57 protein-coding genes (2 of these 57 cut by a window edge) are annotated in these 54,246 nt (G+C 68.1%); 18 read left to right on the top strand and 39 right to left on the bottom strand.

Features of this window, described 5'->3' with window-relative positions; all coding sequences use genetic code 11:
- Window positions 1-405, bottom strand: partial view of a crotonase/enoyl-CoA hydratase family protein gene (locus CY658_RS10920; protein ID WP_101490102.1) — the beginning only. 423 nt of this gene lie to the left of the window's left edge; 405 of the gene's 828 nt are visible here — the first part of the coding sequence; its start codon is at window positions 403-405; the stop codon falls past the left edge of the window.
- Window positions 406-520: 115 nt separating this feature from the next.
- Between CY658_RS10920 and CY658_RS10915 the strand changes: the two genes are divergently transcribed.
- Entirely contained in the window at window positions 521-2,398 is a 1,878-nt protein-coding gene (locus tag CY658_RS10915; protein ID WP_101490101.1) for a PhoX family protein, read from the top strand.
- 42 nt (window positions 2,399-2,440) lie between these two features.
- Complete coding sequence (locus CY658_RS10910) at window positions 2,441-2,839, top strand: DUF488 domain-containing protein (RefSeq protein WP_101490100.1); 399 nt, start codon at window positions 2,441-2,443, stop codon at window positions 2,837-2,839.
- Window positions 2,840-2,849: 10 nt separating this feature from the next.
- Here CY658_RS10910 and CY658_RS10905 read toward each other — a convergent pair whose 3' ends face one another.
- Window positions 2,850-3,461 (bottom strand): glutathione S-transferase, encoded by a 612-nt coding sequence (locus CY658_RS10905; RefSeq protein WP_101490099.1) that lies wholly within the window; start codon window positions 3,459-3,461, stop codon window positions 2,850-2,852.
- 125 nt (window positions 3,462-3,586) lie between these two features.
- On the opposite strand from CY658_RS10905, the gene CY658_RS10900 reads away from it, so the two are divergent.
- Window positions 3,587-4,045 (top strand): Lrp/AsnC family transcriptional regulator, encoded by a 459-nt coding sequence (locus CY658_RS10900; RefSeq protein ID WP_062481605.1) that lies wholly within the window; start codon window positions 3,587-3,589, stop codon window positions 4,043-4,045.
- Window positions 4,046-4,048: 3 nt separating this feature from the next.
- On the opposite strand, the gene CY658_RS10895 is transcribed toward CY658_RS10900, so the two are convergent.
- Window positions 4,049-4,951, bottom strand: a complete 903-nt coding sequence (locus tag CY658_RS10895; RefSeq protein ID WP_101490098.1) for an SDR family oxidoreductase — start codon at window positions 4,949-4,951, stop codon at window positions 4,049-4,051.
- Between the two features lie 156 nt (window positions 4,952-5,107).
- On the opposite strand from CY658_RS10895, the gene CY658_RS10890 reads away from it, so the two are divergent.
- Window positions 5,108-5,980 carry a CoA transferase gene (locus CY658_RS10890; protein ID WP_101490097.1) on the top strand — a complete coding sequence of 291 codons (873 nt, stop codon included), beginning with the start codon at window positions 5,108-5,110 and terminating at the stop codon, window positions 5,978-5,980.
- A 6-nt stretch (window positions 5,981-5,986) separates the two neighbouring features.
- On the opposite strand, the gene CY658_RS10885 is transcribed toward CY658_RS10890, so the two are convergent.
- The 3 genes from CY658_RS10885 to CY658_RS10875 all read right to left on the bottom strand — a co-directional run bounded on the left by CY658_RS10885 (window position 5,987) and on the right by CY658_RS10875 (window position 10,060).
- Complete coding sequence (locus tag CY658_RS10885) at window positions 5,987-8,074, bottom strand: esterase-like activity of phytase family protein (RefSeq protein WP_101490096.1); 2,088 nt, start codon at window positions 8,072-8,074, stop codon at window positions 5,987-5,989.
- Window positions 8,075-8,226: 152 nt separating this feature from the next.
- Entirely contained in the window at window positions 8,227-9,132 is a 906-nt protein-coding gene (locus tag CY658_RS10880; RefSeq protein ID WP_101490324.1) for a hypothetical protein, read from the bottom strand.
- A gap of 7 nt (window positions 9,133-9,139) precedes the next feature.
- Complete coding sequence (locus CY658_RS10875) at window positions 9,140-10,060, bottom strand: DMT family transporter (RefSeq protein ID WP_101490095.1); 921 nt, start codon at window positions 10,058-10,060, stop codon at window positions 9,140-9,142.
- A 290-nt stretch (window positions 10,061-10,350) separates the two neighbouring features.
- On the opposite strand from CY658_RS10875, the gene CY658_RS10870 reads away from it, so the two are divergent.
- Entirely contained in the window at window positions 10,351-10,989 is a 639-nt protein-coding gene (locus CY658_RS10870; RefSeq protein ID WP_101490094.1) for a DUF1294 domain-containing protein, read from the top strand.
- Window positions 10,990-11,008: 19 nt separating this feature from the next.
- Here the strand turns inward: CY658_RS10870 and CY658_RS10865 are convergent, their stop codons facing one another.
- Entirely contained in the window at window positions 11,009-13,387 is a 2,379-nt protein-coding gene (locus CY658_RS10865) for a YgiQ family radical SAM protein (protein WP_101490093.1), read from the bottom strand.
- Between the two features lie 141 nt (window positions 13,388-13,528).
- Between CY658_RS10865 and CY658_RS10860 the strand changes: the two genes are divergently transcribed.
- Window positions 13,529-14,485, top strand: a complete 957-nt coding sequence (locus CY658_RS10860) for a bifunctional helix-turn-helix transcriptional regulator/GNAT family N-acetyltransferase (protein WP_374221097.1) — start codon at window positions 13,529-13,531, stop codon at window positions 14,483-14,485.
- A gap of 3 nt (window positions 14,486-14,488) precedes the next feature.
- Here the strand turns inward: CY658_RS10860 and CY658_RS10855 are convergent, their stop codons facing one another.
- The 3 genes from CY658_RS10855 to CY658_RS10845 all read right to left on the bottom strand — a co-directional run bounded on the left by CY658_RS10855 (window position 14,489) and on the right by CY658_RS10845 (window position 17,117).
- The gene (locus tag CY658_RS10855; protein ID WP_101490091.1) at window positions 14,489-15,271 is read right to left on the bottom strand and encodes a 3-hydroxybutyrate dehydrogenase; all 783 of its coding nucleotides are present in this window, start codon (window positions 15,269-15,271) and stop codon (window positions 14,489-14,491) included.
- Window positions 15,272-15,343: 72 nt separating this feature from the next.
- Window positions 15,344-16,582, bottom strand: coding sequence for a patatin-like phospholipase family protein (locus tag CY658_RS10850; protein ID WP_101490090.1), 1,239 nt, complete (start codon window positions 16,580-16,582; stop codon window positions 15,344-15,346).
- A gap of 82 nt (window positions 16,583-16,664) precedes the next feature.
- Complete coding sequence (locus tag CY658_RS10845) at window positions 16,665-17,117, bottom strand: CHRD domain-containing protein (RefSeq protein ID WP_101490089.1); 453 nt, start codon at window positions 17,115-17,117, stop codon at window positions 16,665-16,667.
- A 105-nt stretch (window positions 17,118-17,222) separates the two neighbouring features.
- Between CY658_RS10845 and CY658_RS10840 the strand changes: the two genes are divergently transcribed.
- Entirely contained in the window at window positions 17,223-17,777 is a 555-nt protein-coding gene (locus CY658_RS10840; protein ID WP_101490088.1) for a DUF924 family protein, read from the top strand.
- Here CY658_RS10840 and CY658_RS10835 read toward each other — a convergent pair.
- On the bottom strand, window positions 17,774-18,703 hold the full coding sequence (locus tag CY658_RS10835) for a YihY/virulence factor BrkB family protein (RefSeq protein ID WP_101490087.1): 930 nt from the start codon (window positions 18,701-18,703) through the stop codon (window positions 17,774-17,776). The two genes, CY658_RS10840 and CY658_RS10835, sit on opposite strands and share 4 nt — an antisense overlap.
- A gap of 81 nt (window positions 18,704-18,784) precedes the next feature.
- Between CY658_RS10835 and CY658_RS10830 the strand changes: the two genes are divergently transcribed.
- From CY658_RS10830 to CY658_RS10820, 3 genes are read left to right on the top strand one after another with little or no spacing between them, the layout of a single operon-like run.
- Entirely contained in the window at window positions 18,785-19,381 is a 597-nt protein-coding gene (locus tag CY658_RS10830; RefSeq protein ID WP_101490086.1) for a chromate transporter, read from the top strand.
- The gene (locus tag CY658_RS10825) at window positions 19,378-19,977 is read left to right on the top strand and encodes a chromate transporter (RefSeq protein WP_101490085.1); all 600 of its coding nucleotides are present in this window, start codon (window positions 19,378-19,380) and stop codon (window positions 19,975-19,977) included. The genes CY658_RS10830 and CY658_RS10825 overlap by 4 nt, the downstream gene beginning before the upstream one ends.
- A 37-nt stretch (window positions 19,978-20,014) precedes the next feature.
- Window positions 20,015-20,980: an aldo/keto reductase gene (locus CY658_RS10820; protein WP_101490084.1), complete on the top strand. Its 966-nt coding sequence runs from the start codon at window positions 20,015-20,017 to the stop codon at window positions 20,978-20,980.
- 7 nt (window positions 20,981-20,987) lie between these two features.
- On the opposite strand, the gene CY658_RS10815 is transcribed toward CY658_RS10820, so the two are convergent.
- Window positions 20,988-21,509 carry a GNAT family N-acetyltransferase gene (locus tag CY658_RS10815; protein WP_101490083.1) on the bottom strand — a complete coding sequence of 174 codons (522 nt, stop codon included), beginning with the start codon at window positions 21,507-21,509 and terminating at the stop codon, window positions 20,988-20,990.
- Window positions 21,510-21,551: 42 nt separating this feature from the next.
- Between CY658_RS10815 and CY658_RS10810 the strand changes: the two genes are divergently transcribed.
- The 3 genes from CY658_RS10810 (at window position 21,552) to CY658_RS10805 (ending at window position 23,754) form a co-directional block, all read left to right on the top strand.
- Window positions 21,552-22,151 (top strand): helix-turn-helix domain-containing protein, encoded by a 600-nt coding sequence (locus CY658_RS10810; RefSeq protein WP_101490082.1) that lies wholly within the window; start codon window positions 21,552-21,554, stop codon window positions 22,149-22,151.
- A gap of 108 nt (window positions 22,152-22,259) precedes the next feature.
- Window positions 22,260-22,430: a hypothetical protein gene (locus CY658_RS32745; protein WP_167395039.1), complete on the top strand. Its 171-nt coding sequence runs from the start codon at window positions 22,260-22,262 to the stop codon at window positions 22,428-22,430.
- 196 nt (window positions 22,431-22,626) lie between these two features.
- Window positions 22,627-23,754, top strand: a complete 1,128-nt coding sequence (locus CY658_RS10805; RefSeq protein ID WP_308217205.1) for an NAD(P)/FAD-dependent oxidoreductase — start codon at window positions 22,627-22,629, stop codon at window positions 23,752-23,754.
- A 24-nt stretch (window positions 23,755-23,778) separates the two neighbouring features.
- Here the strand turns inward: CY658_RS10805 and rlmB are convergent, their stop codons facing one another.
- Genes rlmB through CY658_RS10785 form a run of 4 tightly spaced genes read right to left on the bottom strand, consistent with a single transcriptional unit; the run spans window position 23,779 to window position 26,857 of the window.
- Window positions 23,779-24,525: a 23S rRNA (guanosine(2251)-2'-O)-methyltransferase RlmB gene (rlmB, locus tag CY658_RS10800; protein WP_101490080.1), complete on the bottom strand. Its 747-nt coding sequence runs from the start codon at window positions 24,523-24,525 to the stop codon at window positions 23,779-23,781.
- A 33-nt stretch (window positions 24,526-24,558) separates the two neighbouring features.
- On the bottom strand, window positions 24,559-25,548 hold the full coding sequence (locus CY658_RS10795; RefSeq protein ID WP_101490079.1) for a hypothetical protein: 990 nt from the start codon (window positions 25,546-25,548) through the stop codon (window positions 24,559-24,561).
- A gap of 4 nt (window positions 25,549-25,552) precedes the next feature.
- Window positions 25,553-26,074: a ribosomal protein L7/L12 gene (locus CY658_RS10790; RefSeq protein ID WP_101490078.1), complete on the bottom strand. Its 522-nt coding sequence runs from the start codon at window positions 26,072-26,074 to the stop codon at window positions 25,553-25,555.
- 60 nt (window positions 26,075-26,134) lie between these two features.
- Window positions 26,135-26,857, bottom strand: a complete 723-nt coding sequence (locus tag CY658_RS10785; RefSeq protein WP_062480734.1) for an ABC transporter ATP-binding protein — start codon at window positions 26,855-26,857, stop codon at window positions 26,135-26,137.
- A gap of 36 nt (window positions 26,858-26,893) precedes the next feature.
- Here CY658_RS10785 and CY658_RS10780 point away from each other — a divergent pair, with 36 nt between their 5' ends.
- The gene (locus CY658_RS10780) at window positions 26,894-27,529 is read left to right on the top strand and encodes an arylesterase (RefSeq protein ID WP_225616705.1); all 636 of its coding nucleotides are present in this window, start codon (window positions 26,894-26,896) and stop codon (window positions 27,527-27,529) included.
- A gap of 90 nt (window positions 27,530-27,619) precedes the next feature.
- On the opposite strand, the gene CY658_RS10775 is transcribed toward CY658_RS10780, so the two are convergent.
- Together CY658_RS10775 and CY658_RS10770 are read right to left on the bottom strand one after the other, a co-directional pair.
- Complete coding sequence (locus tag CY658_RS10775; RefSeq protein ID WP_055796387.1) at window positions 27,620-27,823, bottom strand: hypothetical protein; 204 nt, start codon at window positions 27,821-27,823, stop codon at window positions 27,620-27,622.
- Between the two features lie 104 nt (window positions 27,824-27,927).
- Window positions 27,928-29,121: a PLP-dependent transferase gene (locus CY658_RS10770; protein ID WP_101490077.1), complete on the bottom strand. Its 1,194-nt coding sequence runs from the start codon at window positions 29,119-29,121 to the stop codon at window positions 27,928-27,930.
- 134 nt (window positions 29,122-29,255) lie between these two features.
- Between CY658_RS10770 and CY658_RS10765 the strand changes: the two genes are divergently transcribed.
- From CY658_RS10765 to CY658_RS10755, 3 genes are all read left to right on the top strand, one after another.
- Window positions 29,256-30,011: a M48 family metallopeptidase gene (locus CY658_RS10765; RefSeq protein ID WP_101490076.1), complete on the top strand. Its 756-nt coding sequence runs from the start codon at window positions 29,256-29,258 to the stop codon at window positions 30,009-30,011.
- 79 nt (window positions 30,012-30,090) lie between these two features.
- Entirely contained in the window at window positions 30,091-30,969 is an 879-nt protein-coding gene (locus CY658_RS10760) for a helix-turn-helix domain-containing protein (RefSeq protein WP_101490075.1), read from the top strand.
- Window positions 30,970-31,044: 75 nt separating this feature from the next.
- Complete coding sequence (locus tag CY658_RS10755) at window positions 31,045-31,512, top strand: VOC family protein (protein ID WP_101490074.1); 468 nt, start codon at window positions 31,045-31,047, stop codon at window positions 31,510-31,512.
- A 31-nt stretch (window positions 31,513-31,543) separates the two neighbouring features.
- Here the strand turns inward: CY658_RS10755 and CY658_RS10750 are convergent, their stop codons facing one another.
- The 20 genes from CY658_RS10750 to CY658_RS10655 form a co-directional block, all read right to left on the bottom strand.
- A complete protein-coding gene (locus CY658_RS10750; protein ID WP_101490322.1) occupies window positions 31,544-32,068 on the bottom strand; it encodes a phosphoribosyltransferase in 525 nt (174 codons plus the stop codon).
- 18 nt (window positions 32,069-32,086) lie between these two features.
- Window positions 32,087-33,418, bottom strand: coding sequence for an adenylosuccinate synthase (locus CY658_RS10745; protein ID WP_101490073.1), 1,332 nt, complete (start codon window positions 33,416-33,418; stop codon window positions 32,087-32,089).
- Between the two features lie 22 nt (window positions 33,419-33,440).
- Window positions 33,441-34,601, bottom strand: a complete 1,161-nt coding sequence (locus CY658_RS10740) for an ATP phosphoribosyltransferase regulatory subunit (RefSeq protein ID WP_101490072.1) — start codon at window positions 34,599-34,601, stop codon at window positions 33,441-33,443.
- A 44-nt stretch (window positions 34,602-34,645) separates the two neighbouring features.
- Complete coding sequence (locus CY658_RS10735) at window positions 34,646-34,834, bottom strand: DUF2065 domain-containing protein (protein ID WP_062480756.1); 189 nt, start codon at window positions 34,832-34,834, stop codon at window positions 34,646-34,648.
- 39 nt (window positions 34,835-34,873) lie between these two features.
- Entirely contained in the window at window positions 34,874-35,770 is an 897-nt protein-coding gene (gene hflC / locus CY658_RS10730) for a protease modulator HflC (RefSeq protein ID WP_101490071.1), read from the bottom strand.
- A gap of 17 nt (window positions 35,771-35,787) precedes the next feature.
- Complete coding sequence (hflK, locus tag CY658_RS10725; protein WP_101490070.1) at window positions 35,788-37,164, bottom strand: FtsH protease activity modulator HflK; 1,377 nt, start codon at window positions 37,162-37,164, stop codon at window positions 35,788-35,790.
- Window positions 37,165-37,238: 74 nt separating this feature from the next.
- Window positions 37,239-38,408, bottom strand: coding sequence for a GTPase HflX (gene hflX, locus CY658_RS10720; RefSeq protein WP_101490069.1), 1,170 nt, complete (start codon window positions 38,406-38,408; stop codon window positions 37,239-37,241).
- A 54-nt stretch (window positions 38,409-38,462) separates the two neighbouring features.
- Window positions 38,463-38,708 (bottom strand): RNA chaperone Hfq, encoded by a 246-nt coding sequence (hfq, locus tag CY658_RS10715; RefSeq protein ID WP_056582504.1) that lies wholly within the window; start codon window positions 38,706-38,708, stop codon window positions 38,463-38,465.
- 164 nt (window positions 38,709-38,872) lie between these two features.
- Window positions 38,873-40,216, bottom strand: coding sequence for a ribosome biogenesis GTPase Der (gene der, locus CY658_RS10710; RefSeq protein ID WP_101490068.1), 1,344 nt, complete (start codon window positions 40,214-40,216; stop codon window positions 38,873-38,875).
- A gap of 66 nt (window positions 40,217-40,282) precedes the next feature.
- Entirely contained in the window at window positions 40,283-41,425 is a 1,143-nt protein-coding gene (bamB, locus tag CY658_RS10705) for an outer membrane protein assembly factor BamB (RefSeq protein ID WP_101490067.1), read from the bottom strand.
- A gap of 12 nt (window positions 41,426-41,437) precedes the next feature.
- Window positions 41,438-42,130 carry a YfgM family protein gene (locus CY658_RS10700; RefSeq protein ID WP_101490066.1) on the bottom strand — a complete coding sequence of 231 codons (693 nt, stop codon included), beginning with the start codon at window positions 42,128-42,130 and terminating at the stop codon, window positions 41,438-41,440.
- Window positions 42,131-42,136: 6 nt separating this feature from the next.
- Window positions 42,137-43,447 (bottom strand): histidine--tRNA ligase, encoded by a 1,311-nt coding sequence (gene hisS, locus CY658_RS10695; protein ID WP_101490065.1) that lies wholly within the window; start codon window positions 43,445-43,447, stop codon window positions 42,137-42,139.
- 15 nt (window positions 43,448-43,462) lie between these two features.
- On the bottom strand, window positions 43,463-44,743 hold the full coding sequence (ispG, locus tag CY658_RS10690; protein ID WP_101490064.1) for a flavodoxin-dependent (E)-4-hydroxy-3-methylbut-2-enyl-diphosphate synthase: 1,281 nt from the start codon (window positions 44,741-44,743) through the stop codon (window positions 43,463-43,465).
- Window positions 44,740-45,666, bottom strand: coding sequence for a helix-turn-helix domain-containing protein (locus CY658_RS10685; RefSeq protein WP_101490063.1), 927 nt, complete (start codon window positions 45,664-45,666; stop codon window positions 44,740-44,742). The genes ispG and CY658_RS10685 overlap by 4 nt, the downstream gene beginning before the upstream one ends.
- Window positions 45,659-46,510: a type IV pilus biogenesis/stability protein PilW gene (gene pilW, locus CY658_RS10680; protein WP_101490062.1), complete on the bottom strand. Its 852-nt coding sequence runs from the start codon at window positions 46,508-46,510 to the stop codon at window positions 45,659-45,661. The genes CY658_RS10685 and pilW overlap by 8 nt, the downstream gene beginning before the upstream one ends.
- Before the next feature lie 4 nt (window positions 46,511-46,514).
- A complete protein-coding gene (rlmN, locus tag CY658_RS10675; protein ID WP_101490061.1) occupies window positions 46,515-47,684 on the bottom strand; it encodes a 23S rRNA (adenine(2503)-C(2))-methyltransferase RlmN in 1,170 nt (389 codons plus the stop codon).
- A gap of 21 nt (window positions 47,685-47,705) precedes the next feature.
- Window positions 47,706-48,131 (bottom strand): nucleoside-diphosphate kinase, encoded by a 426-nt coding sequence (gene ndk / locus CY658_RS10670; RefSeq protein ID WP_099790074.1) that lies wholly within the window; start codon window positions 48,129-48,131, stop codon window positions 47,706-47,708.
- A gap of 152 nt (window positions 48,132-48,283) precedes the next feature.
- Window positions 48,284-50,149, bottom strand: coding sequence for a pseudouridine synthase (locus CY658_RS10665; protein ID WP_101490060.1), 1,866 nt, complete (start codon window positions 50,147-50,149; stop codon window positions 48,284-48,286).
- Window positions 50,146-51,078: an SMC-Scp complex subunit ScpB gene (scpB, locus tag CY658_RS10660; protein WP_101490059.1), complete on the bottom strand. Its 933-nt coding sequence runs from the start codon at window positions 51,076-51,078 to the stop codon at window positions 50,146-50,148. Before scpB ends, CY658_RS10665 begins: the two co-directional genes overlap by 4 nt.
- 128 nt (window positions 51,079-51,206) lie before the next feature.
- Window positions 51,207-52,232 (bottom strand): RluA family pseudouridine synthase, encoded by a 1,026-nt coding sequence (locus CY658_RS10655; RefSeq protein WP_374221096.1) that lies wholly within the window; start codon window positions 52,230-52,232, stop codon window positions 51,207-51,209.
- A gap of 14 nt (window positions 52,233-52,246) precedes the next feature.
- Between CY658_RS10655 and CY658_RS10650 the strand changes: the two genes are divergently transcribed.
- Window positions 52,247-53,056, top strand: a complete 810-nt coding sequence (locus tag CY658_RS10650; RefSeq protein ID WP_101490058.1) for an outer membrane protein assembly factor BamD — start codon at window positions 52,247-52,249, stop codon at window positions 53,054-53,056.
- A 30-nt stretch (window positions 53,057-53,086) separates the two neighbouring features.
- On the opposite strand, the gene CY658_RS10645 is transcribed toward CY658_RS10650, so the two are convergent.
- Window positions 53,087-54,246, bottom strand: partial view of an ATP-dependent DNA helicase gene (locus CY658_RS10645; RefSeq protein ID WP_101490057.1) — the 3' portion only. Its footprint extends 931 nt past the window's final position; only the last 1,160 of its 2,091 coding nucleotides appear in the window; its start codon lies beyond the right edge, outside the window; its stop codon occupies window positions 53,087-53,089.

Here is a 54,246-nt window from a genome sequence, read left to right as displayed (position 1 = left end):
GGCGCCCAGCGCCACCTGAAGCCCGCCGCCGAAGGCCACGCCGTGCACGGCCGCGATGACCGGCACCGGCACTTCGCGCCACACCATCGCGACCTGCTGTGCGGCATTCGAGAGGCCATGGGTGCGCGCGACGAGGTCGGTGCCGCCGGCCGCCGCGCCCAGCACGTCGCTGGCGGCGCCCTGCCCCATGCGTTCGAACGAAGCCATGTCGAGCCCCGCGCAGAAGGCCTTGCCACGGCCCGCGATGACCACGGCGCGCACGCTCTTGTCATCGCGCAGCGCCTGCCCGGCTTCGACCAGCGCGTCGAACATCGCGGGGTCGAGCGCGTTCATCTTGTCGGCGCGCGCCAGCTGCAGTTCCACCACGCCGTCGGCGTGGCGGGTCCATTCGATACGGTCGCTCATTGCATGTCTCCTGTCTGTCTCTATGTCGCTAGGGGGTATCGGTCCAGTATCGCGCGGGTGGGCCGCTGGGCGATGATGCTCACTGTCGCCGACCCAACACCTCCGCCCCCTCGCCATGCCTCTGGACCGCCGTCACTTTCTTATTCAATCGGGCGCGACCGCCGCCGTGGTCGCGCTGTTCGGCCAGGGCTGTGCGCGGTCGCAGTTTCCGCCTTCCACAGGCGCGACGAACCCATCGGGCTTCTTCACCAGCGTGCCGATCTCACAACGCGATGCGGTGGTGGTGCCGCCAGAGTACGAGTGGCAGATGCTCTACCCCTGGGGCGCGCCGACGGGCCTTGCGGGCCGCATGCCGGCCTTCGCACCCGATGCCGCCAACAGCGCCGACGAGCAGGCCCTGCAAGCGGGCATGCACCACGACGGCATGCACTTCTTCACGCTCGATGCGCGCGGCGAACGCGGCCTGCTGGTGATGAACCACGAGTACACCGACGAGCAACTGCTGCACACCGACGGCGTGAAAGTCTGGAACGCCGACAAGGTCCGCAAGTCGCTGCATGCGATGGGCGTGTCGGTGATCGAGGTCCGTCGCACCGCCGAAGGCTGGCGGCAGGTGCTGCCCTCGCCCTACGCGCGCCGCGTGCACGGCCGCACGCCGATGCGCATCGCCGGTCCCGCCGCAGGCACGCCGCTGATGCGCACCGCTGCCGACCCGGCCGGCACCACCGTCTTCGGCACCTTTGCCAACTGCGCGATGGGTGTCACACCCTGGGGCACCTACCTGACGTGCGAGGAAAACTTCCACGGCTATTTCGGCGGCCCGAAAGAGGCGGCGAAGAACGCGACACCCGCACAACGCCGCTATGGCACGGTGCCGGGCGCGCAATGGGTCGAATACTGGCGCTTCGACGAACGCTTCGACCTGAGCCGCCATCCCAACGAGCCGCACCGCTTCGGCTGGGTGGTCGAGATCGATCCCTTCGACCCCGAATCAACGCCCGTCAAGCGCACCGCGCTCGGCCGCAAGCGCCAGGAAAGCGCGACCTGCACCGTGGCGAAGGACGGCCGCGTGGTGGTCTACATGGGCGACGACGCGCGCTTCGAATACATCTACAAGTTCGTGAGCCGCGACACCGTGCGCCCCGGCACCGACGCCGCCGCACGCGCGGCCAACCGGCACCTGCTCGACGAGGGCACGTTGCATGTCGCGCGCTTCGACGCCGACGGGCGCGGGCGCTGGCTCGAACTCGTGCATGGCCGCCACGGCATCGACGCCGCCAGCGGCTTCGCCAACCAAGCCGAAGTGCTGATCCACGCGCGGCTGGCAGGCGACATCGTTGGCGGCACGAAGATGGACCGCCCCGAATGGATCGCCGTGCACCCGCACAGCGGCGAGGTGTACGTCACGCTCACCAACAACTCGCAGCGCGGCGACCTCGGCAAGCCCGGCGCCGATGCCGCCAACCCGCGCGCACCCAACTTCTTCGGCGGCATCCTGCGCTGGCGTGAAGACGGCGGCGACGCGGCGAGCACCGCCATCGCGTGGGACCACTACGCGCTCGCGGGCGACCCCGCGCAGCCCGGCGCCGGCACGCGCTACCCCGGCGAGCACGCCGACGCGTTCGGCAGCCCCGACGGCCTGCACTTCGACAGCGGCGGCCTGCTCTGGATCCAGACCGACATGAGCGGACAGTCCATGGGCAAGCCGCCCTATGCCGCGCTCGGCAACAACCAGATGCTGTGCGCCGACCCGGCCACGGGCCGCATCCAGCGCTTTCTTACCGGGCCCAACGGCTGCGAGATCACGGGCTGCGTGGTCACGCCCGACCGCCGCACGCTGTTCGTCAACATCCAGCACCCGGGCGAATCGCGCGACGACGGCGACGCGAAGCACAACAGCGCCTGGCCCGACGGCACGGCACCCGGCAGCGCACGCCCGCGCTCGGCCACGCTGGCGATCCGCCGGCGCGACGGCGGTATCGTCGGCACCTGACAGTCACACACATCACAACAACAGCCCCAGGAGACCCCTGTCATGAGCATCCGCATCGTCCGTCTCGGCACCCCGCGCGCACCCGGCGAGGGCCTGCGCATCGGCACCGTGCGCCGTCCGCCGCGCGGCGTGCCGAAGACCGAGTTCGCCTCGCAGGACTGGTACGACGTGTGGTACCCCAACCTCGCGCCGTCCGCCGAGACGATGAAGCTGGGCCAGGAGGCCCAGGCCACGCAAGAGCCGGCGCAGTGGAACGCCTTCATGCGCAAGTACAAGGCCGAGATGGCCGAGGCCGACGCGAGCCGCAGCCTCGACCTGCTCGCGGCGCTCTCGCACACGGCCGCGCTGGCGGTCGGCTGCTACTGCGAGGACGAGTCGCGCTGCCACCGCTCGCTGCTGCGCGGCCTGCTGGCCGAGCGCGGGGCGGACATCGCAACCTGAGCGCGGTCGTTCAGACCAGCGGCGCGCCGACGAACACCGGCAGTTGCTCGGCCTGCGCCGTGTACGCGGCGAGCAGCGGAAAGTCCGACGGGCGCACCGCATCGGGCAGGATGAACTGCGTGAAGGTCCAGGCCACCGCCGCCGAAAGACCGCCCTGCGTGATCGTGCGTTCTGCGGGTGCCGCCAGCGGCGCCGCCGCCAGTTCGCGCTCCAGCTCCGCATACGCCGTGTTCAGCTGACCCTGCACGCGATCGACCCACGGCTGGTGCTGCTTCTCGGCAGGCCGCAGGTTGCGCTCGTAGACGATCTGCACCGTCTTCTCACAGGCCGCGAGTGCCAGCCCCGTGAGGCGCAGGTCGCGCAGCCGACCCGCCGGATCGGCAGGGAACAGACTGCGGCCCGCGACCGCCTGCGCATGGTCGATGATGAGCGTCGAGTCCATCAGCACCGTGCCGTCGTCGCACACCAGCGTCGGGGCCTTGACCACCGGGTTGATCGCACGGAACTGTTCGAAGGTACTGAAGACCGAGACCGAGCGGTGCTCGAAAGTCAGGCCGAGCAGCCGCAGCGAAATGGCGGCGCGGCGGACAAAAGGCGAGTCGAGCATGCCGACGAGTTGCATGGGGTCTCCTGAAGAAAGATGACCGCCACCATAGCGCCCGCACCGCGCGCGCAGAAGGGCAACCCATCGAAAATCGGCGCCGCCTACCGATCAATCATCGGTCCCCGCTTCCTCCGCCGCACGCCATGACCCTCGACAAGAAAGACCGCCTCATCCTCGAAGCCCTGCAGACCGATGCACGCCAGAGCCTGGCCGCCATCGGCAAGCGCATCGGCCTTTCGCAGCCGGCCATGAGCGAGCGCGTGCGCAAGCTGGAGCATGCGGGCGTGATCGAAGGCTACGGCGCACGCGTGAACCTGCGTGCCTTGGGCGTGGGGCTCGAGGCCATCATCCGCATCGACACCACGCATGCGGCGATTGCGCGCTATCTCGCGCTCTTCGAGGCCATGCCCGAGGTGCTCGCGGTGGACCGCGTGACCGGCGCCGACTGCTTCTTCGTGCGCTGCGCCATCGCCGAACCCACCGACCTGGAACGCGTGGTGGACGCGCTCGCGGTCGATGGTTCGGTGACCACCTCGCTCGTGCTGTCGAGCCCCGTGCGCAAGCAGGTCACCGTGGGCGCGGCAAAGGCGCCGCGCAAGTAGGGTTCAGCGCTGCGCCTTGTCCTTCTGGTTCTGCGCTTCGATGCGTTCGCGCGCGGCCAGCCAGTCGGCATCGCTCCACTCGCGCAGCTCGTAGAAGTTGCCGCCGGTGGCCAGCGCATTGCCGCCGTCCATCATGATGCTCTGGCCCGTGAGCCAGTCGCACTGGCCCGGCGCCATCAGGAACGATGCGAGGTTCTGCAGCTCGCTCATGCGGCCCACGCGCGCCATCGGGTTGGTCTTGATGCTGCGTGCACCGGGTTCCTCGCCCGGGTTCAGGCGCTTGCTCATGCCCTCGGTCGGGATCTCGCCGGGGCCCACGGCGTTCAGGCGGATGCCGTGGCGCGCCCACTCCACCGCGAGCGACTTGGTCATGACCTCGATGCCGGCCTTGCTCATCGCCGAAGGCACGACGTAGGGGCTGCCGTTGTCGACCCAGGTGACGATGATGCTCATCACGCTGCGATAGGCGTCGCCCGGCTTCCATTGGCCCGACTTGGCCTGCGCCACCCAGCGCTTGCCCACGGCCTGCGTCACGTAGAAGCTGCCGTGGAACACGATGTTGGCCACGGCGTCGAAGGCGCGCGGCGACAGGCTCTCGGTCGGCGAGACGAAGTTGCCCGCCGCGTTGTTCACAAGGCCCGTGAGGCCACCGCTCTGGAACAGGCTCTCGACCATGTCGTCGACCTGCTGCGCGATGCGGATGTCGACGCCGAAGGCATCGATGCGCCGCTCGGGAAACTGCTGGCGCCACGCGGCGGCGGTTTCCTCGCAAACCGCCTGGCGCCGTCCGCAGATGGCGACGTCGGCGCCCAGGCTCAGAAAGCGCTCGGCCATGGCACGGCCCAGGCCGGTGCCGCCGCCGGTGACGAGGATGCGCTGGCCGCGCATCAGGGATGCTTCGAACATGAGGGGTCTCCTTGGCGTTGCGGCAGCGGCAGGAGCGCGTGCTGCCATCGCCGCATGCTACGACCGCCAGGGCGCCGTGGCTTGCGGAATCTGGCTTTGCCGACGGGTGAAAATGGCCGCGCCCCCTTTTCCCCGCACCTTCCGGACACACGACCCATGCCCCGTTCCGCCGATGCTTCCTTCCTGCCGCTCGACGGCGTGCGCGTGCTGAGCCTCGCGCTCAACCTGCCGGGCCCCGCCGCGCTGCTGCGCTGCCGCGCGATGGGCGCGACCTGCCTCAAGCTGGAGCCGCCCGGCGGCGATCCGATGGGGCTGTACAACCGGCCCGCCTACACCGCGCTGCACGAGGGCGTCGAGGTCCAAACGGTCGACCTGAAGACCGAGTCCGGCCAGCAGCTGCTGCACGCCGAGCTGGCCAGCACCGACGTGCTCCTGACTTCGTTCCGCCCCTCGGCGCTGCAGAAGCTGAAGCTCGACTGGACGACGCTGCAGGCGCGGCATCCGGCGCTGTCGCAGGTCGCCATCGTCGGCGCGCCCGGCGAGCGCGCCGAGGAGCCGGGGCACGATCTGACCTACCTTGCCGAAAGCGGCCTCGTCACCGGCACCGAGCTGCCGCCCACGCTGTATGCCGACATGGGCGGCGCGCTGCTCGCGAGCGAGGCGGTGCTGAAAGCCATGCTGCAGCAGACCCGCCAGCGCGGCGGCGTGTACCTCGAGGTGGCGCTGAACGCTTCGGCCGACTGGCTCGCCCTGCCCCGCACCTGGGGGCTGACGAAGCCCGACGGCGCGGTGGGCGGCGCGCACGCGGGCTACCGGGTCTATCCCTGCGCCGACGGCCGCGTGGCGGTGGCGGCGCTGGAGCCGCATTTCGCGGCGCGCCTGTGCGACGTGGCCGGCGTGACGCCGCCGGACATGATGGCGCCGGCGACCCACGCGGCGCTGGCCGCCTGGCTCGCGACGCGCACGCGCGCCGAGCTGGAAGCCATGGGCCGCGAACGCGACGTGCCGCTGCTCACGCTGGCCGACTGAAGGCGCTCAGAGCGCCGGCAGGCGCAGTTCGCTCAGCTTGCGGTCGAGCTTGATGAGCCAGATGCGCGTCGGGCGCTCCAGGTCGGAGCCGCGCGTGATGCGTGCTTCGGTCGCGCCCGCCGGGCAATCGCGGAGCTTGCCGTCGACATCGACCTTGCACTCTTCCACGCTGCCAGCCAGGCGGGTGCCATCGGCGCCGAGCAGCATGGTGCCCAGGCCGAAGTCGTTGTCGTTCACCAGCGCCAGGGTCTGGTTGTCGACGACCGTCAGGCCCTCGGCCTTCTCGGCCAGCCAACCCAGCACGTTGAGGTCGAGCAGCTCGGTCTTGCGCATCGTCACCACGGTCGAATAGTCGACGCCGTTCGACGGGGCCTGCGTGATGCTGCTGATCTCCAGGTTGTGGTCGAACTCCGGGGCGGCGATGTTCGTCGCGTTGGCCGGCAGCTCCACCAGCATCAGCTTGTTGAACACCTTGCCGTCGCTCTTGCGCGCGCCCTGTTCGATCACGATGAAGCGGCCGTTGCCCAGGCTCACCACATCGCCGAGCTTGGCGTTGCCGCTGCGGTCCTTGTCGTACTGGCTGCCATCGATCGGGTAGGCGTAGAGCTTCGAAGTCTCGGTGGCCGGATCGAACGCGAGCCAGCGCGTGAACTTGGCGATGTGCCGCACGTCGGTGTTGGTGCCGCCGGGCGGCTTGGCCTTGATCGACTTGCCGTTGGCGTCGCGCGGATCGATCGGGCTCTGCAGGAAGCCGTGCAGCACGCCGCTGGCCGCATCGAGCGTCAGGCCTTCCATGCCGCGGTTGGGGCGGCGCTGGGCCAGCACCGCCGGCAGGTCGGTGGCGCCGGGGCCGGGCGCGTACTTCTTCTCGACCAGGCCGGTGGCGATGTTCAGGCGCGCGATGAAGGGGCCGTACTCGTCGCTGGTCCACAGCACGTTGCGCGCCTTGTCGAGCACCAGGGTCTCGGGGTCGAGGCCGTGGGCGTCGTAGCCGGCCTTGGCCTCGTCGAACTTGTATTGGTCGGTCAGCGGGGTTTCGCCGGTCGAGCCTACGCCCGAGCGCGGCGGCAGGCCGGTGATCTTGGTGTTGGCGTCGCGCTTGAGCGGCACGCTGGTGCTGAGCACCGCGCCGGTCTTGCCCACGCGCACGATGCCGAAGCTCGGCGCGAACGACGGCGCCGGGAATACCTTGCTGATGCTGGTGACACCATCGCCGCCGCCGGGCACGGGGGCGGTCGGGCCGTCGCCGTTCGGGCCGCGGTCGGTGATGGCGTAGAACTCGAGCGCGCCGTCGTCGGCCTTGCCCTTGAACGCCAGGCCGGAGCCGTAGGCCGGCAGAAAGCCCTGGGGGAAATCGGCCTTGATGTCCGCGTTGTCGCCCTCGTAGGGCACGTGGAAGCGGCTGTCGGCCTGCAGCTGGTAGCGCGTGACGGCGATGCCGATGGCGCCGAGCTGGTTGGTTTGCGTCGACGCTTCGGTGACCGGTGCGGCCAGGCGCGAGGCCAGCGTGTCCTCGAAGTGTTCGCGGGCCAGCATGCGGCGGTTCGAGTCGACCATGCGGGCATTGTAGGGAGCGGGCAGCGCGGCCAGCACCGCGTTGAGCGCGGTGTGGAAGGCGTCGGGCGAGGCGTTGAAATCGAGCGCGCCGGCCGTCAGGGCGGCCTTGAGCGCGGGCGTCAGGCGGATGCCGTTGGCGGGGTCGCGGTCGTCGTCGAAGCTCTGCAGCGCGAGCAGGCGGTTGACCACGGCATCGGCCTTCACGTCGCTGCCGCCGGCCAGGGTCAGCGGGGTGATCGCGTCGCCGCACGCAGCACTGCCCAGGGCCAGCGCGCCGGCGCTGAAGGTGACGGTCTCGCCGTCGGTGCAGGCGAACTCGCCCTTGGCGTTGGTGGCGGCCTTGGCGGCGCTGCCGGCCACGTAGTCGAGGCCTTCTACGGCGGCATCGAGGAAGGTGCCGGTCTTCGACTGTGCAGCCGGTGGGTTGGTGGTGCCACCGCCGCCGCCCACGGGGAACGACCAGCCGCCCCCACCGCCGTTGCCGCCGCCGCAGGCGGTCAGCACCGCGCCAACGCCCACGAGCGCCAGCCATCCCATCCTCGATCCTCTTGTTGTCTTGCGCATTGCCTGTTGTCCTTGTGATGCGCCCGCGCAAAGGCGCAAGCCCCGGCGATTAATGCCGAGGCAGATGACAAGCCCGTGAAACTGCAACCGAAAGGTTGCGTGGTCGGCGCCTTTTCAGCGCCTGCTCAGCGACCGTCGCGCTGGCGGTCTTCGCGCTTCACCGCGAGGTAGGTGTCAAGATCGACCTCGTGCAGCTGGCGCGGATAGCGCTCGGCCGCCGCAAACCAGTAGCGCTGACGGCGCTCGGCCGGCTCGTTGCTGCCGGTGGCCAGGTAGGCGTCGAGCGTGAGGAAGTAGCGCATCGCATTGCGCTCCACCAGCCCGCGCATGCCGCGGATGTACTCGGGCTGGCCGTCGGCGCTCTTGCCCACCACGGTGAAGCCCACCTTGCTGCTGCCGAAGGTGGCGAGGTAGGCCTGCGTGGCGAGCCGCACCATCGTGTTGTGGTCGTAGCCGTAGCTGAAGTGCAGGAAGGTCTTGCGCTCGTCGAGCGCCACCGCCTCGAGCCGCACGCGGTAGTTGCTGGTGCCGAACGGGCCGCTGTCGGCCGACATCTCGACCTGCAGGTGCTCGGGCGTGGCGCTCGCCACGCGGTAGGCAAACGGCAGCTCGAAGGCCTGGTCGACCGGCTTGTCGTAGCGGCGCACCACGAACAGCGTGAGCGTCTCCTTGCCCTGCGGCGAGGTGCTGACGCGGCAGCGCCGGTTGTTGATGTGCAGCGTGAGCAGTTCGCACCAGTGGTCGGAGCCCTTGAGCGCCTCGCTGACCTTCGACAGCGGGTGCTCGACCACGGCGTAGATGTCGCCCTCGAGGCCGCCCGGCGTTTCGGTGGAGTTGAGCTGCACGGGGCGCCCGAAGCGGCTCTGGTCGAGCTTGTCGCTGAGCTTCTGGTGCTCCGCGCGCAGGGCCTGGGGACCCGTGGGCGCGGAGGCCTCGGGCGCGGCTGCGTGCGCCAGCAGCGACACACCGCAGCAGGCGGCCATCGCCAGGATGCGTTTCCACGAAACCGGCAAGAGGGGCGAACGGCTCATCATGGGGCTACACGATACCCCGGTTCCGCCGCACCAGCAGCAGCATCGCGCCCGCCAGCAGCGCCGCCCCCAGCCATTGGCGCGGCGCCATCGGCTGCGCCAACCACAGCGCCGCGAGCCACGCGGCCACCAAGGGCTCGACCAGCGTGCCGACCACCGCCGCCGTCGGCGACAGCCGGCGTGCGCCCCAGGCAAAGGCCAGGTAGGCCACCGAGGTGGTCGCCACGCCGGTGTAGGCCGCACCCGTCCATTGCGCCACGCCCTCGGGCCAGGTGATGCCGTTCGCGACGGCAACGCCAAGCATGCACAGCGCCGCGGCGCTCATGCCCCAGGCGGACGCGGTGACGGCCGGCACCCGCGCCGGCATGCGCGCGTTACCGAGCACCACCAGCGCGTAGCAGACGGCCGAGCCGAAGGACCACGCCAGCCCTGCGCCGTAGCCCGTCGGCAAGGCGCCCCAACCGTCGGCCGGCATCACCAGCAGCAGCACGCCCGCCAACGCCAACACGAGGCCGCCGAGCAGGCGCGTGCCGAAGGGCTCGTAGCCACGCAGCACCGACACGCAGGCCACGATCAGCGGCGCGCAGCAGATCGAGATCACCGTCGGCAACGCGGCGCCCAGATGCGCGATGCCCGCGAACCAGCAGCTCACGTTCAGCGCCATCGCGGCGCCGGTGCCGATGACGTGGCCTTGCTCGCGCCGCGACAGATGGCGCCATCCGGCATCGATGGCCGGCGAGCGCCGCGTCGCCTGCCAGTGCAGCCACCACAGCAGCGGCATGCCCAGCGCGAAGCGCGCGAGCGACAGGCTGTGCGGCGCGATGCCGCCATCGATCAGGAATTGCGCCACCAGGGCGCCGCCGCCCCAGAGCACGCCGGCCAGCAGCACGCCGCCCCAGGCCAGGGCGGCCGTTGTTTTTGCATTCATGTTGAAACTCTCCGTGAGGCCCACCGCCACGGCGTCGTATCGACGTGTTGCCGGGGGCGGGCATGACCATCCGGCCACCGCCCGGCGTTCTTCATTCAACAGAAGAAAGCGGACGGCAGCGACCACTTGCGGGTCTGACGGGCGCGGCGCGAGGCGCGCGCGAGCGTCAGCGGCGGGTCGACGGAGGGGGAGAGTGATGCAGGTGCATGAGCGGCCGATGATAGGAGCGCGACCGCAGGCCCACAAGAGAGAATCGCCCGCATGTGCCCTGCCCTCTTTCACCTCACTTCATGAAGCGCCAAGGTCGACTCGTTCGTTGGGAGGCCGAACGCGGCTTCGGTTTCATCCGCAGCCCGGAGGTGTCGGCCGACGTGTTCGTTCACCTGCGCGACTTTCGCGACCGCCAGCTGAAGCCGCAGGTCGGCATGGCGGTGCGCTTCGACGAAATCCATGTCGGCGGCAAGGGGCCGCGGGCGGTGGCCGTGGAGGCTGCGGCCTCGGCGGCTGCCGCACCTCGCGCCGCATCACGCGCGCAGCCGCGCCGGCCTTCGGGGCGCAGCACGGCCGGCACGCCGTGGGGCGCGTGGCTGATCGTGGTCTACGCCGCCGGCCTGGGCGCCGCCGTCTGGCTCGGTCGCCTGCCGCTGCTCGCGCTGGCGGTTGTCGCGGGGCTGAGCCTGCTCACCTTCGCGGCCTATGCCTTCGACAAGAGCGCGGCGCAGGCCGGACGTTGGCGCACGCAGGAAAGCACGCTGCACCTGCTCGCGCTCGCGGGCGGCTGGCCGGGCGCGTGGTGCGCGCAGCGGCTGCTGCGGCACAAGTCGAGCAAGGCGAGTTTCCTGTGGAGGTTCTACGTCACGGTCGCGCTGCATGGCGCGGCGCTGGGGGCGTGGGTGTTCTGGCTGTCGAAGCACGCGGTCTTTGGCTGACCGCGCCTTCTTCAACGCATCAACGCACCTTGCGTGAAGGCTTGTTGAGCGGCTTGCCACCGCTGCCGTTGTCGCGCGGCGGGAGGCCCGTGTGCTGCGTGAGGATGCGGCCCTTCGAGGGCTTCACGGGCGTCAGCCTGACCGGCGCAGCGGCCTTGGCGGCCACCGGCGCAGAGGTCGAGTTCTTGCGGCGCGCGCTCGTGTAGCCGCCATCGGTCAGCGGCTGCCACGTCGGAATGAGGTGGTGCTTGCCGTTGCCGATGAGGTCGGCGCGGCCCATGCTCTTGAGCGCTTCGCGCAGCAGCGGCCAATTGTTGGCATCGTGGTAGCGCAGGAAGGCCTTGTGCAGGCGGCGGCGCTTGTCGCCGCGCACGATGTCCACCGTCTCGCTCTCGCGCGTGATCTTGCGCAGCGGGTTCTTGTTGGTGTGGTACATCGTCGTCGCGGTGGCCATGGGCGACGGATAGAAGGTTTGCACCTGGTCGGCGCGGAAGCCGTTCTTCTTGAGCCAGATCGCGAGGTTCATCATGTCCTCGTCGCTGGTGCCCGGGTGCGCGGCGATGAAGTACGGAATGAGGTATTGCTTCTTGCCCGCCTCGGCCGAGTACTTCTCGAACATCTGCTTGAACTTGTCGTAGCTGCCGATGCCGGGCTTCATCATCTTCGTGAGCGGGCCCTGCTCGGTGTGCTCGGGCGCGATCTTCAGGTAGCCGCCGACGTGGTGCTGCACCAGCTCCTTCACGTACTCGGGCGACTGCACGGCCAGGTCGTAGCGCAGGCCGGAACCGATGAGGATTTTCTTGATGCCCTTGAGCGCCCGCGCGCGGCGGTAGATCTTGATGAGCGGGTCGTGGTTGGTGCCCAGGTTCGGGCAGATGCCCGGGTACACGCAGCTGGGCTTGCGGCACGCCGATTCGATCTCGGGGCTCTTGCAGCCCAGGCGGTACATGTTGGCGGTCGGGCCGCCAAGGTCGGAGATGGTGCCGGTGAAGCCGCTGACCGAATCGCGGATGGCCTCGACCTCCTTGATGATCGATTCTTCGGAGCGGCTCTGGATGATGCGGCCCTCGTGCTCGGTGATCGAGCAGAAGGTGCAGCCGCCGAAACAGCCGCGCATGATGTTCACGCTGAAGCGGATCATTTCCCACGCGGGGATCTTGGTCGCGCCGTCGTGGCTGCCGTTTTCGTCGGCGTAGCGCGGGTGCGGGCTGCGCGCATACGGCAGGTCGAACACGAGGTCCATCTCGGCCGTGGTGAGCGGAATGGGCGGCGGGTTGATCCACACGTCGCGCGCCGTGGCGCCCTCGCCGTGTGCCTGCACGAGTGCGCGGGCGTTGCCGGGATTCGTCTCGAGGTGCAGCACACGGTTGGCGTGGGCGTAGAGCACCGGGTCGCTGCGCACCTGCTCGTAGGAAGGCAGGCGGATCACCGAGTGGTCGCGCGGCGGCACCTTGATCTTCGTGCGCGAAACCAGCGCCGGGTTGGGCATGAAGGTCAGCGGCTTGATCGCCGGATTGACCGCCGGCGAACCGGCCGCCTCCGCCGCCTTGGCGACGTCCTTCGCTTCGTCTTCCTTCGCGCAGGTGGCGCCGTTGGCCTTGGCCTGGTCGGACACCATCAGGTACGGGTTGACGTGCGCCTCGACGCGGCCGGGCTCGTCCACGCTGGTGGAGTTGATCTCGAACCAGCCCTCGGGCGTTTCGCGCCGCACATAGGCGGTGCCGCGCACGTCGGTGATCTGCTGCACCGGCTCCTTGGCGGCCAGGCGGTGCGCGATCTCGACGATGGCGCGCTCGGCGTTGCCGTACAGCAGCAGGTCGCACTTGGCGTCGACGACGATGGAGCGGCGCACCTTGTCCGACCAGTAGTCGTAGTGCGCGATGCGGCGCAGCGAACCTTCGATGCCGCCGAGGATGATCGGCACGTCGTTCCAGGCTTCCTTGCAGCGCTGCGAATACACGATGGCCGCGCGGTCGGGGCGCGAGCCGCCGATGTCGCCGGGCGTGTAGGCGTCGTCGCTGCGGATCTTTCGGTCCGCCGTGTAGCGGTTGATCATCGAATCCATGTTGCCGGCGGTGACGCCGAAGAACAGGTTCGGTTTGCCCAGCACCTTGAAGGGCTCGGCGCTTTGCCAGTCGGGCTGCGCAATGATGCCGACGCGGAAGCCCTGCGCCTCGAGCATGCGGCCGATGACCGACATGCCGAAGCTGGGGTGGTCGACGTAGGCGTCGCCCGTGACCACGATGATGTCGCAGCTGTCCCAGCCGAGCGCGTCCATCTCCTTGCGCGAGGTCGGCAGGAACTTGGCCGTGCCAAAACGGGCCGCCCAGTACTTGCGGTAGCTGGTCAGCGGCTTGGCGGCACGCGCGAAAAAGGAGACGTCGACGGGGGCGTTCATCGGTGGGAGTTAACAGCGCTTCGGTGGCGCCGTGAAGGGCAACCCTTGATTTTAGGGTTTTCCATCATCTCTGTCGCCTCTGGCAGGCAGTGCCCCGGGATCGGCAAGGTCGTCATTTGATTGCCAAAGTCAATCAATCAAATGACAATGGCAACCATGAACGCTTCTGCCAGTCCCGTCGATCCGCTTGCCGTCAAGGCGATCCGCCAGTTCAACCGCTTCTACACGCGCCGCATCGGCGCCCTCGACCCCTACCTGGACAGTGACCTGTCACTGACCGACGTGCGCGTGCTCTACGAGCTGGCGCACCGCGAAACGCCGGTCGCCAGCGAGATCGGGCGCGACCTGGGTTTTGACGCCGGCTACCTCAGCCGCATCCTGCGCCGCTTCGAAACCCAGGGCTGGCTCACGCGCGAACCCCACGCCCGGGACGCGCGCCAGAGCGTGCTGCGCCTCACCGAAGCCGGCCACGCCGCGTTTGCGCCGTTGCAACAGAAATCGCGCGACGAAGCCGCCGCCCTGCTCGCCGCGCTGCCGCCGGCACAGCAAAACCAGCTGGTGCAGGCCATGGGCACGGTGCAATCGCTGCTCGATCCGGCCACGCCGCCGGCCCGCACGCAGGCCGCCGTGCTGCGCGACCCGGCGCCCGGCGACATCGGCTGGGTGGTGCAGCAGCACGGTGAGCTGTATGCGCGCGAGTACGGCTGGGACCACCGCTTCGAGGCACTCGTGGCGGGCATCGCGGGCGAGTTTTTGCTCAAGTTCCAGCCCGAGTGGGAGCGCTGCTGGATCGCCGAGTTGAACGGCGAGCGCGTCGGCGCGATCTTCGTGGTGCGCAAGTCGGCCACCGTGGCACAGCTGCGCATGCTGATCCTCACGCCCGCCGCGCGCGGGCTCGGCCTGGGCGGGCGCCTCGTGGACGAGTGCATCGCCTTCGCGCGCCGCAAGGGCTACAAGAAGATGACGCTGTGGACCAACAGCTGCCTCACGGCCGCGCGCAGCATCTATGCCAAGCGCGGCTTCCAGCTCACGCATTCGGAGCCGCATGAGGGCTACGGCCAGCCGCAGGTCGGGGAGACCTGGGAGTTGAAGCTGTAGCGCCTACTGCATGTACCAGCCGTGGCTCACGACGAGTGACTGGCCGGTGAGCGCATTCGTCGGAAAAGCCGCGAACAGCAGCGCCACGCGCGCCACATCGTCCGTGGTCGTGAACTCGCCATCCACCGTTTCCTTGAGCATCACGTTCTTGATGACCTGCTCCTCGGTGATGCCCAGCGTCTTCGCCTGCTCGGGAATCTGCTTCTCGACCAGCGGCGTGCGCACGAAGCCCGGGCAGATCACGTTGGCGCGCACGCCGTGCTTGGCGCCTTCTTTCGCGACCGTCTTAGACAGCCCGATGAGGCCGTGCTTGGCCGTGACGTAAGGCGCCTTCAGCAGCGACGCTTCCTTCGAGTGCACCGAGCCCATGTAGATCACGCTGCCGCCGCGGCCTTGCGCGTACATGTGTTTGAGGCAGGCCTTCGTGGTGAGGAACGCCCCATCGAGGTGAATCGCGAGCATCTTCTTCCAGTCGGCGAAGCTGAACTCTTCGACCGGATGCACGATCTGGATGCCGGCGTTGCTGATGAGGATGTCGATGCCGCCGAAGGCCTTCGCGCCCTCTTCCACCGAGGCATTGACCTGGTCTTCGTTCGTCACGTCGACGCCCACGCCGATGGCCTGCGCGCCCGTGGCCTTCAGTTCGGCAGCGGTGGCGTCGGCGGCCTCCTTGTTGAGGTCGGCAATGATGATCTTTGCGCCTTCCTGCGCGAACAGGATGGCGATTTCCTTGCCGATGCCGCTGGCCGAGCCGGTGATGTAGGCGACCTTGTCCTTGAGTTGCATGGTGAAGCGTCCTTGGAAGTGGTGGATAGGAAAAAGCGAGCAAGAACCGGGCAAGCGCCCGGCTTCCTTGCCTCAGCGCGACAGCCCCGGCCGCTTGATGCGCCCGGTGCCCGGCTCGCCGAGGTCGAAGGTGGTCACGCCGTTCACCGTGGCGTCGGCGCGCAGCGTCTCGGGGTGTGCGAGCGTCTTGCCCATGTCGCGCACGCCCGACTCCCAGTGCTCTTCGACCGCGGCGCGCGAGAACTCGTAGTCCTTCGACTCGAGCTCGTACGACTTGTCGCGGTAGATCAGGTGAAAGATGTCGATCGGTTCGTGCGTGAGCTGCGCCTGCACCTCGACCACGCTCGGGTCGTTGCGCAGGCCGGGCGGCAGCTTGGCAATGAGGTCGGCAATGGCCTGCTGCAGGTTCATGTTGGCCGCGAGCGCGTCGGTGTTCATGCGCGTGCGGCTCGAATAGGTTATGTCCTTCTGGCGCTCCATCACGCCCGACAGCGTGTGCGGCATCTCGCCGCGTGCGTTGAACAGGTCGACCTGCAGCACCACCAGTGCCTCGGAACGCGGATGGGTGTCGAGCACGTACTGCAGCGGCGTGTTCGACACGATGCCGCCGTCCCAGTAGTCGTCGCCGTCAATGTGCACCGGCGCAAAGCCCGGCGGCAGCGCGCCGCTGGCCATGATGTGCTCGGGGCCGATGCGCTGGCGCGTGTTGTCGAAGTACACCGAGTTGCCGGTGCGCACGTTGACGGCGCCCACGCTGAAGCGCGCCTCGCAGGCGTTGATGCGGTCGAAGTCGATGAGCCGCTCCAGCGTGGCCTTGAGCGGCGAGGTGTCGTAGTAGCTCAGCAACGGCGCGGCACCGCCCATCAGCAAGGTCGGCGAATAGCGCGGCTCGAAGAAGCCCGGAATGCCGACCAGCGAGGCCATGGTGGCGCTCCACTGGTTCTGCGTGGCGCGGTCGCCGAGCCACGACGGCAGGCGCTGCGCCGGCCCCGAAGACACCAGGTGCCAGAACTCGCGCAACCGGTCGACCCGCTGTGCGGGTGCATTGCCGGCGATGAGTGCGGCGTTGATGGCGCCGATCGACACACCTGCGATCCAGTGCGGCTGCAGCTCGGTCTCGCTGAGCGCGGCGTACACGCCCGCCTGGTAGGCCCCGAGCGCACCGCCGCCCTGCAGCACGAGCGCCTTGCGGGCGGCGCGCATGCCTTCGCGGCGGGCGATGAACGGATGGGGTGGTGCGGCGTGAGAGGCGGAAGAAGAGGCGGCAGCAGCGGTGGCGGCGCGAGGCTTTTTCTTGGGTGTCGTCGTCATTCGGTCATTGGACACCAGCCCCGCGACAGCTACCTGACCAGGGGCCTTTTCGCTGCTTGCTTCATTCAGCCCGGGACGGATCTCACATCTTCGGCAGCATCTGCCCGCGGATCTCGCCGGCCGGGTTGGCGGCCGTGTGGATGTTGGCGTACCACTTGCCGGCCACGAGATCGGCCGCCTGCGCCGGCGTGAGCGTGGCCTGGCCCTCGATCGGGCTGGCCGCACTCGCGAAGGGCAGCACCACGCCGGCATTCGCGCCCGCCGCGGCAGGGCCGTGGAAGTGGGCCGCCGTGGCCGGGCCGCTCAGACCGTCGTAGGTGATCTTGTACTTGAGCACGTTGGTGTCGCGGTTGAGCCAGGCCTCGGCCATGCCGCTGCCGCGCGTCATGTTGGGCGGCACTTCGCTGGCCGCGTTCATCGCGCCGCTGAAATTCGCGACGTTCGACTTCGACATCATTCCGCAGCCGGCCAGTGCGACGGCGGCCAGGCCCGCGACGAGGGTGGTGCGCCGGAGTGTGCGAGTGTTGTTGTTCATGGTCGGGGTCTCCTGTGGATGAAAGCATTCAGCATAGGCAGACGCCGCCTGCGGCCTTGTCGGCCAGCACCCCTTCTTCGCACGCCTCTGCAAGAGAATGCAACGATGATTTCCGACGACACACTCCCTTCCGCACACGACGTGGTCGCCTTCTGGCGCGACGCCGGACCCGAGCGCTGGTTCGCGAAAAGCGATGCCTTCGATGCCGCCTGCATCGACCGCCTGGCCGCCGCCCACCAGGCCGCGGCCAGCGGCCGACTCGACCACTGGGCCGACACCGGCGAAGGCGCCTTGGCGCTGCTGGTGCTGCTCGACCAGTTCCCGCGCAACGCCTGGCGCCAGAACCCGCACATGCTCGCCACCGACGGCCTCGCGCTGGCCGTGGCGCGCCGCGCCGTCGAGGCCGGCTTCGACCGACAGGCCGACGCTCTGATGCAGCGCTTCTTCTACCTGCCCTTCATGCACTCGGAGGTGCTGGCCGAGCAGGATCGTTCGGTCGAACTCAACGCCACGCAGGACGCCAACACGCAGCGCTTTGCGGTGCTGCACCGCGACATCGTGGCGCGCTTCGGGCGCTTTCCGCACCGCAACCGGATGCTCGGGCGCACGTCCACGCCGGAAGAGCAGAAGTTTCTCGACGAGGGCGGCTTCGCCGGCTAAGCGGCGTCGACGTGCGCGGGCAGCGGCACGTCGCGCGTCGGCGACGCGTGGCCTGCCGGCTCGGCCAGGGTGTCTTTCATCGAGCCGTAGGTGCGCGCATAGACCCAGGTGAACTCGGCGCCCAGCAGGAAGATCTGCGCCGAGTAGTACACCCACACCAGCACCACCACCAGCGAGCCGGCCGCGCCGTAGCCCGAGGCCACGCTGCTCTTGCCGATGTACAGGCCGATGAGGTGCTTGCCCACGGTGAACAGCAGCGCCGTCACCGCCGCGCCCACCCACACGTCGCGCCACTGCACCTTGGCGCGCGGCATGATCTTGTAGATCATCGCGAAGATCACCGTGACCATCGCGAAGCTGAAGACGAAGTTCACCACCTGCGCCAGCGTGGCCCAGGCACCGAACATCGGCGACCACCACTTGCCCAGCGCCGCCAGTGCCGCGCTCGCCACCAGTGACACCATCAGCAGAAAGCCGATGCCCATGATCATGCTGAACGACAGCAGCCGCACGCGCAGCATGTTGAAGACGCCCTTGTTGCGGGTGCGCGCGGGGGCCCGCCAGATGCGGTCGAGCGCGTCCTGCAGTTCGCCGAAGACGGTGGTCGCGCCCACGATCAGCAGCGCGATGCCGACCACCGTGGCCACGATGCCTTCGGTCGGCTTGTTGACCGCCTGCAGCATGCCCTGCACCGCCGCCGCGCCCTGCTCGCCCATGAGGCCCGAGAGCTGCGCGAAGATTTCGCCACGCGCGGCCTCCTGCCCGAAGACGAGGCCGGCCACGGCAATCACGATCAGCAGCAGCGGCGCGATCGAGAACACCGTGTAGTAGGCCAGCGCCGCGCCCATGCTCGGGGCGTAGTCGTTGGACCAGGAGGCGAAGGCGCGCCGGCAGAGATCGAAGAGTGCGCGAAGTTGCATGAGCATGAAGTGTTCCTCGGGTGGGCCCCGCGTCTGTCAGCGCGGCGCCCGGCATGTTGACAGGCTGCCTACGATAATCGCTCGCACATGCACCCGTCCGCTCCCGCCGCGGCCCCGCCGCCAGACCACCCGCACCCGCAGCCCGCGTCGCCACGCGACCTTTTTGTTTCATTCACCTGGCTTGCGCTGCAGGGCTTCGGTGGCGTTCTCGCCATCGTCCAGCGCGAGATGGTCGAAAAGAAGAAGTGGCTCACGCCCGACCAGTTCCTCGAAGACTGGGCCGTGGCCCAGGTGATGCCGGGCCCGAACGTGGTCAACCTCGCGCTGATGATCGGCGACCGCTACTTCGGCCTGCGCGGCGCCATCGCCGCGGTGGCGGGCATGCTCACCGTGCCGCTCTTCGTGATCCTCGCGCTGGCCGTGCTCTACGCGCACTACGCCGCCAACCCGCAGGTGGCCGCCGCGTTGCGCGGCATGGGCGCGGTGTCGGGCGGGCTGATTGCGGCCACGGGCATCAAGCTGATTCCGCAGCTGCGCAAGCACCCGCTGGGCTTTGCGACCTGCCTGGTGTTCGTGGCGCTCGTGTTCGCGGCCATCGCGCTGTTGAAGATTCCGCTGGGGTGGGTGCTGCTGGCGGTGGGCGGCGTGGCCTGCGTGTGGACCTGGCGAAAGATCGCGCCATGAACATCGTCATGCAATGGCACGACTGGCTGGCGCTGTTCGGCCAGTACCTGCTGCTGTCGCTGTTGTCGATCAGCGGCGCGATCACCACGGTGCCCGACATGCACCGCTACCTCGTGGCCCAGCACGGCTGGCTCACCGAGGCGCAGTTCACCTCGTCGGTCGCCATCGCCCAGGCCGCGCCCGGGCCCAACGTGCTGTTCGTCGCGCTGATGGGCTGGAACGTCGGGCTCAATGCGGGCGGCGGCATCGGCGCCGGGCCCATGGCCTGGCTGCTCGGCTTCTTCGGTCTGATGGTCACCATGGTCGGCATCATGCTGCCGAGCACCACCCTCACCTATTTCGCCACGCGCTGGGGCCACCGCAACCGCACGCGCCGCGAGGTGCGCGCCTTCAAGCAGGGCATGGCGCCCGTGGTGGTCGGCCTGCTGATCGCCACCGGTTGGGTGCTGGCCGGCGGCAACCAGTCGACCGGCGTGCCGGCCTGGCACCTGTGGCTGCTCAGCGGCGTGGCCGCGCTGGTGGTCTGGCGCACGCGCATCCACCTGCTGTGGCTGCTGGGCTGCGGCGCGGCGCTGGGCGCGGTAGGCTTCGTCTGAACGCTTTTCTTTTTCCCTTTCCTAGGAGCCCTCTGCCATGTCGCAACTTCGTCCGCTCGGCCGTTCCAGCCTTCGGGTGTCTCCCCTCGCCTTCGGTGGCAACGTGTTCGGCTGGACCGTCGACGAGGCGGCCTCGTTCAAGCTGCTCGATGCCTGGCTCGACGCCGGCTTCAACTTCGTCGACACCGCCGACGTCTACTCGGCCTGGGTGCCGGGCCATGTGGGCGGCGAGTCGGAGACGATCATCGGCAAGTGGCTCAAGCAGAGTGGCAAGCGCAACCGCGTGGTGCTGGCCACCAAGGTCGGCAAGCCGATGGGCGAAGGCAAGGTGGGCCTGTCGCCCGCGTACATCCGCGAGGCTGTCGACGCCTCGCTGAAGCGCCTGCAGACCGACTACATCGACCTGTACCAGTCGCACGACGACGACGCGAACACGCCGCTCGAAGACACGCTGGGCACCTTCGACGCACTCATCAAGGAGGGCAAGGTGCGCGCCATCGGTGCCTCGAACTACACGGCGCCGCGGCTGGCCGAGGCGCTCGACGTGTCGGAGCGCCTGGGCATCGCGCGCTACGAGAGCCTGCAGCCGCTGTACAACCTGTACGACCGCGCGGTGTTCGAAGACGAACTCGAGCCGCTGTGCATCAAGCGCGAAGTGGGCGTGATCAACTTCTACGCGCTGGCAGCGGGTTTTCTCACGGGCAAGTACCGCACCGAGGCCGATGCGGCCAAGAGCGCGCGCGGCGCCAACACCACCAAGAAGTACCTGAACCCGCGCGGCCTGCGCATCCTCGATGCGCTCGACAAGGTGGCCCAGCAGTACAACGCCAAGCCCGGCCAGGTCGCCATCGCGTGGCAGATCGCACGGCCCGGCGTGACGGCGCCCATCGCCAGCGCCACCTCGCTGGCGCAGCTCGAAGAGCTGGTGGTGGCCACGCAGCTCAAGCTGGACGCGGGCACCATCGACATGCTCGATCGCGCCAGCGCCGAAACGCCGGCCTGAGCCTCGGCTAGCCGTCGACCGGGTTCAGCGGCGTCGCCAGGATCCGCTGGTAGAACGCCACGTCGAGCCAACGGCCGAACTTGAAGCCGGCCTGTTGCACGGTGCCTGAATGCGTGAAGCCCAGGCGCTCGTGCAGCGCGATGCTGCCGGCGTTCGACGCATCGATGGCGCCGACCATCACGTGCACTTCGCGCGCGATCGCCTCGGCCACGATCGCCTCCATCAGCGTGCGGCCCAGGCCCTCGCCGCGGTGCGCGGCATCGACGTACACCGAGTGCTCCACCGTGTACTTGTAGGCCGGAAAGGCACGGAACGTGCCGTAGCTGGCAAAGCCCAGCAGCTTGCCGTTGTCGTCTTCCGCGCCGATCACCGGGAACCCATTGGCGCGCTTGGTGGCGAACCACGTCACCATGTTCTCGGGCGTGCGCGGCTTGTAGTCGTACAGCGCGGTGGAGTTGACGATGGCCTCGTTCAGGATCGCCAGGATGGCGCCTGAATGGGCTTCTTCGGTGCAGGCGATGAGACGCATGGTGTTTCTCTGTCGTTCAATATAAGAGAATAATAATCTCATATGGGAAACACTTCACCTTCCACCCCCTCCGCAGCGCCGGCCGATGGCCACATCGACGCGCTCATCGCCACCCGACTGCTGGCGCTGCGCCAGGCCCAGGGGCTCAGCCTTGCGGAACTGGCCGAACTGTCGGGCGTGAGCAAGGCGATGATCTCCAAGGTCGAGCGCGCGCAGAGCAGCCCGACGGCCGTGCTGCTGGGGAAGCTGGCCGCCGGCCTCGGGGTCTCGCTGGCGCAGCTTCTCACCGAGGACAAGGCGCAGCCGCAGCGGCTGCGCACGCGGGCCATGCAGGAGGTCTGGCGCGACCCCGAAGCGGGCTACCTACGCCGCCAAGTCGCCGAGCGCAGCGCGGGCAGCGGCGTGGAGCTGGTCGAGGTCGAGCTGCCGCGCGCCGCGCAGGTCGGCTATCCGCGATGGAGCGGCACGCCGTACCGGCAGAGCCTGTGGATGCTCGAAGGCGCGCTGCAGGTCGACTACGGCGACGAGCGCTTCGAACTCGCCCCCGGCGACTGCCTCGACTTCGGCGTCGACCGGCCGCTGGTCTTCAAGGCGCTGGGTCGCACCGCCTGCCGCTACCTGCTGGTCGCCGTGCCCGATTGACCGTACCCGCGCGGTAGGCAAGCTCCCACACGCAGAGGCGGTTCAGGCCGGTTCGGGCCCGGGGGTGCGTCGGGATACTGCAAGGCATCTCAGCAACCGGAGCCCACGATGTCCTTTGCGCTTTACATGATCGGCTTTCTGATCTTCCTGGCCGGGGTCGCCTGGGGCGCCTCGGTGGCCGGCGTGCCCACGCTCTACATCGGCATCGGCGCGCTGATCCTGCTGGGCATCGGCGTCTTCAGCGCCGTGGCCCGCACGCGCAGCAAAGACCCGTCCTGAACGAGCCTGCCGGCTTCACGGATCAGTTCACACAGGCTTCACGCCCGGCGCACATGGCGTCGCTAACTTCGCAGGCGCACCACACCCCGTGGTGCGCTTTGCAAGTCAGCCTCCCATGCACGCCTCTTCTTCTTGTCTCTTTTCTCCCCACGCGCCTTCCTCGTCGTCGGCCGCGCCCTGCCCCGCACCAGCTTTCGTGACCGACCCCGGTCTGGCCTGCATCCAGGTCGACCTGCTCGTCATCGGTGCGAGCTTTGCGGGGCTGGCCTGCGCACGCGCCGCCGCCAAGGCGGGCCTCAGCGTCATGGTGCTCGAGAAGAAAGCCGCCGCCGGCGCCAAGCTGCACACCACCGGGATCATCGTCAAGGACGCGGTCGACAGCGTGCCGTGGCTGGCCGAAGTGCCGCCCGCGCTGGTGCGCCGCATCGAGGGCGTGCGGCTGTACGCGCCCGACATGCACCACGTCGACCTGCACGCGCCCGGCTACTGGTTCTGGGCCACCGACGCGCCCGCGCTGCTCGACTGGATGGTGGATTCCACCCGGGCCTGCGGCGTCGAGGTGCGACTGGGCACGCTGTTCGAGCAGGCGCTGTGGGTGAACGGCCACTGGGAGGTGCCGGTGGCACAGGGCCCGTGCATCCGCGCGACCTACCTCGTCGGCGCCGACGGCCCGCATTCGCGCGTCGCCAAGGCGCTGGGGCTGTCGCGCAACACGCGCTTCCTTTACGGCGTGGAGCACGAGTACCAGGGCGCGCGCATGGCGCCCGACCTGCTGCACTGCTTCATCGACAAACAGCTCGCGCCGGGCTACATCGGCTGGGCGCTCGACGGTGTCGGCGTGAGCCAGATCGGACTGGCGCGCCGCATGGGGCGCCACGACACAAGCGCGCTGCGGCTCGACCCGCTGCTGCGCAAGATCACCCCCGTGGTGTCGCCCGGCGACGCACCACCAGTCGCCGTGCGCGCCGGGATGATCCCCTGCGGCGGCGTGCTGCCCGTGGTGGCCCGCGAACGGGCGCTGCTGGTGGGCGATGCGGCGGGCATGGTGTCGCCCGTGACGGCCGGCGGCATCCACACGGCGCTGCAGCACGGCGAGCGTGCTGGCGAGGCCGTGGCCCGCTTCGTGCGCGGCGAGGTGGACGACCCCGCCACGTGGTTCGTGCGCGGCTACCCGCGTTTTCTGATGAAGCGCACGCTGCGCTGGGCCTTCGACCACTTCCAGAGCGACTGGATGTTCAACCGCCTGCTCGGCACGGCGCCGATGCGGCGTGCGGCGGAGCTTGTGTACTTCCACCGCAAGGGCAGCGGGCCGGCGGCCCGCTAGGCCCGCTGACCCGTCAGGTGATGCTCAGAGGCCGCGCTGGCGCATCGCCTCGTACAGGCATACGCCGCTGGCCACCGACACGTTCAGGCTCTCGACCGCGCCGGCCATCGGGATGCTCACCAGCTCGTCGCAGGTCTTGCGCGTGAGCTGGCGCATGCCCTCGCCCTCGGCGCCCAGCACCAATGCCAGCGGGCGCTTGAAGTCGCTCTGGTAGATGGTGCCCGGCGCGTCGTCGCTCGTGCCCACGCACCAGATGCTGCGTTCCTTGAGCTCGTTGAGCGTGCGCGCGAGGTTGGTCACCATGAAATACGGCACGGTCTCGGCCGCGCCGCTCGCCACCTTGGCGACGGTGGCGTTGATGCCGGCCGCATGGTCCTTGGGGGCGATCACCGCATGGGCGCCCGCGCCGTCGGCCACGCGCAGACAGGCGCCGAGGTTGTGCGGGTCGGTCACGCCGTCGAGCACCAGCAGCAGCGGCACGGTGCCGGCCTCTTCGAGGCCTTCGAGCAGCTCGTCGAGCGAATGGATTTGCGCGGCGGGCTCGACCCGCGCGACCACGCCCTGGTGGCCGTGGCTGCCGCTGAGCTTGGACAGCCGCAGGCCGTCGGCCTCGACCAGCCGCACACCGGCTTCTTGCGCACGCGCCAGGAACTGTTTCATGCGCGCATCGCGCCGGCTGGCGTCGAACATCACTTCGAGCACCGATTTCGGCGCGGTCTTGATGCGCACGCCCACGGCATGGAAGCCGAAGATCACTTTAGGGGAAGACATGCCCCGATTATCGAGGGCGCGGCGCCCTCGCCCTCAGGCCAGCGGCAAACCGCTGTTCGCGCGGGTGCGATCGTCGTGCAGTTCCTGCACCACCAGGGCGTTCATGTGCACCTTCAGCGTGTTGCCCACGCTCCCCAGGTACTGGCAGGCGGCATACCCCTCGGCGGCCTTTTCGTAGCGCGCCACCCAGGCGTCGCGCGCGGGCAGCCGGTCGGGCGACACGGGCCAGACGCCCGGCTGAGGCTTCAGGTGCTCGCCGATGCCGACGCGCCAGGGCTTGGCGCTCAGGCGGGCGCGAAAGCAGTTCTGGTTGCGGCACATGCGCGCGTAGACCTTGTCGGCGCCGAGCGTCTGGAACACGTCGGTCACGGCGGCGTCGGACGGCGCGAAGACGTCGTGCATGGCCAGCACGCGCAGGCCGGCCGGCGTGCGGTACAGGCGCAGGTGCCAGTCGGGATGCTGGTGAATGAAGCGCTCGACGCGCGCACGCGCGCCTGCGAGCGGGTCGCTCTTGTCCTCGACCGCGGGCAGCCCCTCTTTGTGGGCGCGCCAGAAGCCGAAGGCCGCCACCAGCATGAAGGCGGCCACGCCGGCCATTGCCGAGCGCGTGGCGTAGCCCGCCACCAGCGCACCGATGAACGCTGCGCCGATCACCGTCAGCCCGCGTGCGCTGCCGCGTGAGCCTTGGCTCTCGAAGTCGACATCGACGAACAGCACGTCGGGCGTGTTGAGGCAGCGCGCGCCGTAGCCGTTGCGGGTGACCACGGTGTCGCCCTGGCGTTCGACGATCTCCTCGCGGATCGGCATGCCGTTGGCGCCGTTGTAGGCCAGCTTGCGCTCGCGGCGCTCCAGTTTTTCGCCGCCTACCACGATGCGGTCGAACGCCTCGCGCGTGCGCTGGTCGGCATGGGCCTGTGCAGCCAACGGGCTGTCGTCGGACCAGCCGAAACGGCGCACGGTGAACTGCTGGCTGCCCACACGCTCCTGGATGCGGCCTTCGGCCCAGAACTGAGGAACGATCACGCGGTCAGACGCCCTTGAAATGCGACCACGCCGCAGCCGCGATCAGCAGCACGACGATCACCGGCAGCCACTTGAAGCCGCCGCCCGACACCCGGCCCGGCTCGGCCATCGGGTTCACCGCAGCGCTCGACGGCAGGTGCCCGAAGTCGCCGGCGGCGGGGTTCTGATGCGCCTCGACCAATTGCTTGGCCTCGGCCAGGCCCAGGCCCGTGGCCTCGCGCGTGAGGCGCACGGCCTCGACCTTCTGGCCCCGCGCCAGGGCTGCGAGCGCGGCCGCCGGCACTGCGGCGGGGCCGTTGCCCTGCATGCCGCTGCCCGTCTCGGCCACAGCCTCGCCCCGGCCCCAGTCGCCTTCCTGCCAGTCCGCCGGCGCGCCGGTGGCGACCGCGCCACTGTGGGCATAGCGCTCGACGGCCTCCTTGGACGACTTGAGGTCCATGCCGGTGCGATCGCGCACGATCTTGATGGCCTCGATCAGGTTGCCGCGCTCGAGGGCGGCGATGGCTTCGGGGGGAAGCTGGGTCATGAACTCTCCTCTGTGTTCAGGGCGAGCGCCGCGGGAGCCGGGCGCTGTCTTTCTACTGACTCAGGCGGCCTGAGCGACCGTCGATTCAGGTGTTTTTTCGTTGAGCGCCACGCGCCCGGCCTCGATGGTGATGCGCCGCTCGCACTGCGAGGCGATGCTGCGGTCGTGCGTGACCAGCACCAGCGTGGTTCCCAGCTCGCGGTTCAGGTCGAACATCAGCTTCATGACCTGCTCGCCGGTCGCGAAGTCGAGGCTGCCGGTGGGCTCGTCGGCCAGCAACAGGGCCGGCTGGACCACGAAGGCCCGCGCCAGCGCCACGCGCTGCTGCTCGCCGCCCGACAGCACCTTGGGGTAGTGGCCCAGGCGCTGGCCCAGGCCGACGCGGCCCAGCATCTCGGTGGCGGCCTTGCGCGCGTCCTTGCGGTTGGCCAGCTCCAGCGGCAGCATCACGTTCTCGAGCGCGCTCAGGTTGCCCAGCAGCTGGAAGCTCTGGAACACGAAGCCCACGCGTTGGGCGCGCAGGGCGGCGCGCTCGTCTTCGTCGATGGCGAAGATGTCGTCGCCCGCGAGCTTCACGGTGCCGCGCGTGGGCGTGTCCAGCCCGGCAATGATCGACAGCAAGGTGCTCTTGCCGGAGCCCGAGGCGCCGACGATGGCGGCGGTTTCCCGCGCGCCCAGGGTGAAATGGATGTCCTGCAGAATGTCCAGCGTGCCGGCCGAGTCGGTGACGGACTTGAAGACATGCTCGACGGCGACAATGGCATCAGACGGGGGTTGGGACATGAAAGGCTTTTCGTTTTGAATCGACGTGACTTTATCTTGACCACCGCCGCGCTCGGCAGCGCGGGGGCATGGACGGGTGCTGCGGCCCAGGCACAGGCGGCATCGGCCGGCAAGCCGGTGATCCTCGTGCTCGGTGATTCGCTGAGCGCAGAGTACGGCCTCAAGCGCGGCGAAGGCTGGGTACCCTTGCTGGAAAAAAGGCTTGCGCAGCAGAAGATCGCGGCCTCGGTGGTCAACGCCAGCATCAGCGGCGACACCAGCTCCGGCGGACGCGCCCGCTTCCCCGCCCTGCTGACACAGCACAAGCCCAGCCACGTGGTGCTGGAGCTGGGCGCCAACGACGCCCTGCGCGGCCTGCCGCTCTCGAACACCGAAGACAACCTGTTGCAGATCACCAAGGCCGCGCAGGCCGCGGGCGCCCGGGTGCTGATCGTCGGCATCCAGGTGCCGCCGAACTACGGCGGCGACTACACGCGGCGCTTCGAGGCGGTGTTCGCGAAGGTGGCGGGCACGACCAAGTCGGCGCTGGTGCCGTTCCTGCTCAAGGGCGTGGCCGATGCGCCCGACGCCATGACGCTGTTCCAGACCGACCGCATCCATCCAACCGCCGCGGCGCAGCCGCAGATCCTGGACAACGTCTGGCCGGAGCTGCGCAAGCTGCTGCCCAAATAACGCGCCCTTGCGCGACCTCCAAAGAAAAAGCCGCAGCAGGCCTGCGCCTGCTGCGGCTTTTCTATGTCCGGGGGTACGGGAAACGGGCAATCACCCGTTCTTGGTCGGCAACTCGGGCACCGTGGGGGGATCGCGTTCGAGCGATGCCACGTCGGTTTCCGGATCTCCGGGCGCCAGTCCGTCGCTGCTCGGGCTGAGCTTGCGATTCGCCTTCTCCCGAAGCTTTTCTTCCTTCTTCTTCTTCTTGGCCAGCTCTTTCTGGCGCTTCTCGTAGCCGTAATTGGGTGTTGCCACTGCTTTTCCTTCAGGCGAGGCAGTCAGGGTGACTGCGATTCGGCCTACTGTAAGCGATAACGGTGCACCCCCAGCCCGGCGACGGCCCGGGCCCGGCGCTTTGCTTACATCTGCAGCAACGCCTGTTGCAGGTCTGCACGCAGGTCGTCCACGTCTTCCAGGCCGACCGAAAAACGCACCAGCGTGCCCTTGTACGGCCAGCGAGCGACGCTGGCGTCGCGCATCAAACCGATGTCGTAGGGCACGACGAGGCTGATCGGGCCGCCCCACGAATAGCCGAGGCGGAAGAGCTTGAGGCTGTCGCAGAAGCGGTCGACCTGCTCGGTGCTGAAGCGCTCATCGAACACCACCGAGAACAGGCCCGCGGCGAGGTCGGAGGCACCGCACAGCGCGCGCCAGTTGGCGTGGCCCGGCGAATCCTCGAGCGCGGGGTGCAGCACCTGCGCGATCTCTTCACAGCCGTTGAGCCAGCCGGCCAACTCGCGCGCCGCGCGGTCGTGCGCGCCGTAGCGCAGCGCCATGCTCGGCAGCGAACGCAGCAGCGTTTCGACGTCGCCCACGCCGATGCCGAAGCCCGTGCGCATGTGGGTGAGCTTGAGCGCGCGGTGCAGGCGCTCATCGCGCGTGACGACGCTGCCCATGAGCACATCACCGCCGCCGCTCGGGTACTTGGTGAGCGCGTGCACCGACACGTCGACGCCCTGTCCCGTGCCGTTGAAATCGAAGGGCGCGAAGGCCAGGCCCGCGCCCCAGGTGTTGTCGAGCGCTGTCATCACGCCGCGCTCACGGCAGACCTCGGCGAGCGCCGGCAGGTTGGGGAATTCCATCGTCACCGAGCCGGCCGCTTCGAGCCACACCAACCGCGTGCGGTGCGAGAGCTTGGCTTCCAGGTCGGACGGATTCATCGCGTCGTACAGGCGGTGCGTGATGCCGAAGTTCGCGAGCTCGCCGGTGGCCAGCGCCTTGGTCGGGCCGTAGGCGTTGTCGGGAATCAGCACCTCGTCGCCGGTCTTCAGGAACGCGAACGAGACCAGCGAGATCGCAGCCAGCCCGCTCGGCACGAGCAGGCATTCGGTGCCGCCTTCGAGTGTGGCCAGGCGTTCTTCGAGCGTGAAGGTGGTGGGCGTGCCGTGCAGGCCGTAGGTGTAGCCGGCCTTGGTCTTCCAGTCGCGCGCGCGCATGGCGGCGACGTCGGCGAAGAACACGGTCGAGGCCTTGAACACGCCGGGCTGCGGCGCGGAGAAGGTGTCCGGCGGCGTGTAGGGATGGTGGATCAGGGTCGTGGAAGGCTTGCTCATGTGCCGATGCTAGCGCCCCTCGAGGAACCCTCAACGGCCGTGACATTCTCCGTGCGATATCGACGGCCTTGGCCGGATCGCTCGCGCATTGCGGATAGAGTTCGGACTCCGAAAATAAAGGGAGGATTTTCTCGATGCGTCATCTGCTCATCACCATCACGGCCGCTGCGGCCCTGTCCGCCTGCGGCGGCCTGAAGAACCTGGATTCGAACGCGCTCGCGGGCGCCGGCGGCAGCGCCTTCAAGGCCATGTCGCTCACCGACGGCGACGTGCAGGCACTGGCCAACCAGTCGTGTGCCGAACTCGACAAGAGCTCCAAGGTCGCCCCCGCGACCGACGCCTACAGCAAGCGCCTGGAGCGCGTGCGCCAGGGCCTGCCGACCACCATCGGCGGCCAGCCCGCCAGCTACAAGGTCTACCTCACGAAGGACGTGAACGCCTGGGCCATGGGCAACGGCTGCATCCGCGTCTACAGCGGCCTCATGGACCTCATGAACGACGACGAACTGCGCGGCATCATCGGCCACGAGATCGGCCACGTCGCACTGGGCCACAGCAAGAAGGCCATGCAGACCGCCTACGCCGTGTCGGCCGCGCGCGGCATCGCCGGCGCCACCGGCAACGCGGCGATCACGCAGTTGTCGTCTTCGCAGATCGGCGACTTCGCCGAGAAGCTGGTCAACGCGCAGTTCTCGCAATCGCAGGAAACCGACTCCGACAACTACGCCTTCGACCTGCTGACCACGCAGAAGCTCAAGCGCGAAGGCCTCGTCACCGCGTTCCAGAAGCTGGCCAAGCTCGACGGCGGCAAGAGCTCGATGCTCAGCTCGCACCCCGCCTCCGGCGACCGCGCAGCCAACATCCAGAAGCGCCTCGCTTCCAGTAAGTAAGCGACCCCGGCGAGGCGGGTCTCTCGGCGCACAATGCGCCGATGGTCACCCGCCCGCCCTTTCCGGGGCCCGTCGCGCCATGCAGCTGACGCGGCCCCCGTCCCCTCATTTGCGGCCCTTCCTGCGGCTGCTGTGGGCCTCGGCGCCCGAGGGCGAACCCCCAACACGCACCGGCGCGCGCGAACACGTGCTGCCCACGGGCGGCATGCACTTGGTATTCCGGCTTTCAGGGCCGCCGCTGCGGCTCTTCGAAGACACTCGCGACCTGCGCGGCCACACGGTCGGCTACGCGATCGTCGGTGGTGCGCGCGCCGCCTTCTACCTGCGCGATGTGTCGGTGGCGACACGCTCTGTCGGCGCGCAATTGCACCCCGGTGCCGCCCGCCTGCTGCTGGGCGCACCGGAAGACGCCCTGAGCGGTTGTCACACGCCGCTCGACGCGCTGTGGGGCGAACGCCAGACCGGCGACGCGCTCGAACAGCTGCATGCATCGTCCCACGACCCGGCACGGCAATTGGACGTGTTCGAAGCCTTGCTGACCCAGCGCCTGGCCGCCGCCGCCCTGCCCCGCACCAGCCCGCACGGCCTGCACCCCGCCGTGGCCGCCTCGCTCGGACAGATGCACCACGACACGCCCGCATCGATCGCCACGCTGGTGGCACACAGCGGCTACAGCCACCGGAGATTCATCGCACTGTTCCGCGCGGCGATCGGGCTCGCGCCCAAGGAGTACGCCCGCGTGATGCGCTTCGACCGTGTGTTGGCGCTGGCCGCCGACGATCCGGCGCGCGCCTGGGCCGACATCGCGCTCGCCGCGGGCTACAGCGACCAGGCGCACCTGAGCCGCGAGTTCTCCGCGCTGGCCGGCTTGTCGCCGCAGACCTGGCGGCAGACGGGCGCTGCATCGCCGCGCCATGTGCCGGCGGTCAGCGCAGGTCAAATTCCTTCAAGACGCTAGCGCCGCGGCTGCGCAGAATCGGCGCCACGGTCCCCGTTTCATCACCCGATTCAAGAAAGAAAGGCAGGTCCCGCCATGGCCATCCACGAGCTGTTTCCGTACCTCTGCGTCGACAACGCCGCCGCCGCCGTCGACTTCTATTGCCACGTGTTCGAAGTGAAGGAAATCTTTCGCCTGACCGAGCCCAGCGGCCGCATCGGGCACGTCGAGCTGGACTTTCACAACGGCGCGATCCTGATGATCTCGGACGAGTTCGCCGAGTTCAACATCCGCTCGCCCAAGGCGCTCGGCGGCAGCGCCGTGACGCTGCACCTGCACGTGGACGACGCCGACGCGCTGGTTGCGCGCGCGGTCGCCGCGGGGGCCACGCTGGACATGGCACCGCAGGATCAGTTTTATGGGGAGCGTTCCGGCGTCTTCCGCGACCCGTTCGGTCACCGGTGGAACGTGGGTCACAGCATCGAGAAGGTGACGCCGGAGGAAATGCAGCGGCGCTACACCGCGATGTTCGACACCCCCGGCGGCGGCAGCTGCAGCAGCTGAGCGCGCCGGCCGGTGGTGCCTGGGCCGGTCGTCAGACCGACCACTTCTCGATCAGCTTCTCGGCGCCGAGCGAGTCGTAGCCCTCGAAGGGCTGGTGGATCCACGGGTTGGTGGCCAGGAACTCGACCGAGTAGTCGGGCGTGAAGGTCGACATCGCCTTGGTCCAGATGACCGCGCTGCGCAGCTCGGTGATCGGCTTGTAGTTGTTGCGCAGCATGTCCATCACGGCGTGGAGCGTGTGGCCCGAATCGGCCAGGTCGTCCACCAGCAGCACCTTGCCGGCGATCTCGCCCTTGGGGGTCGTGATGAAGCGGGCGATGTCGAGATGGCCCTGGACCGTGCCGGCGTCGGCGCGGTAGGAGCTGGTCGACATGATCGCCAGCGGCTTGTCGAAGATGCGCGAGAGCACATCGCCCGGGCGCATGCCGCCGCGCGCCAGGCACAGGATGGTGTCGAACTCCCAGCCCGACTGGTGCACCTTGATCGCGAGCTTCTCGATCAGGTTGTGGTACTCGTCGTAGCTGACGTAGAGATGCTTGCCGTCTTCGGTCAACATGGTCTGGTTCATTCCTGTTCAGTCTGCGAGGTAGGGATGGCGCATCATGATCGTGTGATCGCGATCGGGGCTGGTCGACACCATGTGGATCGGCACACCCGTGATCTGCTCGATGCGCTGCAGGTACAGGCGCGCATTGACCGGCAGCTTGTCGTGCTGCGTGACGCCCACGGTGCTTTCGGTCCAGCCTTCGAGCGTTTCGTAGATCGGCGTGCAGCGCTCGATTTCGTCCGCGCCCATCGGCAGGATGTCGGTGATCTCGCCGTCGAGTTCGTAGCCGGTGCACAGCTCCAGCTTCTCGAGGCCGTCGAGCACGTCGAGCTTGGTGATGCACAGGCCCGACAGGCCGTTGACCTGCGCCGAGCGCTTGAGCAGCGCGGCGTCGAACCAGCCGCAACGGCGGCTGCGGCCGGTGGTCACGCCCTTCTCGGCGCCCACGGTGCTCATGTGATAGCCGGGGGTACCCGGCGTGGCCCAGTCGAGTTCGGTGGGGAACGGACCACCGCCTACGCGGGTGCAGTAGGCCTTGGTGATGCCGAGCACGTAGTGCAGCATGCCCGGGCCCACGCCCGAACCGGCGGCGGCGTTGCCGGCCACGCAGTTGCTCGAGGTCACGTACGGGTAGGTGCCGTGGTCGACGTCGAGCAGCGTGCCCTGCGCGCCTTCGAACAACAGGTTGGCGCCGGCCTTGTGGGCGTCGTTCAGCTCGCGCGACACGTCGGCCATCATGGGCTTGAGCAGCACGGCGTGGCGCATGGCCTCGTCGAACACGGTGTCGTAGTCGATGGCGGGCGCGCCCAGCACCTGGGTCAGCACGTGGTTGTGCAGCTCGAGCAGCACGCGCAGCTTGGCCGCGAAGCGCTCGGGATGCTTCAGGTCCTGCACGCGCAGCGCACGGCGGGCGATCTTGTCTTCGTAGGCCGGGCCGATGCCGCGGCCGGTGGTGCCGATCTTCTCGATGCCGCCCTTTTCGCGGTAGGCCTCGCGCGCGATGTCCAGCGCAGCGTGGAACGGCAGGATCAGCGGGCAGGCCTCGCTGATGCGCAGGCGCGAACGCACTTCGACGCCGGCTTTCTCCAGGCCTTCGATTTCCTCGAAGAGCTTGGCAGCCGACAGCACCACGCCGTTGCCGATGTAGCACTTGACGCCGGGCCGCATGATGCCGCTCGGGATCAGGTGCAGCGCGGTCTTTACGCCGTTGATGACCAGCGTGTGGCCCGCGTTGTGGCCGCCCTGGAAACGGACCACGCCCTGGGCGCTTTCCGTCAGCCAGTCAACCAGCTTGCCCTTGCCTTCGTCGCCCCATTGGGTTCCAACGACGACCACGTTTCTTCCGGTGGTTACGCTCATGCTCGTTCCATTGCTTAAAAATTCAGATCGCTCGGACACTCCACTGGCCGGCCTGCTCGACGAGCTCACGGTCGCAATGGAATTCATCGATTTCGCTGCCGTGGCCGGGCAGCACGCAGACTACCGTTTCGCCGGCCTTGCGCAATTGGGCAATCGCCTGACGCAGGCCAGCCGCGTCGCTCCAGGGCGCACGGATGGCTGCGCGCAGCGGACGCGCTGGCAACACGCCGACGAGTTCACGCACATCGAGGCTGAAGCCGACGGCCGGACGGTTGCGGCCGAACACGGCGCCCACCTCGTCGTAACGGCCACCGCGCACCAGCGAATCGGCCGCGCCCGGCACGTAGATGCCGAAACGCATGCCGCTGTAGTAGGCGTAGCCGCGCAGGTCGGCCAGGTCGAAGCTGATCTGGCGCCCTGCCGTGCCATTGAGGCCGGCGGCGAGCTGCTTCAGGTCGGCCAGCGCCGTGGCCACGGCGGGCGTGTCCTTCAGGGCCCTGGCGGCCTCGTCGAGCACGGCGACGTCGCCGTACAGGCCCACGAGGGCGCGCAGTCCGTCGCGTGACGCAGCGGGGAAATCCTTGGTGAGCGCCTGCAACTCGCTCGCGTCCTTGGCGGCCAGCGCGGCGTGCACGCGGGCGATCGCGGCGGCGTCGACCGGTACGCCGGCGAACAGCGCGCGCACGATGCGGGCGTCGGCCAGGTCGACGATCACGCCGTCGCGCAGCCCGGCAGCGTCGAGGCAGTCGAGCGCCAGCAGCAAGGTTTCGGTGTCGGCTTCCAGGCCGGCGTGGCCGTAGATTTCGGCGCCGAACTGCAGCGGCTCGCGCGTGGCATGCGGGCGGTCGGGCCGGGTATGGACCACCGGGCCGCAGTAGCACAGCCGGGCCACGCCGTCGCGATTCAGCAGATGGGCATCGATGCGCGCCACCTGGGGGGTGGTGTCGGCGCGAAGGCCCATGCTGCGGCCGGAGAGTTGGTCGACTAGCTTGAAGGTTTGGAGGTCGAGCGCCTCGCCGGTGCCCGAAAGCAGCGACTCCAGGTGCTCGAGCAGCGGCGGCATCACCAGCTCGTAGCCATAGCCACGGGCGGTATCGAGCAGCTGGCGTCGAAGTTCTTCGATGTGGCGCGCCTCGGAGGGCAGCACATCGGCAATGTGATCCGGGAGGACCCAGGCGGACATGGGGATCGGGGGCGTGGTTAAACCGGGATTCTACCGGGCCCGCGTTACCCCAGAACCCAAAGGAGTACCAAACCCAGCAGGATGCTGCAAAGACCGAAGAAACGCAGCTGGCCGTCGCGCAGCTGCAGCAGTTGGCTGAAGCCGCGCCGCCACCCGCCCGGCGAGACGAAAGGCAGGATGCCTTCAATCACCAGGACCAGCGCCAACGCGCTCCAGAAGGTGTCGGCGCTCACGGCTCCAGACAGGAAAGCAGAGAAACGGAAGACCCGTTGTTACTTGCGCGCCGCGCCGCCCGAGCCGGAGCTCTGCATGGCGCGGAAGAAGTCCGACGACGGGTCGAGCACCAGCACGTCGCTCTTCTTGTTGAAGCTCTGCTTGTAGGCTTCGAGGCTGCGATAGAACTGGGCGAACTGCGGATCGCGGCCGAAGGCCTCGCTGTAGGCAGCGGCCGCCTGAGCATCGCCCTCGCCCTTGATCTTCTGGGCATCGCGGTAGGCGTTGGCCACGATCACTTCGCGCTGGCGGTCTGCGTCGGCGCGGATCTTTTCGCCTTCGGCCGTGCCGGTGGAACGCAGCTCGTTGGCCACGCGCTTGCGCTCGGCTTCCATGCGACGGTAGACCGATTCGGTAATGGCTTCCACGTAATCGACGCGGGTGATGCGCACGTCGACCACATCGACGCCCCAGGGCTTGGCGCCCTTCACGACGGCCAGCACTTCGCGCTGCACGTCGGCCATCAGGGCCTCGCGGCGCACCGAAATCAGGTCGCGCACGGTGCGCTTGTTGATGTTTTCCTGGAAGGCGTTGCGCACCACGCGGTTCAACTGCATGGCACCCGCGTTCTCGTCGAGACCGACGTTGCGGATGTAGGCCTGTGGGTCGGAGATGCGCCAGCGCACGTACCAGTCGATCACCACGCGCTGCTTTTCAGCGGTGAGCATGGGTTCGGTGTCGAGGCTGGAGAGCGTCAGCAGGCGCTTGTCGATGTACGACACGTTCTGGAACGGCGGCGGCAGCTTGAAGTTGAGACCGGGCTCGGTGATGACCTGCTTGATCTGGCCGAGGGCATAGACCACGCCGAACTGGCGCTGGTCGACCACGAAGAGTGTCGAGCTCAGCAGCACGAGCAGGACGAGGACCGAGGTGGCGATGAAACCGATTCTGTTCATGTTGTTCCGGGCCTTTCTCAGCGCACGTCGCGGTCACGCGAGCGGCCGTCACGGGCGCGCACGTCGGTGGTGGCGGGAGCCACCGGGATCACCGACGACTGGGCCGGTGCGGTGCCGGCCACGTTGGGGCTGGCGGCGTCCACAGGTGTGGCTGCGTTGCCGCCGCCTTGCTGCATCAGCTTGTCGAGCGGCAGGTACAGCAGGTTGGAGCCCTGCTTGCTGTCGACCAGCACCTTGGTCGTGCTGGCATAGATCTGCTGCATGGCGTCGGTGTACATGCGGTCGCGCGTCACCTGCGGTGCCTTCTGGTATTCGGTCAGCACCGAGCTGAAGCGACCTGCGTCACCCTGTGCCTGCGCGACGATGCGCGCCTTGTAGGCCTCGGACTCTTCCTTCAGGCGCGACGAGGTACCGGTGGCCAGCGGCACGACGTTGTTGGCATAGGCCTCGGCGTCGTTCTTGGCGCGTTCGCGTTCCTGGCCGGCCTTGAGCACGTCGTCGAAGGCGGCCTGCACCTGCTCGGGCGGACGCACGCCGCCCTGCTGCAGGTTGATGCCAACGACTTCGACGCCGACCTTGTAGCGGTCGAGGATGGTCTGCATCAGTGCGCGCACGCGCGGTGCGATCTGGTCGCGCTCTTCGGCGAGCGCCGCGTCCATTTTCATCTTGCCGACCACTTCGCGCACGGAGCTTTCAGCCACCTGCACGATGGTTTCGGCGGGCGACTTGCTCTCGTAGAGCCAGGCGCGCGCGTCGCTCAGGCGGTACTGCACGGCAAACTTGATTTCGACGATGTTCTCGTCTTCGGTCAGCATGGCCGATTCACGCAGGCCGGTGGAACGCACGATGGCGTCGCGGCCCACGTCGGTGGAACGGATCTGCGTGGTCACCACCACCTCATGGCGCTGGATCGGGTACGGGAGGCGCCAGTTGAAGCCGGCGTTCACCGTCGACTTGTAGCGGCCGAACTGCGTGACCACGGCTTGCTGGCCTTCGTTCACGATGAAGAAGCCGGTGCCAAGCCAGATCAGGACCGCGACGGCGGCCACGAGGCCGACGCCGAAACCGGCATTTTTCATATCGGGCTTGTAGCCGTTGCCACCACCGCCGCCGGTGCCATTGGGGCGGTTGCCGCCACCCTTGCCGCCGCCGAAGAAACCACCGAGCTTGCGATTGAGGTCGCGCCAGAGTTCGTCGAGGTCGGGCGGGCCCTGATTGGGGCCCTGGCCGCGCGGGCGATTGCCGTTGCCGTTGTTGTTCTGGTTGCCGCTCGAAGGCGGCGGGATCGGGGCACCGGGGGGATCGGCATCGGGCGGCCGGTTGCCGGCCGGGCGGTCACCGTTGGAGGACGGCTCGTCGCCGCGACCCCATCGGCCATCGTTCAGATTGAACATGCCCAGAAACCCTCTCCGCGCTGGCTTTGCATTCATTCGCTTCGTTCTCGTGTCAGTGGCGGGATTGTGCCCAATCAAGGGGCCGCATCGTGCAATTCAGCGTCCGCCTCAGGGGTCATCGTATCGGCGACGGAACCCGACTGCCGGGCCAGCTCGGCCCGCAGCAGCGGCAGGCCTTCACCGGTCTTGGCGCTGAGGAAGATGCGGGGAACCTGCACGCCGTCGATTTCCATCTCGTCCTGCAGATGCAGCGGATGTTGCGCACTTTCAAGGGCGTCGAGCTTGTTGAACACCAGCAGTTGCGGCACGTCGCCCGCGCCAATGTCCTGCAGCACCGATTGCACCTCGGCCATCTGCTCGGGATAGTGCGGGTTGGAGGCGTCGATCACATGCAGCAGCAGGTCGGCATCGACCGCCTCCTGCAAGGTGGCCTTGAACGCATCGACCAGGCCGTGCGGCAGGTCGCGGATGAAGCCCACCGTGTCGGAGATCGACACCTGCCGGCGCGCGTCGCCCAGGTAGAGGTTGCGGGTGGTGGTGTCGAGCGTGGCGAACAGCTGATCGGCCGCATAGGCGCGGGCCTTGACCATCGCATTGAAGATCGACGACTTGCCCGCATTCGTGTAGCCGACGAGCGAGATGTTGAAAGTCTCGCGGCGCTCGCGTTGGCGACGCTGTGTGGTGCGCTGCTTCTGCACCTTGGCCAGGCGCTCGCGCGTGCGCTTGATCGACTCGTTGATCATGCGACGGTCGAGCTCGATCTGCTTCTCGCCGGGGCCGCCGCGCACACCTGCACCGCCGGTCTGGCGCTCCAGGTGAGACCAGCGACGGACCAGCCGCGTGCTCAGGTACTGCAGTCGAGCCAATTCGACCTGCAGCTTGCCTTCGTGCGAACGGGCGCGCTGGGCAAAGATCTCAAGGATGAGGAAGGTGCGGTCGTAGACCGCGACATCGAGCTGGCGTTCGAGGTTGCGCTGCTGCGCTGGGCTCAACGACTGGTCGAAGATGACCTCGCTCGCCCGGTGCATGGCGGCGAGTTCCTTGATCTCCTCGGCCTTGCCGCTGCCGACGAAAAGCGCCGCATCGGGCGCCTTGCGCTTGCAGGCCAGGCGGGCGACGGGCGTCAGGCCCGCCGTTTGTGCGAGCAGGCCGAGTTCTTCGAGCTCGCTGTCGAAATGGGGCAGCCCGAAATCGACGCCGACGAGAACGGCGGCGCCTTCCTGGCGGGGGATCGAATCAGACAAGCGGAATCAGAATATGGAAAAAGCGCGGCGGGGTTACCGCCGCGCTCCGCGCGATCAGGCAGCGGCGTCGTCGTTCTCGTTGGCCGAGAAGTTGACGGCACGACCCGGCACGATGGTGGAAATGGCGTGCTTGTAGACCATTTGCGTCACTGTATTGCGGAGCAACACGACGTATTGATCGAAGGACTCGATCTGGCCTTGCAGCTTGATGCCGTTCACCAAATAAATGGAAACCGGCACATGCTCGCGACGCAAGGTGTTCAGAAACGGGTCTTGCAGAAGTTGCCCTTTATTGCTCACGATATTCTCCGTGTTCAAGAGTAGTTGTTGGAGAGATGACCTTAACACAGGGTTTCTGCGCCGCAGCAATCGGGGTCAAAAGCCTTGAGAAAATAACGGTTCTCAAAAGACGGAACTTCCACTCCAGCTGCAGCTCATCGGCTGCCATCGGCAGCCAAGTGAGCTCACTTGTCCTTGTCTGCAAACGGATTTTGCGAGCTTTTGAACTGGATCCGCAAGGGCGTGCCCACGAGGTCGAATTCCTTGCGGAAACGCCCTTCCAGGAAACGCTTGTAAGCGTCGGTCACGTGTTCCAGCGAATTGCCATGAATGATGATCACGGGTGGATTCATGCCGCCTTGGTGCGCATAGCGCAGCTTGGGCCGGTACATGCCGCCGCGTTGGGGCGCCTGGAATTGCACCGCCTCCAGCAACAGGCGCGTCAGCACCGGCGTCGACATCTTGCGCGTGGCCGACTTGTGGGCCTGCGCAATGGCCTGCCACACCGGGCCGAGGCCCTGCCGCTTGATGGCCGAAATGAAATGCAATGACGCGAATTTAAGGAACGGCAGCCGGGTTTCGATCTGCCGCTGGATCTGCTCGCGCTGGTAGCTGTCGACCGCGTCCCACTTGTTGATGGCGATCACCACGGCACGTCCGCTTTCGAGGATGTAGCCGGCAATGTGGGCGTCCTGGTCGGTCACGCCCTGCGTGGCGTCGAGCAACAGCAGCACCACGTTGGCCGACTCGATGGCCTGCAGCGTCTTGACCACCGAGAACTTCTCGATCGCCTCGAACACCTTGCCCTTGCGGCGCAGGCCGGCGGTGTCGATCAGCTCGAAGTGCTGGCCGTTGCGTTCGAACGGCACCGAGATGGCGTCGCGCGTCGTGCCCGGCATGTCGAAGGCCACCAGGCGCTCTTCGCCGAGCCAGGTGTTGATCAGTGTGGACTTGCCGACGTTGGGCCGGCCGGCCACCGCCAGCTTGATCGGCTTGTTGACGTCGTCTTCGTCTTCCTCGTCGTCCGGGTCGGGCAGATTCAGCGGCTCGAGCGCCAGTTCGACCAGGTCGCGCATGCCCTGCCCGTGCGCCGCGGACACGCCGTGCACGTCGCCGAAGCCCAGCTCGTAGAAGTCGACCAGCTTGGTGCCGTCGTGCATGCCCTCGGCCTTGTTGGCCGCCAGCACGCAGGGCTTGCCCAGCCGGCGCAGCTCGTTGGCGATGTCGTGGTCTTGCGCCGAGAGGCCTTCGCGGGCATCGACCACGAAGATCACGACGTCGGCCTCGGCCACGGCCTGCCGCGTCTGCTTGGCCATTTCCTTGTAGATGCCGCTGCCGGCATCGGGCTCGAAGCCGCCGGTGTCGATCACGATGAACTCGTGCTTGCCCAGGCGGCCGTTGCCGTAATGGCGGTCGCGCGTGAGGCCGGCGAAGTCGGCAACGATGGCGTCGCGCGTCTGGGTCAGGCGGTTGAAGAGCGTCGACTTGCCGACGTTGGGACGGCCGACCAGGGCCACGACCGGCTTCATGGCCGGCCTTTCGATGGCGCGGTTTTCATGGTCGGGCCTTGGAAGTAAGAGAAAGACAAAAAATGATTATTCAGGGCGGTAACCGAAGACGCCGCCCTTCGCGGTCACGACAACCACCGTGTTGCCGGCCAAGACCGGCGTCACGGTGATGGCCGAGCCATCGGGGGTGACGCGATTCAGCAGCGCACCGTCTTCGCGCGATACGAAGTGCAGCGTGCCGGTGCTCTCGCCGATGATCAGCGAACGGCCCACGGCCAGCGGCGCGGTCAGCTCGCGGTTCTTGAAGCGGCTCATCTGCCAGGCGCGTTCGCCGTCGGCGCGGCGCCAGGCGGTGACGCTGCCGTCGGATTCGGTGCCGTAGAGAAAGCGCTCGTCGCCGCTCACGCCGTCAGCGCCCGAGGCCGGCTTGCTCCAGAGCAGTTGGCCACGCAGGGTGTCGACGCAGCCGACGCTGGCGTAGTAAGCGCGTGCGCAGACCGTGTCGCCGTAGCGGCTCACGCTGCCGGTCAGGTCGACCAGGCGTTCCACGTCGTTGGTGCCGCGCGGCGCGGCGATGGGGGCTTCCCAGCGCGAGCTGCCGTTGCCGGGGTTCATGCCGACGAGTCGGCCGCCCAGACCGGCAACCAGCGTGTCGCCGACCGCGATCAGCACGCCCGACTTGCGCAGCACGAGGTTCTCGCCCGGGCGCTGCTGCTGCCACAGGCGGCGGCCGCTCTGGCCGTCCCAGGCGCTGACGCTGCGGTCGGCGGTCTGCACGAAGACGCGGCGGCCGGCCACCAGCGGTGCGGTGAAGGCCTGCGCCGACAGGCGCTGCTTCCACAGCACCTTGCCGTTTTCGATGGCGACCACTTCGTTGTTGGTGGTGACCACGGCCGTCAGCGAACCGTCGCTGCCGACGCCAGCCGCCAGCGGCGCACCCGCGCTGGCGCGCCAGGTCTCGCGACCGGCGCGGGCGTCGATAGCGACGACCGTGCCGTCGCTGCCTGCCACGGTCACGATGTCGCCGCTGACATCGGCGGTGAGCGGGAATTCGACGCCCGGAATCCGCACGTTCCAGACCTGGCGCACGCCCATCAGGGACGGGTTGGCCGGCAGTTCGGCAGGCTTGGGCTTGCCGGAGCCCGAGCAGGCGGCCAGTAGCGCGACCAGAACAAGAGCAGAACCCGCGCGCAGGGCGGTCGATTCAGGCATGAAACGCTTGAAATTCATGAGGGTGTGCGATCAGGAGTTCTTGGGGACGGCGGGCGTCACGGTGACGGTCGGCGCCAGGGTCTTCGGGTCGACACCGACCGCGTCGAGCTTGATCTCGACCAGCCGGCGGTAGTCCGAGCCAGCGCCAAGGCCGGTCCAGGCCTTGCGGTACTCGGCCTGAGCCTCGTCGCGCTTGCCTTGCGCCATGTAGATGTCGCCCTTGCGGTCGGCCACCAGCGGTTCGAATTCGGTCGGCACCTTGCCGTCGAGTTGCTTGAGCGCGTCGTCATAAGACTTGGCATCGAGCAGTTCGGCCGCGAGCCGCAGCTTGGCGATGGCCTGGTAGCCCGGGTCGACGGCGTTCTGCGCGACCCAGCCCAGCGCGGCGCGCGAGCCGTCGGCATTGCCCTTGTCGAACAGCGTCTTGGCGACCAGCAGGCCGGCTTGCTGTGCGTAGGCGGTGCCTGCGAAGCGTTCCTTCATGTCGGTCATCACGCGCTGGATGCGCTCGACGTCGCCGGACTGCGTGCTGCGTTCGACCTCGTCATAGAGAGCCGCGGCCTGGGCAGCCTTGGTGCGCTGGTAGTACTGCCAGCCGTTCCAGGCCACGAAGGCGCCGGCGACGAGCAGCACGGCCCAGGTGATCAGGGTGCCGTAGGTGTTCCAGAAATGCTTGAGCTGGTCGAGCTGTTCCTGTTCTTCGAGGTCGAGATGGGTGGCCATGCGCTGTCAGAGGTTGGGAGCCGGCGATTGTAGGGTGGCGGCCCAGGTGGTCACTTCAGCAAGTGAGCGGGCGGACTGCGCAACGCTGGCGTCGCGCAAGGCCTTGAGAGTCACTTCACCGCGTGCAAGTTCATCGGCGCCGAAGATCAGGGCATAAGCGGCACCGCTGGCGTCCGCCTTTCGCATCTGCGCCTTGAAGCTCGCAAGGCCTTCGGCCGTGCTGGCGTGCATCTGCACGCGCACGCCGGTTTCACGCAGCTGCTGCAGGGCACGCAGCACGACGGGCATCGAGGCGGCGTCGGGCACGATGGCATAGACGTCAGGCACCGGCGCGGGCACTTCGGCGCCCTGCTCTTTCAGCAGATCGAGCACGCGCTCGACGCCGATGGCCCAGCCCACCGCGGGCGCCGGCTTGCCGCCGATCTGGGCGATGAGGTCGTCGTAGCGGCCACCGGCGCACACCGTGCCCTGCGCACCGAGACGGTCGGTCACGAACTCGAACACCGTGAGGTTGTAGTAGTCAAGACCGCGCACGAGGCGCGGATTGATCGTGAAGGCGATGTCGTTGGCCTTGAGGATGGCCTGCAGCCCTTCGAAGTGCGCCAGCGATTCGGCGCCGAGGAAATCGATCAGCTTCGGCGCCGACTCGACCACCTCTTTCATCGCCGGATTCTTCGTGTCGAGGATGCGCAGCGGGTTGCTGTGCAGGCGGCGCTTGCCGTCCTCGTCGAGCTTGTCGGCGTGCTGCTCGAAGTGGGCGATGAGTTGGGCGCGGTGCAGCGCACGCTCGGCCGGCTGGCCCAGGCTGTTGAGCTCCAGGCGCACGTCGGTCAGGCCGATGGCCTTCCACAGCGCGGTGGCCAGCAGGATCAGCTCGGCGTCGACATCGGGCCCGGCAAAGCCGAGCGCCTCGGCGCCGATCTGGTGGAACTGGCGGAAGCGCCCGCGCTGCGGCTTTTCGCGGCGGAACATCGGGCCTGTGTACCAGAGGCGCTTGGGGCCTTCGTAGAGCATGTTGTGCTCGATCACGGCGCGCACGAGGCCGGCCGTGTTCTCCGGGCGCATCGCCAGATGCTCGGCCTGCCCATGCTTGTCCGAGCGGTCTTCGAAGGCGTACATCTCCTTCTCGACGATGTCCGTCACTTCGCCGATGCCGCGCACAAACAGCGCCGTGTGCTCCAGGATCGGGGTACGGACGTTGCGGTACGCATAGCGCCCCATCAGGTCGCGCACGATGGCTTCAAGCCATTCCCAGCGCGCCGATTCGGGCGGCAATATGTCGTTCATGCCTTTGACGGCATTCAGTTTTTCAGCCATGAGTCTGCGGAGGTGTCAGGCCAGGACAGCGTGTTCGCTGCCGAAGCGCTTTTCGATGTAGGTTTCGACGAGCTGGTGGAACTCGTTGGCGATATTGTCGCCGCGCAGCGTGAGGGCCTTTTCGCCGTCGATGAAGACCGGCGCGGCCGGCGCCTCGCCGGTGCCGGGCAGGCTGATGCCGATGTCGGCGTGCTTGCTCTCGCCGGGACCGTTGACGATGCAGCCCATGACGGCCACCTTCAGCGTCTCGACACCCGGGTACTTCTTGCGCCAGACCGGCATCTGCTGACGCAGGTAGTCGTCGATCTGCTTGGCAAGCTCTTGAAACGTGGTGCTCGTGGTGCGACCGCAGCCCGGACAGGCCGTGACGCTCGGCACGAACACGCGCAGGCCCAGGGCCTGCAGGATTTCGTTGGCGATCAGCACTTCCTGCGTGCGCGACTCGCCCGGCTGCGGCGTGAGCGACACACGAATGGTGTCGCCAATGCCCTCCTGCAGCAGGATCGACAGTGCCGTGGCCGAAGCCACCGTGCCCTTGGTGCCCATGCCGGCTTCGGTCAGGCCCAGGTGCAGCGGGTTGTCACAGCGCCGCGCGAGTTCGCGGTACACCGAGATCAGGTCTTGCACGCCACTCACCTTGCACGACAGGATGACCTGGTTGCCGGCCATGCCCATCGACTCGGCCAGCTTGGCGGATTCAATGGCCGAGGTGATCAGCGCCTCGTACATCACCTGCTTGGCATCCCAGGGCGTGGCGCGCTGGCTGTTGATGTCCATCAGGCTGGCAAGCAGTTCCTGGTCGAGGCTGCCCCAGTTCACGCCGATGCGCACCGGCTTGTTCCAGCGCATGGCCGCGTCGATCATCTGGCCGAACTGCTTGTCCTTCTTGTCGCCCTTGCCCACGTTGCCGGGGTTGATGCGGTACTTGCTCAGCGCTTCGGCGCAGGCCGGATAGTCGGTGAGCAGGCGGTGGCCGTTGTAGTGGAAGTCGCCGATCAGCGGCACGTCGATGCCCATGCGGTCGAGCTGCTCGCGGATGTAGGGCACCTGCGCGGCGGCTTCGGGCGTGTTGACGGTGATGCGGACCATTTCGGAGCCCGCAATGGCCAGTTCCTTGACCTGGATCGCGGTGCCAATGGCATCGACCGTGTCGGTGTTGGTCATCGACTGCACGCGCGTGGGCGCGTCGCCCCCCACCGTGACCGTGCGCGGTCCCCAGACCACGCTGGCCTGGCGTGAGCGGCGCGCCTTGGGCGCAGCCGATTCAATGGGTTGAGGAGTGCAGTCGGTTGTCACGATTTCACCTCGAAACGCGCCACGCCGCCTCCGCGGGTGACAGGCTTCAGATCGTAGGGCTTTCCGTTCACCTGCACATCGACCGCCGATGCGCGACCGATCACCACGGACAGCGGCAGCGTGCCGGACAGGCCGACGGTCTCGCCGACCTGCAGGCTGCGGCGCAACAACTGCTTGCCACCGGCTTCGGTGACGGTGACCCAGCATTCTTCGCGCGCCACGAGGACGAGTTGCTGGCTGCTGGCAGTGCTGGTGTTGGCCACGGCCGCCGTGGGTGCGGAGGCCGGGGCGGCTGGCACGGCAGCCACCACGCCAGCGGCCGGTGCGGCGCCCACCGGGCCGGTCGGCGCCACGGCCTGCGTCGGCACGGGCTCCGAGACGCCCCCTTGATCGGCAGGCGGCATGACCTCGGCATCGTTCTTGGCGGTCAGTCGGGAGACGGAGGCGCCGATCTGGTCGAACGCCGATTGCGGCATCCAGAACAGCACGCCGGCACCGATCAGCAGCAGGACCACGACCGTCAGCAGCGCACGCGACGGCAGGCCGCCGGAGCGCCCACCGTTCCAGCGCGGCGTGCCGGAGAGCACGCGGGCATTCAGCGTGCGATTGGTTTCGGCCAGCGGAGCGCGTTGCGCCCCCGGCAGCTTGGCGAGCACGGGCGCCGGATCGATGCGCAGTGCGCGGCACACGCTGCCGGCCAGGGCCCGGGCGAACACCGGGTCGGGCAGCGAGGCGATGTCGTCGGCCTCGAGCGCGAGCAGCTTTTGCGGCGGCACCTTGAGCGCGGCGGCCACCATCTCGATGTGCAGCCCGTGCGCTTCGCGCGCCTCGCGCAACATGTCGCCAGCCGTCTTTTCCACGACGTCGCCTTCGGCCAGCGGCAGTGCCGCAGACGTCCCGAACTCCGAAACCCGTTCAGTCATTGAAATTCCCGCGCTCGTATGCCATTGCCTCCCGCGATTGAGGGAAACGTCGTTGCAGTTGACCGCCCAGCTGCGCGACAGCCTCGCGGTTGTTGAGCTTCCGTTCGATCTTGACGCCGAGCCACAGCGTCTCGGCATTGGCCGACGGGCTGTTGTTGACGCGGCGGACGTAGAACTGCGCACGCGACCACTCTTCGCGCTGCGCCAGCACCGAGGCCAGGTTGAAGCCGATCACCGGATTGCTGGCATCGAGTTCGTAGGCCTGCAGCAGGCTGCGCTCGGCCTGCGGCCGCTGGCCGGCCTTGAGCTCGCAGACCCCTTGGGTCATGAGCGTCTTGGCGCGGTCGGCATAGCTGGGCACGGCCAGTGCCGCGGCAAACTGCTGTGCGGCGTCGCCGTAGCGGTTCTGCTGGCACAGCAACCAGCCGTAGTTGTGGCGCGTGTTGGCGTCGCGCGGATTGATCGCGACGGCGCGGCGGAAACTGTCTTCGGCCTGGGCCGCATCCTCGAGCCGCATGTAGACGAGGCCGCGCAGGCTGTAGGCGTCAGCATAACCGGGGTCGATGGCCAGCACCTGCTTGAGCTCTTCAAGGGCGACCGAGTTTTGGCCGTGCTCGAAGTAGCCGGCGGCCAGTTCCATCCGCAGACGGGCACGCCGGCGGTTGTTTTCGTCGGTGTCGGTCACGACAGTGGTGCCGCTGTCGGCCCCACTGCCGACAAGCCCGGTGGTGGTGGTTCGCGTGTTGACGCAGCCCGCGAGAAGAAGCACCACGGCGACGCTCGCGATTCCTGCGCTCAGCACTCGCTGCGCGCTCGCGGTCGTCGTCGGTAAGGCCATGCTCATTGCGTCAATGCTCCTGGGGAACGGTTGGTTTGGGGGTCTTGGCGCGGGGCGGGTGCAGAACGACGGGGCGCTCGGCCACCGCCGCACGGCGCTGGGCCATGCGTTCGGCCGCACGGGTGCGGTCTTTCACGTCGCCGGCGAGTTGTCCGCAGGCGGCGTCGATGTCGTCACCGCGCGTCTTGCGCACGGTGGTCACGAGGCCGGCTTCGCTCAGCGTGCGGGCAAAGGCCAGCACGCGCGGTTGCGGCGAGCGCAGCAGGCCCGACGCCGGAAACGGGTTGAATGGAATCAGGTTGAACTTGCACGAGACCCCATGGGTGCGCACGAGTTCGATCAGTTGCCGCGCATGCTCGGGCAGGTCGTTGACGCCATCGAGCATGCAGTATTCGAAGGTGATGAAATCGCGCGGCGCATGCACGAGGTAGCGCTTGCAGGCCTCGAGCAGTTCGGCGATCGGGTACTTGCGATTGAGCGGCACGAGGTCGTCGCGCAGCGCATCGTTGGGCGCATGCAGCGAGACGGCCATGGCCACGGCGCAATCGGTGCCCAGGCGGTCGATCATCGGCACCACGCCGGAGGTCGACACGGTGACACGGCGACGCGACAGCCCGTAGGCGTTGTCGTCGAGCATCGTGCGCAAGGCGGGCACCAGCGCCGAGTAGTTCTGCAGCGGCTCGCCCATGCCCATCATCACCACGTTGGAGATGACGCGCTCATTGCGTTTGAGGTGCTTGCGCAAGAAGTGCTCGGCGAACCAGAGCTGGGCGACGATCTCGCCCGTGGTGAGGTTGCGGCTGAAGCCCTGATGCCCGGTCGAGCAAAAACGGCAGCCCACGGCGCAACCGGCCTGCGACGACACGCACAGCGTGCCGCGATCGTCTTCGGGAATGAACACGGCCTCGACCGCATCACCACCGCCGACGTCGAACAGCCACTTGATCGTGCCGTCCTTGGATTCATGCTGCGTGAGGACCGACAGGGCCTCCACGCGCGCGGTGGTCGCGAGTTTCTCGCGAAGCGACTTCGCCAGATCGGTCATCTGGGTGAAGTCGCTGGCGCCACGCTGGTGGATCCAGCGAAACAGCTGCGTGGCGCGGAATTTTTTCTCGCCGAGTTTTTCGCAGAACGCAGCCAGCCCGTCGAGATCGAATTCGAGCAGATTGGCTGTGGTCATGAATTCAGGCGAGAAACGGCTTCAGCGTGCGTAGACGTTGAGGCCGGCGAAGAAGAAAGCGACTTCGGCGGCAGCCGTTTCGGGCGCGTCCGAGCCGTGAACGGCGTTGGCGTCGATGCTGTCGGCGAAGTCGGCGCGGATGGTGCCGGCGGCTGCCTTCTTCGGGTCCGTGGCGCCCATCAGGTCACGGTTCTTGGCGATGGCGTTCTCGCCTTCGAGTGCTTGCACGAACACGGGGCCCGAAATCATGAACTCGACGAGGTCCTTGAAGAAGGGACGCTCCTTGTGCACCGAGTAGAACTGTTCGGCTTCGTTGCGCGACAGGTGAACCAGCTTGGCGGCGACAACCTTGAGGCCGGCAGCCTCGAAGCGGGAGACGATCTTGCCGATGACGTTCTTGGCGACGGCGTCGGGCTTGATGATGGAAAGGGTACGTTCGATAGCCATTGAAGTGCTTCCTGAGCTTTGATTTTGAAGTGTTTTGTCACAACTGCAGCGAATTTGTTTCGCGGCCCGTCGACAAAGCCTCTGATTTTAACCGGCGCGACCTGCGGGATTGGTGAAAACCCCGCGAAAGGCCGCGCTGCGACGGCTGGTTTTCAGCGTCCGCGACGGCGACTGCCGGCCGGGCCGCCGAAGCCACCACCGCCTTGCGAGCCGCCGCCACCGCCGCGACGTCCCGGGCCGCTGCGCTGCTCCTTGCGTTGGCGCGAGAAGCTGTCGGCACCGATGTAGCCGAGCGAGGTCTTCATCGGATCGGGCTGGTTCGCAGCGCCGCCGCCACCACCTGGCGCCCGGTTGCCACCGCCGCCCTGCCCTTGCCCCTGGCCGCCCTGGCGATTGCCCGGACCGGCGTTGCCGCGGCGCCCCTGCTGTGGCGGACCGCCGTTGCCGCCGCCCCGGTTGGGGGGGCCACCGCGTCCGCCGCGCTCGCCACGCGGCGGGCGACCGTCGCCCAGCGGGCTCGGGATCGGCGCCTCGCGGCCTTCGCCGCGCGCTTCACGCGGCTGGCCGCCGCCCATGCCGCCGGCGTTGTTGCCGGTGCGGTTGTTGTTGTTGCCACGGCGCTTCTTGTTCCGACCGTTGCGACCGCCGCCTTCCGGACCACCGGGGCCCCGTTGCTGCTGCGGACCCGCCGGGCGCGCCTGCGCGCCGCCCGAGGCCTGGAACAGCGCCTGGATGTCGCGCTCGTCGAGTTCCATCCAGGCACCGCGCTTGAGACCGCGCGGCAGCACCATCGCGCCGTATCGGATGCGGATCAGCCGGCTGACCGCATGGCCCACCGACTCGAACAGGCGGCGCACCTCGCGGTTGCGGCCTTCGGAAATGGTCACGCGGTACCAGCAGTTGGAGCCTTCGCCGCCACCGTCTTCGATGGTGCCGAACTGCGCCATGCCGTCGTCGAGGCGCACGCCCTCGAGCAGCTTCTTCTTTTCTTCGCTGGTGAGCGCGCCCAGCACGCGCACCGCGTACTCACGCTCCAGGCCGAAGCGCGGGTGCATGAGCTGGTTGGCCAGGTCGCCGGAGCTGCTGAACAGCAGCAGGCCTTCGGTGTTCAGGTCGAGCCGGCCGACCGACTGCCACTTACCCTGCTGCAGGCGCGGCAGTTTGCGGAACACCGTCGGGCGGTTCTGCGGATCGTCGTGCGTGACGACCTCGCCCACGGGCTTGTGGTACGCGATCACGCGCGGCGGCGGCGGTGCGATGCGGTAGCGGATCGGCTTGCCGTTGATCTTGACCTGGTCGCCGTACTGGATGCGCTGGCCGATGTGGGCGGGCTCGTTGTTGACCGAGATGCGGCCCTGCAGGATCAGTTGCTCCATCTCGAGGCGCGAACCGAGACCGGCCTGCGCCAGCACCTTGTGCAGCTTGGGCGAATCGGCTTCGGGCAGCAGCACGCGCTTGAGCGGCGGCACCTCGGGGCTCTCTTCGTCGGCATCGAACTGGCCGGAAATGACGTCGGAGAAGCGGATCGGCTCGGGCGGCAGCGCATTGCGCTGCTCGCGCTCGGCGGCGCGACGGGCACGGTCGAGGTCGTCTTCCTCTTCGTCGGGCTCGTCTTCCTCGTCGTCTTCATCATCGTCCGCGCGATCGTCGTCCTGATCGGACGCCCGGGGACGCTTCGTTTCGACCGGTGCGGGCTCGTCTTCGTCAGCCGCCCCGGCTTCGGCAACCACGGGCGCCACATCGGGCTCCACCGTCGCGGGAGCTTCGGCCGCAGGAGCGACTTCCGCCGCGCTCTGCAATTGCTCATCGGCAGCCGGAACCTCGACCACCTTCTTCTTGCGGGGCGCACGCGGCTTCTTCAGCGCTGCTTCGGCCTCGGCCTCTGCCGGCTCCGCGGGCGCAACCACGGATTCGACCGCAACCTCCGTCGCCTGCTTGGGCGTGGCTGCCCGCTTCCGCTTCTTGACTTCGGGTTCGACCGGCAGCTTTGCTGCGTCGTCGGTGTCGGATGAGCTCATGGGGTTTTTCCGGGAGAAACAGCGTGGGGGTCGTGGGGGTCGGTCTCGTCCGCTGCGGGGGACGGGACGTCGGATTCGGGTTCTTCGGGCGCGGCGGCCACTTCGGGTTCGGCGGGCAACGCGCCGGTTTCTGGCTCGGACGCCGGCGGCGCCTCATCTACAGACTCGACGGCTTCATCGCCTTCGGTGATCGCCACCACCTCTTCGGCAAACTCCGCCGCATCGGTCGAGACGACCTCGGCCAGTTCGGCCGACTCGGGCGGCGCATCAACCATGGCGAGTTCGGGCTGCACGCCCTCTTCGGCCACGGGCTCTGCAGCTTCCTCGTCCGCCGCGTCCGCCGCGTCGATGTCCATCGGCAGCCCCGGCTGGTCGCCCGAGGCCTGCTGCAAGGCATCGACCAACGCAGCCTGCTGCGCGGGCGTTTCCACCAGCGGCAACTGGTCGAGCGAAGCCAGGCCCAGGTCGTCGAGGAACTGGCGCGTGGTCGCAAAGAGCGCGGGCCGGCCGACCGTTTCGCGGTGGCCGATCACCTCGACCCAACCGCGGTCTTCGAGCTGCTTGAGGATCAGCGAGTTGATCGTGACGCCGCGGATGTCTTCCATGTCGCCGCGCGTGGCCGGTTGCCGGTAGGCAATGATGGCCAGCGTTTCGAGCGCGGCGCGCGTGTAGCGCGGCGGCTTCTCGGGATGCAGGCGATCGAGGGCATCGCGCATCTCGGGCCGGCTCTGGAAACGCCAGCCGCTGCCGACGCTCACCAGCTCCAGGCCGCGTTGCGCCCAGTCTTCCTGCAGTTCGAGCAACAGCACCTTGATGGTGTCCACGCCCAGCTCGTCGTCAAACAGCACGCGCATGTCGCGCACCGGTAGCGGCTGGCTCGAACAGATCAAGGCGGTTTCGAGAATGCGCTTGGCATCCGCCGTATTCATGGTTCGCGTTATCCGGAAAAAGGCGCCTGGCGACGCTTGTTCAGATGGATGGAAGGGGAAGGCGTTGCCGGCACGCGGCGAGTGCAACGCAAGGCCGGCATCGGGTGGCCGGCGCGGCCCTTGGGCCGTCAGGCGCGATTGTAATCCAGCCCCCAGGTCTGCAAAGCCTGGGCCAGATCGGGCGGCGGCGGCGAACGGAACTCCATCGCCTGCTGCGTGACAGGATGCACGAACGCCAGCCGGAACGCATGCAGCGCCTGCCGCGCCAGGCCCACCGCGGGCGCGCCGCCATAGAGCGCATCACCGACCAGCGGATGACCGATCGACGCCATGTGCACGCGGATCTGGTGGGTGCGGCCGGTTTCGAGCGTGCAGCGCACCGCGCAGCCCTCGGTGTGGCTGTCGAGCCGCTCGATCAGGGTGCGCGCGGTCTTGCCCGCGTGGCGCTCCAGGTCGACCACGGCCATGCGCAGCCGGTTGCGCGGATCGCGGCCGATCGGCGCATCGACCTGCCGGGCCGCCGCGCCCTCCCAGGCCTTGTGCCCCATCGCCAGGTACTGGCGCTTCACGTCGCGCGCGGCGATCAGCGCCACCATGGCGTCCATTGCGGCCCGCGTGCGCGCCACCACCATCAGGCCGCTGGTGTCGCGGTCGAGGCGGTGCACGATCCCCGCGCGCGGCAGCAGCACGGCCTTCGGATCAAGCGCCAGCAGGCCGTTCAGCAGCGTGCCGCTCCAGTGGCCCGGCGCCGGATGCACCACCAGGCCGGCCGGCTTGTCGATGATCCGCAGGTGCTCGTCTTCGTGAACGGTGACCAGGTCCATCGCCTCGGGCCGAAAGGCCTGGCTCTGGGGCGTGGGCCGCAGTTCGATGCGCCCCGACTGGCCGACGCGCACCGTGGCAGAGACCTTGGTGAGCGTGCGCCCTTGCAGCTCGACCGCACCGGCCTCAATGAGTTGCTGAAGGTAACTGCGCGAGAACTCGGGCACCAGCACAGCCAGCGCGCGGTCGAGCCGCTGGCCGTTCTGCGCCTGGTCGATGGCGAAGGGCCGCAGCTCGCTGGACTCCGCGAGATCGGCACCCTCTTCAGGTTCAGCCCCTTCCGGAGGATCGGTGAGGGGGTCGGTCGATATAATTGAGGGCAACTGTTTCACGAAAGCCGTATGTGATGTTTCGCGCCAAATTATCGGTCCCTGCCTGGATCGCGCTCAGCGCGGCGGCCCTTCTCGTCACCGGCTGTGGTTCCACCACCAAGGAAGACAAGACCGCGAACTGGAGCCCCAACCGCATCTACTCCGAAGCCAAGGACGAAGTCGGCTCCGGCGCCTACGACAAGGCGGTGCCGCTGTACGAGAAGCTCGAAGGCCGTGCCGCCGGCACGCCGCTGGCCCAGCAGGCCCAGCTCGAGAAGGCCTACGCCCAGCACAAGGCCGGCGAAAAAGCCAACGCCATCGCCACGCTCGACCGCTTCATGAAGCTGCACCCGGCCAGCCCGGCGTTCGACTACGCGCTCTACCTGAAGGGCGTGATCAACTTCAACGACGACCTGGGCATGTTCGCGTTCCTGACGCGCCAGGACCTGTCGGAGCGCGACCAGAAGGCAGCCAAGGAATCGTTCGAATCCTTCCGCGACCTGGTGACGCGCTTCCCCGAGTCGCGCTACGCGCCCGACGCGCGCCAGCGCATGAACTACATCGTGAACTCGCTCGCGCAGTACGAAGTTCACGTGGCGCGCTACTACTACTCGCGTGGCGCCTACCTCGCGGCCATCAACCGGGCACAGATCGCGCTGGCCGACTACCGCGAAGTGCCCGCGCTCGAAGAAGCCCTGTACATCATGGTGAAGTCGTACGACGCACTCGGCATGAAGGACCTGCGCGACGATGCGCAGCGCGTGCTGACCACCAACTACCCGAAGAGCTCCTACCTGGCCAACGGCTTCAAGGGCAAGGACGATCCGTGGTGGAAGCTCTGGTAACCCAGAGCCAGCCGACCACTTCGGTAGATCTCAGTAAGGTTTCTTGAGCGCGTCGATCGCGCTCTCGAAATCCGCTTCGGTTTCCAGCCGGCGCATCGGCGGCAACGCCGCCAGCAGCCGCCGGCCATAGCCCATCGCCACGAGGCGCGTGTCGCAGATCGCGAGCACGCCGCTGTCGGTCTCACGGCGAATGAGGCGCCCCGCCCCCTGTTTCAATGCCACGGCCGCTTCGGGCAGCGAGTAATCGCTGAACGAGCTGCGCCCCTGCGCTTCGAGCCGCTGCGAGCGGGCCTCCACCAGCGGGTCGTTGGGCGGCGGGAACGGCAGCTTGTCGATCACCACGAACTGCAGCGCATCGCCCGGCGCATCGAAGCCTTCCCAAAACGACGCCGACGCCACCAGCACACAGCCCGCGCGCCCGTTGCTCGCGCCTTCGCGAAAGCGGTCCATGAGCACGCGCTTGGGCAGCTCGCCCTGCACCAGCACCTCGGGCCGCGCCTCCGTCTGGAGCAGCTCGAACTGCTGACGCATCGCATCGCCGATGGTGCGCAGCGCGCGCAGTGTGGTGGTGAGCACCAGCGTGCGCCCACCGAGTTCGGCAGCGCCATGCGCGGCCAGCTTGGCGACCTGCTGGCTGTGCGTGGGATCGTTGGGTTTTGGAAAAGCCCGCGGCACATAGATCGCTGCCTGCGAGGCGTAGTCGAAGGGGCTCTGCACGCGCAGCACTTCGGCGTCGCGCAGGCCGCAAGGTTCGGTGAACCAGCGCAGCGTGGGGTCGTCGCCCAACGTGGCGGAGGTGAAGACCCAGGCGCGACGGCTGTCTTCCGGCGGTGGCGGCGGGACGGCGCCGTGCTCGGGGTCTTCGTCGTCATCGCCCTCATTCCCGTATGGCAAGTCGGACTCCACAGGCTCGTCGGCCAGCTTGAGCACCCGCTTGCGCATTGCATCGGCGATGTCGAGCGGCGACTCGATCAGGCGCAGTTGCGTGCCCACATCGACCCAGCGCACCGAGTCAAGTTCGCACGGTTGCGCGAAACGCGCGGTGCGCTTGGCGAGCTGGCGCGCGCGCTCGTGCAGGCGCACGAAGTCGGGCGAGATTTCGCTCACCGTGTCCAGCCCGTCTGAGGCCTGCACGAAGGCGTCTTGCAGATCGTCGAGCGCGCTCTGCCAGGCCTCGGCATCCACGCCCT

It is taken from the genome of Variovorax sp. RO1 (genome assembly GCF_002849325.1).
Lineage (GTDB): Bacteria > Pseudomonadota > Gammaproteobacteria > Burkholderiales > Burkholderiaceae_C > Variovorax.
The sequence above is the reverse complement of the archived record's forward strand: the minus strand, read 5'-3'. Positions and strand labels throughout refer to the sequence as shown.

Bases quoted from the DNA above. Each gene is read 5' to 3' on its own strand.
- CY658_RS10915 (WP_101490101.1), top strand. From the start codon at position 521: ATGCCTCTGGACCGCCGTCACTTTCTTATTCAATCGGGCGCGACCGCC.
- CY658_RS10910 (WP_101490100.1), top strand. From the start codon at position 2,441: ATGAGCATCCGCATCGTCCGTCTCGGCACCCCGCGCGCACCCGGCGAG.
- CY658_RS10905 (WP_101490099.1), bottom strand. From the start codon at position 3,461: ATGCAACTCGTCGGCATGCTCGACTCGCCTTTTGTCCGCCGCGCCGCC.
- CY658_RS10900 (WP_062481605.1), top strand. From the start codon at position 3,587: ATGACCCTCGACAAGAAAGACCGCCTCATCCTCGAAGCCCTGCAGACC.
- CY658_RS10895 (WP_101490098.1), bottom strand. From the start codon at position 4,951: ATGTTCGAAGCATCCCTGATGCGCGGCCAGCGCATCCTCGTCACCGGC.
- CY658_RS10890 (WP_101490097.1), top strand. From the start codon at position 5,108: ATGCCCCGTTCCGCCGATGCTTCCTTCCTGCCGCTCGACGGCGTGCGC.
- CY658_RS10885 (WP_101490096.1), bottom strand. From the start codon at position 8,074: ATGGGATGGCTGGCGCTCGTGGGCGTTGGCGCGGTGCTGACCGCCTGC.
- CY658_RS10880 (WP_101490324.1), bottom strand. From the start codon at position 9,132: ATGAGCCGTTCGCCCCTCTTGCCGGTTTCGTGGAAACGCATCCTGGCG.
- CY658_RS10875 (WP_101490095.1), bottom strand. From the start codon at position 10,060: ATGAATGCAAAAACAACGGCCGCCCTGGCCTGGGGCGGCGTGCTGCTG.
- CY658_RS10870 (WP_101490094.1), top strand. From the start codon at position 10,351: ATGAAGCGCCAAGGTCGACTCGTTCGTTGGGAGGCCGAACGCGGCTTC.
- CY658_RS10865 (WP_101490093.1), bottom strand. From the start codon at position 13,387: ATGAACGCCCCCGTCGACGTCTCCTTTTTCGCGCGTGCCGCCAAGCCG.
- CY658_RS10860 (WP_374221097.1), top strand. From the start codon at position 13,529: ATGACAATGGCAACCATGAACGCTTCTGCCAGTCCCGTCGATCCGCTT.
- CY658_RS10855 (WP_101490091.1), bottom strand. From the start codon at position 15,271: ATGCAACTCAAGGACAAGGTCGCCTACATCACCGGCTCGGCCAGCGGC.
- CY658_RS10850 (WP_101490090.1), bottom strand. From the start codon at position 16,582: ATGACGACGACACCCAAGAAAAAGCCTCGCGCCGCCACCGCTGCTGCC.
- CY658_RS10845 (WP_101490089.1), bottom strand. From the start codon at position 17,117: ATGAACAACAACACTCGCACACTCCGGCGCACCACCCTCGTCGCGGGC.
- CY658_RS10840 (WP_101490088.1), top strand. From the start codon at position 17,223: ATGATTTCCGACGACACACTCCCTTCCGCACACGACGTGGTCGCCTTC.
- CY658_RS10835 (WP_101490087.1), bottom strand. From the start codon at position 18,703: ATGCTCATGCAACTTCGCGCACTCTTCGATCTCTGCCGGCGCGCCTTC.
- CY658_RS10830 (WP_101490086.1), top strand. From the start codon at position 18,785: ATGCACCCGTCCGCTCCCGCCGCGGCCCCGCCGCCAGACCACCCGCAC.
- CY658_RS10825 (WP_101490085.1), top strand. From the start codon at position 19,378: ATGAACATCGTCATGCAATGGCACGACTGGCTGGCGCTGTTCGGCCAG.
- CY658_RS10820 (WP_101490084.1), top strand. From the start codon at position 20,015: ATGTCGCAACTTCGTCCGCTCGGCCGTTCCAGCCTTCGGGTGTCTCCC.
- CY658_RS10815 (WP_101490083.1), bottom strand. From the start codon at position 21,509: ATGCGTCTCATCGCCTGCACCGAAGAAGCCCATTCAGGCGCCATCCTG.
- CY658_RS10810 (WP_101490082.1), top strand. From the start codon at position 21,552: ATGGGAAACACTTCACCTTCCACCCCCTCCGCAGCGCCGGCCGATGGC.
- CY658_RS32745 (WP_167395039.1), top strand. From the start codon at position 22,260: ATGTCCTTTGCGCTTTACATGATCGGCTTTCTGATCTTCCTGGCCGGG.
- rlmB (WP_101490080.1), bottom strand. From the start codon at position 24,525: ATGTCTTCCCCTAAAGTGATCTTCGGCTTCCATGCCGTGGGCGTGCGC.
- CY658_RS10790 (WP_101490078.1), bottom strand. From the start codon at position 26,074: ATGACCCAGCTTCCCCCCGAAGCCATCGCCGCCCTCGAGCGCGGCAAC.
- CY658_RS10785 (WP_062480734.1), bottom strand. From the start codon at position 26,857: ATGTCCCAACCCCCGTCTGATGCCATTGTCGCCGTCGAGCATGTCTTC.
- CY658_RS10770 (WP_101490077.1), bottom strand. From the start codon at position 29,121: ATGAGCAAGCCTTCCACGACCCTGATCCACCATCCCTACACGCCGCCG.
- CY658_RS10765 (WP_101490076.1), top strand. From the start codon at position 29,256: ATGCGTCATCTGCTCATCACCATCACGGCCGCTGCGGCCCTGTCCGCC.
- CY658_RS10760 (WP_101490075.1), top strand. From the start codon at position 30,091: ATGCAGCTGACGCGGCCCCCGTCCCCTCATTTGCGGCCCTTCCTGCGG.
- CY658_RS10755 (WP_101490074.1), top strand. From the start codon at position 31,045: ATGGCCATCCACGAGCTGTTTCCGTACCTCTGCGTCGACAACGCCGCC.
- CY658_RS10750 (WP_101490322.1), bottom strand. From the start codon at position 32,068: ATGTTGACCGAAGACGGCAAGCATCTCTACGTCAGCTACGACGAGTAC.
- CY658_RS10745 (WP_101490073.1), bottom strand. From the start codon at position 33,418: ATGAGCGTAACCACCGGAAGAAACGTGGTCGTCGTTGGAACCCAATGG.
- CY658_RS10740 (WP_101490072.1), bottom strand. From the start codon at position 34,601: ATGTCCGCCTGGGTCCTCCCGGATCACATTGCCGATGTGCTGCCCTCC.
- hflC (WP_101490071.1), bottom strand. From the start codon at position 35,770: ATGAACAGAATCGGTTTCATCGCCACCTCGGTCCTCGTCCTGCTCGTG.
- hflK (WP_101490070.1), bottom strand. From the start codon at position 37,164: ATGTTCAATCTGAACGATGGCCGATGGGGTCGCGGCGACGAGCCGTCC.
- der (WP_101490068.1), bottom strand. From the start codon at position 40,216: ATGAAGCCGGTCGTGGCCCTGGTCGGCCGTCCCAACGTCGGCAAGTCG.
- bamB (WP_101490067.1), bottom strand. From the start codon at position 41,425: ATGAATTTCAAGCGTTTCATGCCTGAATCGACCGCCCTGCGCGCGGGT.
- CY658_RS10700 (WP_101490066.1), bottom strand. From the start codon at position 42,130: ATGGCCACCCATCTCGACCTCGAAGAACAGGAACAGCTCGACCAGCTC.
- hisS (WP_101490065.1), bottom strand. From the start codon at position 43,447: ATGGCTGAAAAACTGAATGCCGTCAAAGGCATGAACGACATATTGCCG.
- CY658_RS10685 (WP_101490063.1), bottom strand. From the start codon at position 45,666: ATGACTGAACGGGTTTCGGAGTTCGGGACGTCTGCGGCACTGCCGCTG.
- pilW (WP_101490062.1), bottom strand. From the start codon at position 46,510: ATGAGCATGGCCTTACCGACGACGACCGCGAGCGCGCAGCGAGTGCTG.
- rlmN (WP_101490061.1), bottom strand. From the start codon at position 47,684: ATGACCACAGCCAATCTGCTCGAATTCGATCTCGACGGGCTGGCTGCG.
- ndk (WP_099790074.1), bottom strand. From the start codon at position 48,131: ATGGCTATCGAACGTACCCTTTCCATCATCAAGCCCGACGCCGTCGCC.
- CY658_RS10665 (WP_101490060.1), bottom strand. From the start codon at position 50,149: ATGAGCTCATCCGACACCGACGACGCAGCAAAGCTGCCGGTCGAACCC.
- scpB (WP_101490059.1), bottom strand. From the start codon at position 51,078: ATGAATACGGCGGATGCCAAGCGCATTCTCGAAACCGCCTTGATCTGT.
- CY658_RS10650 (WP_101490058.1), top strand. From the start codon at position 52,247: ATGTTTCGCGCCAAATTATCGGTCCCTGCCTGGATCGCGCTCAGCGCG.